Genomic DNA, 57,671 nt, shown 5'->3' on the forward strand with positions numbered 1-57,671 from the left:
ATCCGGACAGCATTCCGCCTCGATAATTTCTACATTTTTTCTCTTACTTAAATCTCTTAGAATTTTACCTACATCAACTTTTATCCGACCATAAATTATTTGCCTTCTATACTTTGGAGCAAAAACAATATGATATTTACATCTCCATTTACTATGTGATAAGCTTTTTACGTCATTCATTGACATTGAACCTCCTATGTTAAAATGTTGTGGTTACCAGACCAACTTCATTTTATCACTAGGAGGTTCTTTCCTTTTCTCTAAGAAATTTTACTGACCCCCAGTTTAACTGGGGGTTTAATCATGCCTATTCGGCGTACAATAAAAAAGAGCAGATATATAATAAAATCTGCTCTTTTCTCATACATTATCAGTACCTTTTAGGCCAATGACCGAACTGACGCTACTGAATCTTCACTTTTACAAGCTGAACGTCTTCTTTCTGCCATTCTCATAGTCTGCGATAAATGTTTTAAAAATAACTCTTGAATATATGGATTTTCTCCTAGTCCTTCATTCCAAATAGAAACACTATAGCCTTCTTCCGTTAACAATGCATAAATCGAATCGGACCGATCGCCCCCTAAATAATCCATTAAATGTGTAGAACCAATTAATGCCAATGGTACCACTAGAATATCTTGATAAGATATTCTATTTAAAATATGTAAAGCTTGTTTAAAATTAGGGAAGCCATTAGCTGTAAAAACTACCATATTAGGTGCTGCACCATATAGACATTTCAGTTGTAATGCACTAAATTCTAGCTGATTCTGTCCATTCGCCATTAATACGATTGCTTTATCGATAGCTTTAGTACTAACATGTTTAACAATTGCTTCAATTGTTGCTGTATAGTCATCCGCATAATTTTTTACGCCTAATGATGTCAATAAAGGTTTTCCTACCGCAATTTGTGTAAAACCATATTCTCTTGTATGAATCATTTTCATAACTTGTTTTCTCATCTGTTGATAACATTGATCACTTACCAAGGCAAATGGTTGAATATAAACTTCTTCTATATCTTCAGCTCTTAAGCTTTGTAAGGCTTCTTGTAAAGTCATAACACGCGTATCGTATTTTTCGTTCCACTTTTCCACTAATGCATCCGATAAGAAAACTCTTCGAATAGCCACATCTCCATAAATAGACTTCACTTTTGATTCCATTGCACCTATTGATTTTTCCACCGCATCTTGATATACCGACCCAAATGATGCAATAATAATTCCTTGTTTTGTCATAGCTAGACCTCCATATATAGTTACAACACCTTTGTTAAATGTACCTTAATGTATATATCACATAACAAATATACTGAAATGTGTTATCATTATTCTATCAATTATCATACGTCATAATCTTAGATTAGTCAATGAGAAATATTATCAATATTGTGTATTTGTGATATTTGACACACTCTTTCTCATTTGATATGATTATGTCAAATGAATATAGGCGATCAAGGTGTACACTATATTAATAGTATATAATGTCGAATATATCCTATTAATATTAGTACTTAATATGAAAAGTGTAGTGAATGCTACCGCGGTCCCGCCACTGTGAAGGGGAGTCCATTCAATACGTCACTGAGTTATATAACTTGGGAAGGCGAATGTAACAATGAACCGAAGCCAGGAGAACTGCCTTGACGATATTACCCAGAACCCACGAGCGATGGATAGGTAATATATACCTATCGTTGGAATGTATCAAACGTATGTATATATGTTCACTTATGTAACGATTTTTCTACTTCATATAGCATATTACATACTGTATCTTCCCCCTAGTATATACGTCCTATCTCTCCTCTTCTGGAGAGATTTTTTATACCTATATTCATGATGTATTTTATTTTATTTTGTAGATAAATTTAAAGGAGAATGTATATGAAACACGCTATCCGAAAAACATTAACTACTACACTTACTATGGCTGTTATGGCAGGTTGTATGGGAGTATCTACTTCTCATGCCGCTTATATGCTAAATGCAGAAGTTACCGATCCTACACCAGCCTTACAACAAGCATCTCAAATTGGCGTAAGAACTTATGAAAATCCTCAACTTCAATACAAAGAAAATAAAGATGCTATTCTTGTTATGAGCTTTGGTACAACATATAAAGATACTCGTGCTAAAACAATCGATGCCACTGTGGATGCAATCAAAGCCGCACATCCAAATACAAAAGTAGTGACTGCTTTTACTTCCCATATCATTCGTGACAGAATCAAAGCTAACGAAGGAATCACATACCCTACTCCTGAAGAAGCACTTGATCAATTAAAAGATGAAGGATATTCTCGTGTAGCATTAACATCTCTTGATGTAATTCCAGGCATGGAATATAACTATGATGTAGCAGTATTTAATCTATATAAACAAAACTTCAAAAAAATGACATTAGGTACTTCTCTAATGTACTGGATGGGTCAAGAAAATCAAAGTGATGACATTATAGAAGCTCTTAATGCACTTAAAACTCAATTCCCTGCAGTAGGAAAACAAGATGCTGTACTAGTTATGGCTCATGGTACTCCAGATCCTTCTAATGCTTATTACTCTGTCATCCAAGATCGTATCACATCTATGGGATTACCTAACACATACATCTATACAGTAGAAGGTTGGCCTTCCCTAGAAACTGTTATTCCTCAATTAAAAGCAAAAGGCATCAAACATGTAACATTAATGCCTCTAATGATGGTTGCTGGTGATCACGCTAATAACGATATGGCTGGTGATGAACCTGATTCTCATAAATCCATTCTAGAAAAAGAAGGATTTGCTGTAGATACTTATATCCATGGTATTGGTGAAAACACTGCAATACGTCAATTATTTGTAGAACGTGCTAATGAAGCTTGGAATGCATTAGTAAAATAATTTACATAGTATACAAGAAAGTGTGAATGATTGTGAAAAAGAACTTTCTTCTCTTAGTTATTTGTATTATTACCCTACTATGTGCGGGTTGTAATAAAAATATAGGCTCTAATGCAGAGGCAACTAAAAATATAACCTTTAAGGGAGAAACGTACACAGTACCATCTAATCCAGAAAAAATAATTACTCTCTCTAACTCGTTGCTATCTATGCTAGATGCTGTTGATGGTAAGGCAATCGCTAGAGTAGAAACTAACGATCCTCTACCTGATAAATTAGCTGCCTTACCTACTATTGGTCATACATCAACACCTTCTGTAGAGGCAATCATTGGTATGCACCCAGACTTAATATTAGGGCTAGCTAATCAACATGATAAACTAAAAGATCAATTAACAAGTAATCATTTGCCTTACATACTAATTAATTATGATGGCATCAATGATAACATTCCTCTCATCACATTATTAGGTCAATTAACTAATCACACTGATAAAGCTAATGCGGTTATTGAAAAGTATACAAAACAAGTTGATGCGGTAAAAGAAGCCGTTAAACATGTGACTCCCGCTAAAGTAGCTATTTTACGAGCTACCGGTAAAAGTGTAACCGCAGAAACGAATTTGGCGATTACTGGTTCTATGATAGAAGAACTAGGTATGCAAAATGTAGTTATGAATCATTATACTGACAATGGTAAACACAGCAAAACAATCCCTTACTCCTTAGAAACGTTAGCAGCGGATAATCCAGATATTATCTTCGTTGTAACCATGGGTAAGGAAGCTGATATTACAGCTACTATGCAAAAAGAAATGACTAATAATCCTGCGTGGAATGAATTAAGTGCTGTTAAACAACAGAAAGTCTTTTATTTACCATCAAAATTATTTTTATTAAATCCAGGATTGGATACACCGAGTGCTATGGCTACATTAGTACAAGATGCGTATGGAATTACTATTCCTTCAGAAAAATAATAATCTACTAAATTCGATGATTATCTTTTATATGTATCTAAACTAATCTAATAAAGAGCTGTCATACAGAAATAATCTGTATGGCAGCTCTTTATGTATAATAATCATTTTATATCTATACACTAACTAAATCTATAAACTATAAAATCATATCCAATAGTTTCATACTATAGTGATAGATTCATAAATGTATTCTACCTAGTAGCAAAAAAATAATAACAATACAAAATATTCTAGTGAAGACAACTAGCAATTATACTTCTAATGTAACCATAATGTAATCATACTACTTATTATAATAATCCATGAATTTGTACTGACAACTGATTATTTTCATACCGAACATCGCCATTAACCATAAAAATATCTCGTAACATATGCTTGGTCATAACTGCTTTTGGGGTTCCATGTAATGCCAAGGTTCCTTGATGTATTACTGCAATCTGATGCGAATACCTCGCTGCCTGATTAAGTTCATGCAATACCATAAGTACTGTCATATGACTCTCTTTATTCAATCGTCGTAAAAGTTCCATAATTTCAAATTGATGATTAATATCTAAATACGTAGTTGGTTCATCCAATACAAGCATTTTGGGATTCTGTGCTAGCGCCATCGCAATCCATACCCTTTGTCGTTCCCCTCCCGATAAGGAGCTAACTAGTTGCTTGCGTAAATGTGTCACTTTAGTAAATTCTAATGACTCTGAAATAATCTCTCTATCTTCTTTAGCCGTATTCTTCCACCAATTTTGATAAGGAAATCTTCCACACCCTACCAGTTCTTCTACGATCATATCTTTTGGAATATCTGGTGTTTGTGGTAAAAATGCTAAATATTGTGCTAAAGCGCGGCGTGAATACGTTTCTATATCTTTTCCATTAATCCGAATAGAACCTGTAACGCTATGATTATAGCCTACCATAGCTTTTAACAAAGTACTTTTACCACAACCATTAGGCCCAATCAATGTAGTAATTTTCCCTTGAGGTATCTGCCAAGTAATATCATGAAGTACACACTTCTTATTAAAAGAAATGGACAAGTTATTAACTTCTATCGCTGTTGTTTCCGTGAAGTTACTATCATTCGATGCTTCTATAGAAGGGGTACTAATCACGTTTGTGTCTACTTTGTGCGTCTGCGATACAGGTGATGGTACACTAATCAAGTCAGAACCATCATGAGTTATTTGCTTTATAACACTAGAAGCATGAATTTTTATAGATTCATCTACACTCATATTACTCTCTCCTCAATAAATATAAGAAAAATGGAGCTCCAAAGAAAGCCATAATAATCCCAACAGGAATCTCAACCGGACTTACTATCGTTCGACCAATCGTATCACTAATAACTAGTACAATGGCTCCCATACAAGCAGAACTAGGAATTAAAAATCGATAATCCGTACCAATAATCATCCTCATAATATGAGGTACAATAAGTCCTACAAATCCAATTAATCCTGCAATACTAACTGCACCAGCAGCTAATAAAGATGCTACGGCTGTCATTATGAATCGCGTCTGTTCAACTGGTAAGCCAAGTCCTTTGGCCGTTTCATCACCCAAGCTCAAAATGGTCAATCGTTTCGCACCCATACATGCCAATACTAATCCTACAACTGTATAAGGAGCTAATACATACACTTGTGGCCAACTTCTAGCCGATAGTCCACCTACCATCCATAACAATGCCCCTTGTACGCGATCACCATAAAAGACTAATAGTGCAGAAATACCTGAACCTAAAAAAGCAGACACAGCCACCCCGGCCAATATAATTCGTGTGGGGCGAATTCCATTTTTCCATGCTAATACATAGACCAAGATTGACGCGCTTAGCGCACCCAAGAATGCTACCATAGGAACAATATATTCATAACTAGGAAATAAAATAAGAACTATAATCCCTGCTAACCCGGCACCAGAAGAAACACCTACAATCTGTGGATCTGCTAAAGGATTTTTCATAACTGCCTGTAATATAGCACCCGATACAGCTAAGCTAGCACCTACTAAGGCAGCCACAATATTACGTGGCAAGCGAATATTCCAAATAACCATTTCCTCAGTTGTACGAATAGTATCTGTCATAATCGTATGAATAATAGTCGATAAGCTAATTTCTACTGCTCCATATATCATCGATATAATTAAAGCTAGAATAGCCATACATGCCAAAGCGATAAGAATAATACCCCTATCAATTATTCTATTCTTATTACCTAGAATCATAACATTCTCCTGTCGTAAAAATAATGAAAAAAGTTGTACCCACACAACCTACTTGCATAAAGTACAACTCCTTTCCTGTAGAATATAATTGCTAATTTTACTTTATAAATAATGAATAGATATCTTTATAAGCATATTCTACGTATATAAAATGATAATACATTACTAGTCACTTCCACAGTAAAGCATAGTACTATTAATGTACAATTATTCTATTACGATTCTATCAATAGCTATACCTTACTATGATCCATATCTCACCTTATACACATTGAGAATATTATTTTTTGCCTTGTACAAATAACATATCATCTCTTTTGACACCTGTATAAAGCAATGCGTTTATAACAGACGCAGCAATAGGACTACCACCTTTATTGCCTTTCACTGTAATGTATGGAACAGGTGATACTTCCATTAAATAATCCTTTGATTCAGCAGCGCCTACAAATCCAACAGGAATTCCTACAATCAATGCAGGCTTAATATTTTCTTCTAAGGCAAGACGCAATACTTCATACAACGCTGTTGGTGCGTTACCAATAGCCACTACTTGACCGTCCAATTGTTTTCCAAATGTACGCATAGCCGCAATCGAACGAGTTACGCCTAATTCCTTAGCCATAGCCGCTACTTTTTCATCTTTAATCAGACAATGTACTTCGTTACCGTGAATTTTTAGTGCTGGTTTACTAATACCTGTGCGAACCATCTCTACATCGGTGAAAATATCCGCCCCATTTTGTAATGCTTCAATACCTTTTTGAACCGCATTAGGACTAGTACGAACTAAATTAGCATAATCCACATCCCCAGATGCATGAATAGTGCGAGAGTATACTCTGATTTCATCATCTGTTAAATTTAAATCTTTTACATACGGATAAATTAATTCCATACTCTTATCTTCAATTGCTTTAGGATTTTTTACGTAATCCATCGATTTGTTCCTCCCATATATCAAAAAATTCTTCAATAGAATTTGCGATTGGACCATCAATTGCAATCGCCGGTCTATCAATAACAATAACATGTACACCTAGATCAATAGCTGCCTGTAATTTAGTATCTGCGCCCCCTACAAGCCCAGAATTTTTCATAATAACTACATCAGCTTTTGTATCAGCAAACATAACTTTATTCATATCATAACTAAAAGGGCCTTGCATAGCTATAATAAATTTAGGACTCACACCTAACTCTTCCATAATGCCTAACACTTCTGCCGTTGGTAACACTCGAGTCCATACAGATTTATCTTGTAATGCAGGTGCTTGGGCAAAGACTTTCATAGTCTTACTACCAGTAGTTAAATAAATACGCTCCCCTAAGCTACCAGCTAATTGAGCTGCTTCTGCTTCATTAGCTACATGATGCAGTTTATCGTAATTAGGTAATGGTACCTCTTGACGTTCAAATCGAATAAAAGGAATGTGCATCTCTTTAGCTGCCTCTTGTGCTGTAGCAGTCACAATAGCTGCATAGGGATGACTAGCGTCAACTAATATATCAATCTGCTTGTCTTTGATCATTTGACACATCGCTGCTTTATCAAGCCTACCCGTATATACTTCAATACCTTCATGCTGTGACAGCTTAGCACCATAAGTACTGACTACAGATACAAGAACATTTTCTTGTATTGTTTCTTGAATTCTTACGGCTAAAGTACGTCCATCCAATGTGCCTGCAATAACCCAAATCATAATTTATATCCTCTAGGTGTGATCATGCGTCCATTTTCAACATATGTATTACTATTGCCAATAATAACTAGTGTTTGCATATCAACTTCTTCTTTTGTAAAGTTTTCTAAATCAGAAATAACCATATGTTGACCTGCACGACCAGCTTTTTGCACAATGCCTACTGGAGTCTTAGGATCTCTATGTTGTAACACCAACTCTCTAACTTCATCTAAATGAGTAATTCTTTTTTTACTTCTTGGATTATATAAAGCAATAACCATATCTCCTTCTGCACAAAGGGAAGCACGTTTTTTTATCAAATCCCATGGTGTCATCAAATCACTTAAACTGATGACAGCAAAATCATGCATTAATGGAGCCCCTAATACAGATGCTGCCACATTAACAGCGCTCAATCCAGGAATGATTTCAACAGTAGGGCGCTTTTCTACATCTATTTTGTTAGCTAATTCAATAACTAATCCTGCCATTCCATAAATACCAGAATCTCCACTTGATACAACAACTACTTCATGCCCTTCTACCGCTAAATCTACAGCTTGTTGACACCGATCTACTTCTTGCATCATCGCAGTACCTACAGTTTTTTTATTGCCAATCAAATCTTTAATTAACTCTAAGTATGTTAAATACCCTACTACTCGATCAGCCGCTAAAATCGCTTCTCGTGCTTGCGGTGTCATAAATTCTTCATTACCTGGTCCAATGCCGATAACTTTAATTCTACCTGTGCAATGGCTACCGTTGTTTTGGGATATATTGTTTTCTTTTGTATTAATGTCTGGCTTTGTGCCATTAATAATGCTGTTGTCTCGCATACGTTTCCTACTCCTATAGTCTTTTTAACAAAATCAGATGTTGATATATTAGAATTTTCTACAATAGATGCTATTTCTTCTTGTGTAAAAAATGTAATGGGCCAATGTAATTCATTGACGGCCTCTAATAGCCCCTCTTCATCAGCTTTAACAATAACTGATGCTGCACTCATTACACTTTTATATGATCTCCCTATATTCTTTAATGAATTTTGAATAGCCTCCATAATTAATATTTTAGAAGTATTGCGCCTACAACCAATACCGATTGTCATGGTAGGAGGACGCAATACTAATGCATGAGTGCTTATATTATGTGGTAAATTAAGCAATTGATCTGTTACAATTACACAAGGTCCCTCTTCTTTATTGATTTCTTTGGATGTACCATTAACTATTGATACCAATGTAACGGGAATTACTAACTGTGATTCACCCAATATTTTTCTCGTAAACTCTTGAATAAAAGAACTATATTCTCCTGCTAGAACTAATGAATTATCAATATAGTACGAAACACTCTGTTTTTCTACAATCGCCGCATTCACTCGTTTTAACACAGAAAAATCATCGACTCGAAAATGTAGTTTTCTCGCAATAACATCGGGTGCTGGATATCCATTCACATCAGTAGCTGTTGTAATAATAGGCTCTGCATTGACTCCTAAAGCAATCTCTGATGCCCATTCATTAGCTCCACCCAAATGTCCTGATAGCAGGCTAATCGCATAATGTCCAGCTTCATCCATAACCACAATGGCTGGATCAAGAGACTTATGCTTAATAAACGGAGCAATCATTCTTACTACAATGCCGGTAGCCATAATGCAAAGAATGCGATCGTAATTCAGAAATAAGTCTTCCATCAACGGTTTCATCGTTGAAAATAAATAGGCCTTTTTACCGCTTATTTTTCCATCCTTTTCATAGCAATCTGCGTCAGGGATGACTTCTGCTTTAATACGTTGTCCTAATAAAGCCGCCTTCTTAGTTACAGAAATAATTGCTGTCTTCATTACTCTTTAGCACTCCGATACATATGACTAAATCCCTTGTCATATAATTTGGATAACTCATAGTCACTATCTAGCACATGACTAACTACAATCATTGCCTGTCGTATAACACCTTCATTTTGTACAATATCACAAATAGTCTCTAAAGTACCACGAATGATGCGTTGATCTGGCCATGAAGCTTTTACAACAATAGCTACTGGTGTTGTTTTATCATAACCACCTTCAATCAGCTGCTCTACTACCTTATCCATCATTTGTACACTCAAAAAGATACACATAGTAGCCTCATGAGATGCTAACATAGATAACTTTTCTTTAGGAGGCATCGGTGTACGACCCTCCATACGAGTAATAATAACTGTTTGCGATACATTAGGTAATGTATATTCTTGTCGTAACGCAGCAGCTGTTGCTAAAAATGAACTAACTCCAGGAATCACTTCATAAGAAATATCTAATTCTTGTAAACGATCCATTTGTTCTTGAATAGCTCCGTAAATTGCTGGATCTCCTGTATGCAAGCGAACGACTTGTTTATGATTAGCCACGGCGGTCTTTATTACTTCAATTACTTCATCAAGATTCATTGTGGCACTATTATAAATTTCGCACTCCACTTTACAAGCTTTTAAAATTTCAGGATTCACAAGTGATCCAGCATAAATAACAACATCAGCTTCTGACACGACGCGATACCCTTTACGAGTAATTAACTCTGGATCTCCAGGGCCAGCTCCGACAATATGTACTTGTGCCATATTATTTCTCCTCTTTTCTTTTAATCGCAGTAACAATAAAAATAGGGCTTAATGGATTCATTAAATGATAAGGTCCTGCTTTACGATACCGATTAACTTGAACTTGAAATCCTTCATACGTAAATGGACGACCTTTTAACTCTTTTAAAATAGCAGCACCTGTTTCCATAGTCACTGCAGTAACTACTAATCTGCCATCTATTTTTAAAAGTCGTTGTGCTTCATCCACAATGCCACTTAAATTACCTGCACTACCACCAATAATAACCGCATCTAAGGTCGGTAAATTTTCCATACCTTCAGGTGCTTTTGACTCAATAATCGTCAAATTTTTTACATTAAATTTTTCTGCATTTTGCCGAATTAAATCCGTTGCTTTCTCAAAGCGTTCAATCGCATATACATGTCCTTTTGAGGCACCTAATGCCGCTTCAATGGAAATAGATCCCGTCCCTGCGCCTACATCAAGAATAATACTATCTTCATCTACACGCGCTTCATTCATGACAATCATACGAATTTCTTTTTTCGTCATTGGTACTTCACCACGAATAAATTCGTCATCGTCTATACCAAAAAAATGTCTCATCCCATCACCACCAATACAGAATGACAAAAACCTTCTAAGTGAATCATCTCTTCTAGCGTTCTACGCTCGATATGTTCATCTTCATAGCTCAATCTTTCACAGGCGGCCGCTTTCGTAATAGGAGGCCACCCCAATTCAATTAAATATGCTGCAATCTTAGCAGGATTATATTCATTGTCCGTTAAGAAGCCCATTTTTTTCCCTTTGTGATATGCTAACTTTTCTACTGCTGGCACTCTTCCATGGAAGCTCATTAAATCTGCATCTTGCCAAACTTCATGCAATCTTGCAAAAGCAAATGTCATAGAACTTAATCCTGGTATCACCTCTATAGGCACATGAGAGAATTTCTTTTTCAAATACGGCAACAAACTATAGTAGCCTGTATCACCGCTTACCATGACAGTCACATCATGATGTAGTAACTGCTCTTCTATAAATGCTGTCAACTCTCCTAACTTACCTGTAATCGGATACGTTACTTGTTGTTCTGTAGAAAAATCAGCTAATGCTCGTGCACTACCTACTAAGATAGTTGCACGACGAATGATGTCTAATCCTTTTGGCACCACATAATCAGGATTACCCGGTCCAATGCCTACGACATACAAGGTATGTTCCATCGTTCTTCTTCTCCTATTTCTTTTGCACGCTTGTCAACGGCTAATATTTCACCTTTTAATGTAGCTATAATAATGCCTACCTTTGCTTCATTCGCGATATATCTTTCAGATCGCATAGAGGCTCGCTCCGCAATGCGTTGATACACATTAGTTAAACCAGCTTCCTCTAAAATAGGCATAGCTGCTTCTGTTGTTTGACAGGCAAATAATTTTTGTGCCACTTCTGTTGAAGCCCCTTCTAATGCAGCATAAGCAACTAAACTCTCCATGCGACCATCGCTCATGCGATTATGCGTATGAAAACTACCACTAGCTAATTTAATTAGCTTACCTACATGCCCAATAATTACAATTTGCTTAAATCCAATTTCTACGCACTTTTCTAACATAAACCCAATAAAATTACTAGTTTCTGCCAATTGATTTTTTTCTAGTCCCAATACATTACAAGCAATGTCTTCTCCAATACGTCCTGGCGTTAAAATCGCAGTTTTACAACCATTAGCTTTCATTACCTGTAACTGTGGTACTAAGGAATTCTTAAATCCTTCTTCACTCATTGGTTTAACAATGCCCGTAGTACCAATAATAGAAATGCCACCTTCAATTCCCAATGTATGATTGAGAGTTTTCTTAGCTAGTCGTTCTCCATCTGGTACACTAACTGTAACTTGCACACCAATCCCCTTAGGGCCTAACGCAAAATCCTCAAATACAATTTTCATCATGCGCCTTGGTCCAGGATTAATAGCAGGTTCTCCTTTAGGGGTAGATAGACCATCTTTTGTAACAGTTCCTACGCCAAATCCAGCAGCAAAAGTAAGCTCTCCGCTAGTATTTAACTCAATAGCAGTTACTATATCTGTGCCATGAGTTACATCTGGATCATCCCCCGCATCTTTCATGATTGTAACCTGTGCCGATGTATCAGACAAGATGGTAATGCTCTTTACAGGCACTTGAATATGCTGACCTTGTGGATTTTCAATGATAACTTTTTCTGCTTGTTTATGATCTAATAATGCCAACAAGCCTGCCTTCATGCCTGCTGTGGCACAAGATCCAGTTGTATAGCCACCCTTCATCTCTTCTGGTTTTAATTGAGCCATGGTTCCTCCTTTTCAGATGGTATCAGCTATTTATATAATTAGTAATAGCCCAAATTAATTCACTAGTATAACTATATGGTCCTAGTCAATTGAAAAGGTATCGAGTATATTGCAACTAGTCAACATCTCAATATAAGCATGTATAATCGAAAACTTATAATAGACTAATGAGTTACCAATTATGCGTTAATGGTCATAATAGAGTGCCTTACATCACTCCATATATTACGAGCGGAAATTAACAAATTGCAATTCTACTGGTACATCCAAGTCTTTTAACATTTGAATAACAGATTGCAAGTCATCTTTATCTTTACCAGACACACGCACCTGATCTTCCTGAATCGACGCATTGACTTTTAATTTCATGCCTTTAATAGCCTTAACAACATCTTTGGCGTTCTCTTTAGAAATACCTTTTTTGATAGTAATAATTTGTCGTACTGTACCACCTGATGCTGATTCCACTTTTCCATACTCTAGGTTTTTTAGTGACACATTCCTCTTCACCATTTTCCCTTTTAATACATCAATGACAGCACTTAATTTATAATCATCATCTGCTATAATTTTAAGACTGTCACCATCTAGTGTAATTTCACATTTACTACCACGAAAGTCATACCGTGTACCAATTTCCTTTTGTGCTTGATTAACTGCATTAGTCACTTCTTGCATATCCACTTCAGATACTACATCAAACGAACAGTCTTTAGCCATATATGTAAACCTCCTAAAATTATAATCTATAACTATTTTATTTTACCATATATTCATCTATTTCGTCCCTTTATTTTCTATAAATATTTAAATTTTTATATATAGTTTTCTCCACATAACAATATGTATACTTATGCTTAATCATATCCATCCTGTCTAGCATATAGTATAATAAATTCATACTATTAATTTTATGATACATTGCATCAATCTATTGTAAAAATAAGGCCCTAGAAAATTTTCTAGAATAAAATAAATACATCGCAAATTTGCATCATACTCATAGCGGTAACTTATTACATATAACTCATTTTTAGTAAGTTCATACAACTATAGTACCTAGTATTACATATAAACTATCTCAAAAAATTTAAATAACAGGATTTCTTATGCAGCCATTATTAACAATACCTATCAACAAAAATATTCACTCCATTTCGATTAATCACGCTATTAAAAAAGCACATATTTCTCAAGCTATGCGACGTAAGCTTAAAAATCAAGGCACATTTCTATGCAACCAAGTTCCCTGTAACTGGAACACTCTGTTACATGGAGGAGATATATTATCCGTGTTTTTAGAAGAGAGACAATCCTTTTCTCCCTATGAATTCCCCCTCTCTATTGTCTATGAAGATGACTACATCATAGTAGTGGATAAGCCTTATAATTTATTAGTGCATCCCACTTCTACAGAAAGATTACATACCCTTGCAAATGCTGTGACTTACTATTATCAACAAACAAATCAACACTCTTCTTTCCATCCAGTACATCGGCTCGATAAAAATACATCTGGTCTTATTATCATTGCTAAATCTGCCATCGTACAACATGCTTTCACTAAACAACATACCCCGATTTATAAGGTATACCAAGCCATTATAGAGGGGAGTTTGCCCATAGCATTAGGCACCTTACATTGGCCTATAGGAAGATGTACTGGTAGTATCATTGAACGAATTTGTACGAGTAATGGCAAATTAGCTCATACTGATATTCAAGTAATACGTCGCTATGCGCAGTATACTCATATACAATGCATTTTACACACAGGGAGAACACATCAAATCCGTGTGCATTTAGCTCAATTAGGCTATCCTTTACTAGGTGATGATATATATGGTGGTTCCTTACGTTATCTCTCACGCCATGCTTTACATGCTATAGGGCTGCAATTCGTCCACCCCATGACAAAAAGAGAGGTAATACTATCTTCTCCACTACCTTCGGATATGAAAGCACTATTGATTCCCCCCCAATAACAACTATCATCTACACTCAGTAGATCAAAAATGCCTTATCACACATGACAACGTCCCTCTAAAAAAGTATTAATTCGTTCTTTTAATGAATTACCTATAGCACTTTATCTAAGTTCTTGCTATACTTAATTTGATATATGCACTTATTTCAATTACTATCATCACACAAATGTGTGTGTAGCTAAGGAGGAATACTAATGCCATTAGTAACAACAACAGAAATGTTCGAAAAAGCCTATAAAGGCGGTTATGCGATTGGTGCTTTCAATGTAAATAATATGGAAATCGTACAAGGCATTGTAGATGCGGGCAAAGCAGAACAATCTCCATTAATTCTTCAAGTATCTGCTGGTGCAAGAAAATATGCTAAACATATTTATCTTGTAAAATTAGTAGAAGCAGCTTTACAAGATAGTGAAGATTTACCAATTGCCTTACATCTTGATCATGGAGATTCCTTTCAGATTTGTAAAGACTGTATTGATGGTGGTTTCACATCTGTCATGTATGATGGATCTCATTTAGATTTCGAAGAAAATATTAAAATAACAAAACAAGTTGTAGACTATGCTCACGCTCATGGTGTTGTAGTAGAAGCTGAATTAGGACGTCTTGCTGGTGTAGAAGACGACGTGAATGTCAGTGATAAGGATGCACGTTTTACAGACCCTGATCAAGCGGTTGAATTTGTAGAACGAACTGGTGTTGACTCCTTAGCCATTGCCATTGGTACAAGTCATGGTGCCTATAAATTTAAAGGTGATCCATATTTAGACTTTGACCGATTAGAAAAAATTGGCAATTTGTTACCAAACTTCCCTATTGTACTACATGGTGCCTCTTCTGTATTACCTGAATTTGTAAAAAAATGTAACGAATTCGGTGGCAATATTCCAGGTGCTCAAGGTGTTCCAGAAGAAATGTTGCGTAAAGCTGCTACAATGGCTGTCTGCAAAATTAATATTGATACTGATCTACGCTTAGCCATGACTGCATCTGTTCGTGAATTTTTACAAAAAAATCCTTCCGAATTTGATCCGCGTAAATATCTTGGTCCAGCTCGTAGCGCTATTCAAGGCATGGTACAACATAAAATTAAAGATGTACTAGGTTCTTCTCATAAAATCTAATGCTACCATCTGTTTCAGAAAAGACGGTGACTCTCATAAGATTCACCGTTTTTTATATTGAGTAAACTTCCTCATATATGCTACAATTGATAATTGAAGTATATACATTTATGCGTAATGTGCATTATATAATAGTATCCATATCGATAATGATATGGTAGGAGTGATTATGGTCAATCGATTTTTAAAAGGAACTTTTATCCTGACTATTGCAGGTTTTGTCGTTAAAGCTATTGGCAGTATTAATTGGATTTTACTGTCTCGCATTTTAGGTGGTGAAGGCATTGGTATTTATCAAATGGCTTTTCCCATTTATCTACTTGCCTTGCAAGTATCAAGTGCTGGTATCCCCATTGCTATCTCCATTATAACTGCTGAAAAACTAGCTCTCAACGACTATAAAGGGGCCTCTCGCGTTTTCAAATTATCTTTTAATTTGTTATTTATTACAGGCTTACTTTTTAGCGTGCTTACCTTTTTCGGTGCCGATTGGTTTATTGCAAGTGGGTACATTCGTGAAGCTAGAGCCTATTATTCAATCATCGCTTTAGCACCTGCCATTTTTTTCGTCACTCTCATCTCTTGTTTTAGAGGTTATTTACAAGGGTGGCAACTAATGACACCAACAGCTATCAGTCAAATTATAGAACAACTCTTACGAGTTGTCGTTATGCTGGTAGCCGCTGCTATTTTACTACCTTATGGTCTAGATAAAGCGGCCGGTGGTGCTAGTATGGGTGCTGGTATTGGTGCATTTGGTGCCTTACTTGTTCTTCTTTACTATTACTGGAAATTACCTAAAGCACCGTCTCAAGGAGAACTCTATCAAGGTGTACAGGAAACCTCAAGTTCAATTTTATCCCGTTTAATCAGATTAGCTATTCCAATTTCTTTGGCAAGCATTATGCTGCCATTAGTAGCTAACTTAGATTTATTTATCGTACCCCGTCAATTAGAAGTAGCAGGCTATTCCACTGCGCAAGCTACAGAGCTATTTGGTTACTTAACAGGTATGGCTGTACCACTCATTAATCTTGCAACGATTATTACAGCTGCATTAGCCACAAGTATTGTTCCTGCTATCTCTAATTTAGTAGCCAAGAAAGATGGGCAAGGCATATTTTATCGTACTGCTGGAGCAATGCGTATGACATTTTTAGCCACTGTGCCTTTTAGTATTATGTTATTTGTACTGGCTAAACCTGTGGTTACATTAATTTATAATGCACCTCGCGCCGAAGAGGCAACACAAATCTTAGCGATTGCTATTTTCTTTTTAGGACTACATCAAGTAACAACTGCCATTTTACAAGGCCTTGGAAAACCTACATTACCAGTTATCAATATGGCACTTGCTTGTATTGTAAAAGTTATATTAAATTGGAATTTAACTGCCATTCCTTGGTTAGGTATTGCAGGTGCTTCCTATGCTACTGTAGCAGATATTGCATTTGCAGCTATTTTAAATCTATTTTATATAAAAAAATATACAGGATATTTCCTAGACATATCCATCCTTTGGAAAAATGTGGTAAGTGCCACCATTATGGGGGGCATTATGTATCTATCATACCATGCATTAGAGCCAACAATGCCTATGGTATTTAACTTTCTATTAATCGGTATAGAAGGCGGTGCTTCCTATATCGTAATTATGATACTAGTGAAAGGCCTTAATAAATACGATGGTGCCAGAATGCCATTACTAGGAAGGTTCTTTCAGTAAATAAAAACTATCCTTAAGCAAAGCTTCTTTATTAGAAATTTTGTCTAAGGATAGTTTTATTATTTCTACTTACAGTTACAAGACTCTATATATTTCCACACTCTTTCTAAATAACTGCATGTTACTATTTCTTCTTTTCAATGATATCATTAGAACAATGCATCACTCTATGCTTACTATAATGCCAACCACGACGATCATCATATGCATCCGGTGAATCCACTTTAAAGCATTCAAAAAGTTCCATTTGAGCAGCTAAGGAAAGTTGTTTCTCATTTCTAAGTGATTTGCACCGAGATGAACCTCTACTAGTAGTTACGCCACTACTAGAATGCCGTCGTCTAGTAATTCCCAATTCTTTTCTAATCAATCTCACTTGTTCTTCTATTTTACGTCTCATACGATCACAAGGTGTAACACCATTATAATAACCATAAATCTGCTCATAAATTAAACCCGTTTTTTTACAAAACGTTTCTAAATCTAGGGTTGTGCTTTCAATAAGTTCTGGTATCGATTTTCTCGTATTAATCATGCCGCACTCCTCATATAATATACGAATTCAAGTATCAGTCTTTTAAATACGTGTAAGAAGAATGTATTTCAACTATTTTATAAGTTTTTTTATTGTATCCTCTACAAATCGTTCTTTATCCTTTCTTAATAACTTTAATCGTTTCAACAAATTATCTTCTTCTTCACATTTTTCTAAATAGGCATTTACAAATTGTTCTTCTTCATTCTTAGAAAGAATTGGAATTTGAATCCCCGATAAATCACTAATACTGATAGTTTTAATCGTATTTCCTTTTACAATTTTATCTAACTCTCTTTGCCCCACACTACTATTTAAGTAGCTCATAAGATATATAGGATTGATTCTGTCCTCACTACTTACAATCATATATAAATTACCATTACAAAGAATGTCTTTCTTTTCCATATCGCGCACCATTGCTGCTTTAAATGGTGCCAATTTGCTCATTATAATTGTATTCTTACCAATCTTAGGGCTCTTATAGTCCAAATCCTCTTTTAATGATGCCACAGTATCTAAATCGATAAATTCACTCACTATATCCTTAGGTGTGATATATCTGATAGAAGTATTTGTCTCACTTATCATTTGATCTAATTCATTCGCTCGTAATAAACTACCACGACTAATTTTACAAGCTTTACCTAACTCTATAGCAGGAGAAGAAAACTCCATACCTTTCCCATAACGACTAGGCGTAAAAATATACTCCTGGTCTTCGATAGCAGGAATCGAAATAGTCAATGACTTATCATTACTAAAATATAACTTTTTAATATCCTCTATATTATCTTCTAATAATGTATTTTGTCGTCTACCTTTTGTAAAGATATCGGTGGCATCAATCATTTTTACCGTTTTATTCCCCTCTGAAAATATAAGTATCGCCATAGGAGTTAGATTATTATATAGTAAATTAGGTGGTAATTGAATAACCGCTTGTAGCAACCCTTTTGTAACAATCCCTTTTCTTAATATAGATTGTGCTACATTATCTAGTGCACTCATAGGAAGAAGGACCACTAGTAATTCATCATTACTATTTATACTACTCAATCTACTAAGAACAGTCCCCCACATACCACGCCCTAAAGCCTTTTCTAAATCGTTTACATCAAAACCATGATATATACTACGAGGTGTACTAACTAAATTATTTTCTTCTATAAAAGAATGCCTATTTCTACTCATATCTATATCGCTTTTTTTCCCTTTTTTTAAAGGATACATAATACGTATAGTGCCACACTTGGCTTCTTCTAGTTCTTTTACCTCTTTTTTATAATAATATGTAATGATACTATCTAATACGCCACCCTTTAAACGTACCAACATTTCCTCTTCTTCACTACCTACATATACTCTGAATTCTTTTGCATAACCTTCTAAAGCCGCATAGACAAAAAAGAACGAATTACTGCCAGTCCATATATTGCCATTTTTTTGTTTTCTATCAATTAGCGTATCTATTAATTGATATACTGACATTGATACATTAGATCGCAACAAATCAGAAAATAATATATATGCAGCCAATTCACATGTAGACATCTCTAGAAGTTCATCTGAAATATGACCATATCTACATAAGGTATCTTTAATCAAGTTATCTAATTGCACATGGCGGTCCATCATGTCACTTTCAAAAATACTCTGTCTTCCTCGTCCTTTTATTTTATTCATATAGGCAAACATAACAATAACAATTTGCTCAATATCTCTCCTTGGCGCACGAGGTCTCATAGTAATCTTTTTATTAATTCTAAAAATAATATCTTGTATTGCTCCCTCTGATAATCCCTGTAATTCTAATGCCAATTGCTTATTCATACTAGCCAACTCCTTTTCATAAATATATCATTTGGTTTTTTTTAACCACTTCATGTCATTATAATACATCAACATGTATTTTATGTCAATGGTTTTTTTTAACCATTTTTATTTATTTAAAAAAAATGGCTATACACACATATGCATAGCCATCTTCTGAGTATATAAAAATAAATTATTTAATAGGGCCGAACCATTTTTCATAAATTTTTTGATACGTACCATCTTCTTTAAGTTCTTTTAAAGCTTTATTAATTTGTTGAAGTAATTCTTTATCATCTTTGCGAACACCCATAGCAATGCCTGGAGAATCAGTTGGTTGTCCTGTTAATTTTAAGTCTTTACTTGCCCCTTGTGCGAGATAATATTTAGCTACTGCTGTATCTAATATAGCCGCATCAACTGTACCCGCTTGTAATTCCATGAACATTTGAGAATTTCCATCTACTTCTTTCACAGTTGTACCAGGAATTTTATGTGCCATTTCAACAGGAACAGTACCAATTTGTACAACAATACGTTTATTAGCTAATGAGTCAAAATCTTTGATATCCGTATTGTCCTTTCGAGTGATAATACTAAATCCCCCATCATCATAATAAGAATCTGAGAAATTGATTGCTTTTTCACGTTCTGGTGTTGGATTCATACCAGATGCAATAACATCGATATCTTTTGATTGTAAGGCTGGCACTAACGCATCAAAGCCCATGCTCTTAAATTGGTATTTATATCCCATTTTTTCAGCAAGTGCCTTTGTTAGATCCATGTCAAATCCTACATATTGATCATTTTCAGAAAACTCAAATGGAGGAAATGTGGTTTCAGCACCAAATGTTAAGACTTTCTCCTTTGATTCTTCATTACCACAACCAGCAAACAAGCCAACAGCCAAAATTCCTACTGTTGCCACTAAGGCTAGTTTTTTTACTGTTTTGCTCATACAATTAAACATAACTAACTCCTTTCACACTTCTATACGAATTATAAATGTATATCTATTTGATAATTATACATCACTAGTATATAATTATCAATATAAAATTAAAATTAATTAATTTTCACTGCATATATATACATAATATACATTTCAAGACAAGGAGAATGTGATATGAATCAATTACAACAGATATTTATCAAGGAAATTAATAAGCATATATCCACTGCGGAACATGTAAATCATCAATTGGCCACACATCCTGAGTTATCTGGGCAAGAATATGAATCATCAAAATTATTATGTACTATCTGCGAATCTGCTGGTATGAATGTGGAACGTGATTTTATTGGCTTGCCTACGGCATTCCGTGCGAATGTAGTACGTGCTAATAATCCGCAAGGTAAATTAGCCATTTTATGCGAATACGATGCTTTACCAGATATTGGGCACGGGTGCGGACATTGTGCAAGTGGTAGTATGAGCCTATTAGCTGCATTAACATTGCACGAAATGTACAATACTAGTTCTATGGCTAACTCATCTACAATGGATATCGACCTCATTGGGACTCCTGATGAAGAAGCTACTGGTTGCAAAGTTGATATGGTTAAGGCTGGTATTTTTAACGACTATGACTATGCTATTATGGTTCACCTCGATGGAATCGAATCACGAGCTAAGGCTCAATTTTTAGCTCTTGATAATTTTAGAGTTCGCTATCACGGTAAAACAGCTCATGCCGCTTCTAACCCTTGGGATGGTGTAAATGCATTAAATAGTGTGCAACTAGCCTTAACAGCAATCGACATGTTGCGTCAACAGGTGCGCCCTGAAACACGTATCGGCAGTTGGATTATTACTGGTGGAAAAGCGGCCAATGTCATACCTGACTTTGCTGAATTTGAATGTTGCATTCGTCATACAGACAGACAATATCTTAATACAGTTACTGAAAAAGTAAAGAAGATCTTTGAGGCCGCCGCTATGGCAACTGGTACAACGGTAGACTATACATTTTATGGTAATCCTTACGATAATATGAATATAAATCAAAATGGTATTACTCTTCTTGAAGATATTATGGCACAACTGAACATCGACTTTAACCCTAATCCCCCTACAGAATTAGGCAGTTCTGATATTGGATCTGTTAGCTTTCAGTGCCCTGCATTCCATCCATACTTACGATTGGCTGGCAAAGATAAAGTGTGTCATACTATTGAATTTGCTAATGCTATGTTAGAACCTACCATCACAAAAACTATTCAAGAAGGAGCAATGATTATCGGTGTATCATTATTAGAGTTAATAAGTCATCCTCAAAAACTAAGAGCTATAAAAGAAGAATTTTATCACTCTATAAATAATCTATAATACGCTAATATAATAACTACATTCTCTAACAATAAAAAATAGTAACATGGTACAATCACTGGTAGTCACTATACTAGACTATCACGATACAACACCATGTTACTATTTTTTATATACGTTTATGCACTATTTATATCATCACACTATAACTATACATAGATATAAGAATAGATGAAACGCAACCACTTATGACTCACCTTAGATTAAATCTTCCTTATCTATTTTCAATCATGCCCTATGTCATACACACTATTATACAGGACTCTATTGACTATATTGTATGTTTCCAACGTCGTCGAATAATTGCTGGATGTGTAATTTGCAAAGAATCCATTAATTCGCCTACTACATTATGCCGTTGTTCAAGCACTTCATAGGCTTGCAATAAATATTGCTCATTAATATCAATTCGTTCGGCTACACTAAAATAATTTTTTACATCTCTATGATTATATTCTGCTAAACGCACTATAAGCGGCATAGTAGGATATTGTTCTTGCCACTCATGTAAGCCTTGACTTAAATCATCTGCTAACGCTTCTGGTCCTGCAAATTCTCCATGGACCCACTGGCTAATAATTAAAAAATTATTATACGCAATACAACTTTTACATATATCATTAACTGATAAATTAACAGTCATCCCTAATGGTCGGTATTGACGGTCTAAGGTCTTAGCATATGCATATACTTCATTAAAATAGCGCTCATCGTCATCAACTAAAATACCTGGTTCATAGAATAAACTCCAACCAATAACGGAAGAGTGGTTTTTGTCTCGATTCATAATTGCTTTTACAATATTTAAATGACTTTGCATTACTCGAATCTTGACATCTGCTTGTGAATAATAGGATCCTTTATCATCAAAGTCGGCTACATTTTTAATTCCCATACCCGCAGCGGATATTTCATCAATCACTAATAATCCCATTTGATCAGCTAAGGTAATGATATACTCGGGCAATGTATAGCCACCGCTAAAAATACAATTACCTCCTAATTCTAATAGACGAATTAATTCCCGTCTCGCCATAATAGGACTTGCAGTCATAGCGTCTACATGGCGCCCATCAACGCGTACACCTCGCAATATAACCTGTTTGCCATTAATACACCAAGTTTGATTATCTATTTCAATGGTGCGAATCCCTATAGGAAGGGAATACGTATCATGATGCTTTCCCAATCGACTAACATCAAAATCAAGTCGATATAAATACCCATCACCAATATCCCATAAATGCGGTGTATGAATAAGTAACCGTCCATTGCCCCCTACGCTAGTAGCAACCACACGACCTTCTCGATCCCGCAAAATGGCTGTTACTAAACAATTGCCTTTAATTTTTACCATGTAATGAATAACGGCTTCTTCTGGAGTTACTTTTTCTATATGATAGTCTACATCAGTAATCCGGTTTTGAGGCACTGTACACAAATGCACAGAAGCATATAGACCCGTAGGCACTGGATAATCCGAATGATTTACATTTACTTTTCGTCCATCTGCCCCTACACGCACATGCCCTGTTGGTAAATCATAAGGAGTAATACCGTTACTAATCTGTATAACAATTTTATTTTCTTCCCCATAACGAATTTGCCGGGTTATATCAATAGCAAATGGTATAAATACACCTTCATGACGACCAGCTACCGATCCATTTACATATATTTCTGCCCGACGTCCTACGCCTTCAAAATGCAAATATACAGTTTCTCCTAACCATTCTTTTGGTATAAACATAGTACGTTCATACCACATGGTGCCACTAAAAGAACGCTCTGTAGGCTTGATAAAACTATCTTGTATGTCAGCTGGTACATTAACTACAGTTCGTTTTGGTATTCCTGCTTCCCAACCAATTTGATTTTCATCGAACGCAAAATACCATGATCCATCTAATGGAATACTATGTCGAAATTCGTTATCTATAGGATATAATAACTCCATAAGACGCCTCCTCTAATTATTACCATGTTCTCATCTATAAGTATATATGATACATCTACCATAATACAACTATAGTTTTATCCCTTATTATAAGGATTATGTATTCTATACTATAACTATACAACATATGTAAAGACTATATAGTATCAATCTATCTAAACATCTGCCAATACCATATGCTATCCTATATTTATACTGTACTACTCTATTAAATCGATAGTACACAAAAGTTATCAGTTAAAAATAAATCTACCTTATTATTCTCGTCTATCCTATTGCATAGGTAACTTAGAATCAATACACTAGTATTTGGTGTGTAAATCTGTTTATTAACTACCGCGTAGGTAGCTTAAAAATACATATATTAATTTAACTTCTTCTTGTGCAGGTTAACTAGCCCATAGTTAGTAAAGAGTAAAACTCTTGTCTAAGAGGAATATCCGTCTCAAAAATTCCTCCTAAGGAAGCCGTTTTAGTAATAGTTCCAGGCTTTCTAATACCTCGGGATGTCATACATGCATGTTCTCCACGAATAACGACGATAATATCTTTTGTATCTAATACTTCCTCTAAAATCTCTCTAATATCATCACCAATTCGTTCTTGTAGTTGTAGCCTCTTACCTACCAAATCAGCAATTCTAGCCACTTTTGATAAGCCAATCACTTTATTATTAGGAATATATCCTACACTAACGTCCATATTATACATAAGTGCTAAATGGTGTTCACAATAACTAAATATAGGAATATGTGTAACAGTGACTAAACTCCCCGTTTTAACTTCTTCAAATACTTTTCCAAACTTTTCCGCAATCTCATGATTAGAATAACGAATACCTTCAAATACTTCTTGATACATACGAGCCACACGGTCTGGTGTTTCTAATAATCCTGGCCGATTAGGATTTTCTCCCAATTCAATTAATAATTCTCGTATTAATGCTGCCACGCGTTCTTCATTAATTTCTTGTTTCATATTATACCCCTCTCGCATTAGGGTCCCAAATAAATTTATGCATCTGCAATTGCATGCGAACACACTCTAAGTGATGCATCATAATAAAATCAACAATACGTGCAGGTTCAATCACACCAAATATAGGACTAACAAATATTTCTAATCCATCAATAGTTGGTAACAGTTCCGTCACCACTTGTTTCATTTTCCATAAATCTTCATCAGTACCTACTACAAATTTAATGACATCTCCTGACTGTAAATAATTGAAATTCTCTAAAAGCATCGCATGATTCATTGCACTTGATGGTGATTTATAATCAAGAGTATAGATAATATGACCTTTATATTGCACTGGATTAGACATGTCACGCTTGTTACCATGTTTTTTAGGGAGTATATAACTATCGCTATCAGTAATTTCCCTATTCTCGATTTTCTCCTCTAAACTTTTGTCGCTGGCGTGAGAGAATGCATATTCTTTTTTATTAAAATTTGTAGTATCTCGCAATTTCTCAAATGGCAACAATGAAACAGCTCCGTTTGTTTCTATATTAATTTCATAGCCAAGAGTAATTAATTCTTCTAGTAGAGGGTATACTTCTGCCTTATGTAATAATGGCTCTCCACCAGTTAATGTAATACGTCTATAGCCTAGTTGATTAACCATAGATATTATATCAGAAATTGACATGTTGCGATAATCGTTACCTTCCACAGCATACATGGTATCACAATAGGAACACCGAAGGTTACAATCAAACAACCGAATAAAGGTAACAGGATATCCACTACGAATACCCTCACCATCAATAGATGTAAAAATTTCATTAACTTTTATCATAATTGCCCCATATAGACTTCAATAGGTAGTCCTGGTTGTACATAACAAGCTTCATTACCTTCCGTTTCTTGCACAACGGCTTTATAGCAACTAGGGATTGTATCCACTATCCATTTTGCTATATTTTCTGCTGTTGGATTAAGTCCATCCTTAAATGGCACAATATCATTAATAATATGATGATCAAATACATCGTGAACTTCTTTTTTTATATGTGTGAAATCAATGACCATGCCATCTTTATTTAATTCTTCCGCATAGCAATACACCGTAATAATCCAATTATGTCCATGTAAATTTTCACATTTACTTTGATATGAGAGATGTAATTGATGTGCTGCAGATATTTCCATTCTCTTTGAAATAAAATACATAAATTTTTCATCCTTGTAACATTTATTTTTTATTCGTAACTAGTGGTGATAGGAAATTATTTCATCATATTCCTATATAATCACTCACTCTCTAAAAGCATACTATATAGCTATATAAAAATATATGTGTTAACGATAGAAATTACTTATAGGGATTCATTAAAGTCTACTACAGAAAACTTTGTATCCACCACAAACTACATATATTATATATACTACAAAAAAAGACTATAGTATATAATACTACAGTCTTTCATAACTATCTACTATGCATTTTTAGCGATTTCAACTAATTTAGCAAATGCAACTGCATCATTAACAGCCAAATCAGCCAACATTTTACGGTTAACTTCCACGCCAGCTTTAGTTAACCCAGCAATAAAGCGACTATAGCTTAAACCATTACTACGGGAAGCAGCATTAATACGAGCGATCCATAATCTACGGAATTCGCCTTTTTTAGCACGACGGTCACGACGAGCATAGAATAATGCTTTCATTACTGTTTCATTAGCTTTTTTAAATAAACGGCTACGAGTACCGCGATATCCTTTCGCTAATTTTAAGATTTTTTTATGACGAGCATGGGCTGTAACGCCTACTTTAATTCTAGCCATTATACATTTCCTCCAATATTACTATCTAATATTTACAATTTACTACTTATAGAACGATTAAGCGTAAGGTAACATTTTAACTACACGTTTATAATCAGATTTACTTACTAATGTTGCTTTACGCAAATTACGTTTACGAGCTGGAGATTTTTTTTCTAAAATATGGCTTTTAAACGCTTTCGCACGCTTAAATTCACCAGTACCTGTTGCTACAAAACGTTTAGCCGCTGCACGACGAGTTTTAATTTTTGGCATAATATAAATCCTCCTCAATTATCCTTTTTTTGCTAAAATCATAGTCATATTTCGACCCTCAAGCTTAGCTGCTTTTTCAACAACTGCTTGCTCTTTGAGTTCATCAGAGAAGCGGGTTAAAACGTTAAGACCTAATTCCGGATGGCTTAATTCACGACCACGGAACATAATTGTGACTTTTACTTTATTGCCTTCTCCTAAAAATTTAGAAGCATTTTTCATTTTAACATAAAAGTCATGATCTTCAATATGTGGACGAAGTTTTACTTCTTTTAAAGTAATAACTTTTTGTTTCTTTTTGGCTTCTTTTTCTCGTTTTTGCTGTTCATATCGATATTTGCCAAAGTTCATAATTCGACAAACAGGTGGTTTTGCATTAGGAGAAATTTCAACTAAATCTAATTGTTGTTCTTCTGCTAATACTAACGCATCACGAGAACTCATAATGCCAATTTGTTCATTATCGGCACTTAACACACGAATTTCACGAGCACGAATTTCTTCGTTAATACGTGGCATATCTTTGCTAATAAGGTTCACCCCCAAATAAAAATAACGGACAGCATAATATGCCATCCGTGTAGTATTGCTATATATAACCCTATATTTCATGACATAAGGTGAGAAGCGGATGGCCTCTTCTTCATAAAGCTTACTAAATAATAATATACTATTTACGTACTAATGTCAACAATTATATAATGCACTAAAACAAACATACAACGATTGTATTAGTATCACCAACAAGCACCTACTAAAACATATAATCATCCCATTTATAATTGTATACTATTTCTACCATTATTATCTAATCTATTAGTGATTCTTACAGTTCCGTATATTATAAATGGCTTGTTTCTTCCTGTGCTGGCATAGAGCGATGAGCCATAGCTACTGCAATTTCATTAAGATGCAAAATTCCAACGCCCATATAAATAGCAACACTCAAATGTTCTCTACAACGAGCTATACCAATTTTCCCCCCCACATTGAGTCCTGTCGCTTTCCGTTTAAGTTGTTCTAATGCTTCTTGTGTAGCTCCAATAACAGCGCCTTCTCCAATATGATTGGTTGCTACTACACCTTGTCTCTGTGCAGCAATAACGGCGTGTTCAATGATTTTAGGAATTGATGGAATGAATTGCCCGCCAAAATCGACTGCTACAGAACGAATATCAGCCGTTTCTAACTCTTTTCGCAATATTTGCTCATCCATTCTAGTTTCTGATAACGCCAAGCGCAACGCAGCTCGACCCACAGTTAAACTTGTTTGCTCCATATAGTACCTCACACTTTTTACTCAATAATAGAATACTTTTATTATAACAAAATATAGTGAATATACAACTTCAATTTATTATCCCAATCTACTAATTCAAAAAAATCTTCCTATAATCTTATGATTAACATTATCACTACCTATAAAATAAGCCTGTCATTAATCGTTATAGTAATGACAGGCCTATGTATTAAATATCTATGAGTAACTATCCTATACCATGTAATAAAAACTGTATGTTCTTACATAACTTATTTATTTTCTGTAGCACTTGCCTTAGTATCTTCACTGATAACTATATGATTATCTTTTACATCGGCTACTAAATTTTTCACATCAATATGATCAAGATAAAAATCAGTAACAGTATCTCGTACTTCACTTTCAATAACCCTACGCAATGGACGAGCACCTAATGCTTTATCGTAACCTTCCTCCATTAAAAATTCTTTAGCTGCATCTGTTACAGTAAGTTTGATATGTTTTTTAGCTAATGTAGCATTTACTTGATCTAACATTAAATCCACAATTTTATGCAAATCCTCTTTGCTCAAATGGTTAAATTCAATAACACCATTAAAACGATTCAAAAATTCTGGACGGAAATATGGTGCAATACGATCCATAATATCAACAGATTCATCTTGCTGTTCTGTGCCATATCCAAATCCTGCATTTGATGTAGCAATAATAACGGTATTCTTAAAGTTAACTGTATTGCCTTGTCCATCTGTTAAATGTCCATCATCTAACACTTGAAGCAATAATGTAATAACTTGTGGATCTGCTTTTTCGATTTCATCAAACAATACAATAGAATATGGGTTACGGCGTACACGTTCTGTAAGTGTATTAGAATTATCATCATATCCTACATAGCCTGCTGTAACGCCAATCAATTTTGATACAGCAGTTCGATCACTATATTCTGACATATCAAGACGAATAATAGCATCTTTATTACCAAACATATCTAAGGCTAATTGTTTAGCTAATTCAGTTTTACCAACACCAGTAGGTCCGACAAATAGAAAACTACCAATTGGCCGATTTCCTTCATCAAAGCCTGCTCGATTACGTCGAATAGCACGTGATACAGCTTTTACGGCATCATCTTGACCAATGACATGTGCTGCCAATCGAGATTTCATGTCTTTAAGCCGTTCAATATCAGAAGCACCCATTTGAGAAACTGGAATACCAGTCATACGTTCTACAGCCTCAGCTACATCATTGACCGTAGCTGCTACTTTTTGATTTTCTGTATGATTATCAATTTCGTTCTGTAACTTTTGAATTCTCATCTTTTCATTAATAGCAGATTCATAGTCTTCTTTTCTTGCATATTCTTCTTGCATATCTTTTGCTTTTTTTATTTCTGCTTCTAATGATTTAATATCCGTAACAGGATGCTGTGAAGCTAAATGAGCTGCAGTAACATCAATCAAGTCGATGGCTTTATCTGGCAAACTCCGTTGTGGAATATATTGTACAGAGTAGTCAATTGCTGCTTTTAACACAATGTCTGGTAATTCTATATTATGATGTGCTTCATATAAAGGTCGAATACCTTGTAAAATCTTAAATGTATCTGCTGCAGATGGTGCATTAACCTTTACTTCATTAAATCGACGTGCCAATGCAGCATTCTTCATAATTGTATTTCTATATTCATCTTGTGTAGTAGCACCAATAACTGTTAAATCACCACGAGATAAAGCAGGTTTTAAAATATCTGCTAATCCTTTTGAGCCTTGTCCATCACCAGTAGAACCAGCCCCTAAAATCTGATGAATTTCATCAAAGAAAATAATAATGTTTCCTGCTGCTTGTACTTCTTTTACAAGTTTTTGTACATTTTCTTCGAAAGAACCACGATATTGAGTACCTGCTTCTAAGCCAGAAATATCGATAGAAATAATCTGTTTATTTTTAATAGCTGCTGGTACATCTCCATTCACAATAGCTTGTGCTAATCCTTCAACGACAGCAGTTTTACCTACCCCTGCATCCCCAACTAGTACAGGATTGTTTTTTGTACGCCGAGCTAATATTTCAGCAGTTTCTTGAATTTCCTTATTACGCCCAATAACAGGATCCAATTTTCCTTCTCTAGCTTGTTCAGTCAAATTAGTGCCTAATTTTGCTAAAATACCATTTTGCTTCATAGGACCTACATTATCATCCACACCTTCTTGACGTGGCAATTGTCCATTTTGACGATAATAAGCAAATTCTTCTGGTGTTACCTCTCTGCCATTGATACTATAGCGACGATTTTCTGTGGAGTAACCACCCATATTGCCCATTAATTGATTAAATAAGTCATGCATGCTATTAAAATCATTGCTAAAATTATTGTTCATAATAAGTACCTCGTTTTTACTTTCTAGGAATAGTGTTACACTATTCTATTTATAATTTACTGTATCTTTTTCTTATAAAGTTAATTCATTACATCTACGTAACCTATCGTATACTGTTTTCTCTTCCAAAATCGCTAGCCATTATTTTGTCAACACCTCAATCATCAGATAATAATTATATTACTTATTAACCTTTTGACCTTTAGCACCTCCAGTTCCATTTCTTCTTTATGTCCTTATCATACTCCCCAAAAGTCAAAAAGTCAATAGGTCAAATTTTATTTTTTTACTTTTTTTATTAGCTAGTTATTTTAAACTATTTGCACCATGTTTTACTATGAATGACTAACATATGATACTTCTATTACATATCCATTCGTTGCTCTATGTAAACTTCCTATATTTAGATATATATTTTTTATAGCTATTCTTACTATTATTAGCACTGTATAAGGGATTAAGCCTATTGATTATGGTATATATAACCAAACTTTCTCGATATAGTACGCCTTATTAGTCATACTATATCTATAAAAGGAAAACTACATATATTGCTTATTAACAAAAAGCGTATCCTAAAAACTATTGATTTACTAGTATATCGTAAAAATAGTTATATAAAAACGGTATAATACTATTTTTTCAGCACTATACCGTTCCCATTTCTATGTAACTATTTTGTTTTATAAAAGCATTCTAACTACTATTCCTTTACAATATTAGGCATATGTTATTTAGTATATCATCAATTACTATTTCTATCTTTAATGTTTTACGTTCAGTTCAGAAGAAATTTGTGCATAAGCTAGCAACGTAAATACTCCTGTTCCCCCTAATATATTCCCTATCCCTGTAGGAATCAAAAATGTGAAAAAGTAATCACTCATCGTTGCCATGCCATGAATAACGGCATAACACATTTCAGCTGATCCAACAACAATATGTGTGAAATCGCCTAGTGCAATAAAATAGGTGAAAAATGCAATGATGAAAAAACTAAAATTACGAGCGGATGGCATCATCCAAACAATAGCTGCTATTAAAATACCAGAAGGTATGCCTCTAATTAAATTTTCATAGGCACTCATATGTGCCACATGACTAGCAATCAATTCCATTTGCACTACAAATTCAGGATTCATAACTCCATCAATACTTAGAAACGAAGCAGCTAGTGTCGTACCAATCAAGTTAGATAGTAATACGATAGTCCACAAGCGTCCTAATGGACATAACTTTTTGAATTTAAAAGGCTTAAAGACTGGTACTACCGTAGTAATTGTATTCTCTGTAAATAGTTGCGCTCGTGCTAAAATAACAAGAATAAATCCTATTGTATATCCCATTTTTGAAATAATTGGACTCCATGATTCTTTTGGTAGTAAAGCTGCCAACACTGCCATACACACAAAAGAAAATGTAATCATAATTCCTGCACCTATGCCAGAGAATACAAGCGCCTTAACTGGTCGTAATAATTCTTCAATACCATCTCTGCGAATAATTTCAAAAATTAAATGTGGTGATAATCGTTCATGTTCTTCAACAATTACTCGTTCTTCATGATTTAATGTAACTGTATTATACGCTTCTTTATATATTTCTTGCTTCTCCATAGCATTAATATCTACTTTCGATAAATCAATACCACGTTTCCATACATCACTAGGTGTAATAATCTCTTCATCACATTGAATTACTTTACCATCTTTAGTTTCAACCAATCGACAACCTTTTACTGTGCCTTGTTCCATGTCTATATTAACTTCCTTTCTCCCTTAGTATAAACTTTCAAATTAATCTTTCTAATATCAAAAATATATTGTAGCAAAAAAGAGTAGGCATGACAAACATTTCTATGTCTGCCTACTAGATATCATAAAATACATATCATAATGTTTCTATATGAATCATTAATTTTACACAAATCGCGTATATAGTTTAATATCTCATGGTATCTATTGTAATGAAGTATAAATCATAAAATATGACATCTTTTATAATACTCTATAGCAACTTATAATTCATCGAATAAAACTTAAAGTTATAGTATACTTAGCAATAACAATAAAATTGATATGAGCTAGCTAGATAGTCACTTAATATATTCAAAGGTAAAAATTTTTATTTTTACCTATAATTCTATAGTAATATACTATAAAATTATATCTTACATAGAAAGTAACGACTAGAATCTATAGTGATCCTATATAAAATTATGGTATTATCGATTTCCTTATGATATAATAATTAACACATGCGCTTGTAGCTCAATGGATAAAGCGTTGGTCTCCGGAACCAAAAATCCGAGTTCGATTCTCGGCAAGCGCACCATATGCCTCTAGTATATATGCTATGTACAAATTAAATGATACATACTACATATACTAGATTTTTTACTTTTATGCCAATATTACATACTAATTTGCTATACTCCTAATGAAATATCTTTATGAACCATGAAAAGTACTCTGCCAACTACAGAGTACTTTTTATATACACTATATTCTGTCCATATAGTGATATCTCATTTAATAGAAAGGAGATCAAGAAACGTATCACCTGTGAGTGTACTTAATGCATCATGTAAATAAATAGAGAACGATCCTAACCCTTCTTCATTCTGTAATCTCATTTTAGCGATTTCGCCGCTAATACTCATATAACTAATTCCTAATATTGCTGCCTTTATAGGATCAGTAACTGTTAAAAAGGCACCCACTAATGATGTAGTCATACATCCAGTCCCTGTTAGCTTAGGTAACAGATCAACCCCATTATATAAATGATATATACATTTTCCATCTGTAACTATATCCACTGGACCAGTTACTGCTACTACCGTATGATACTGTAAAGCTATAGATTTTGCTATTTCATCATAGTTTTTATCTTCATCAATCAAAACTGAATCAACGCCTGTGGAAGTATATGTTTCAGAATATAATGCAATTAACTCACTCGTATTACATCGAATAACCGCTACAGGAAATGTATTCAACAATGTTTTTGCTGCGTAACGTCGCAAAGAAGTAGCTCCTACGCCTACTGGATCAAATACTATCGGGATAGTATGGTGTTGTGCCGCTTTGCCAGATTCTATCATAGCCTCTAAAGTACCAGATTCAATAGTACCTATATTCCACACAACCGACTGACTATGAGATGTAACTTCATAGGCTTCTTCTCTATGAGAAGCCATGATAGGAGAGGCTCCAATCGCTAATATGGCATTGGCACATTCATGTATCGTAACACGATTAGTAATATGATGCACTATGCCCCGTTTCTTTCGTATCATATCTAATACTATCTCTATATCTTTAATCAAGTGCATCCATACCTCCTAGTAATTCGCTATATCGTAGACAACTTACGATATGATCATTAACAACGCCAATCGCTTGTAAAAATGAATAAATAGTAGTAGTTTCAATAAAAGTAAAACCATATGTTTTCATATCTTTACAAACTATATCTGATAGTTCTGTACGACGAGGCACCTCGTTCATAGATACCAATATCCAATAATAGATTTTCTTCCAGTAAAACTCCAAATATACGCGTCAAAGGACCCATATATACGTTGTATTGCTTGAAAAGCTCTAGCATTTTTACGTAATGATTTTATCTTCAATGTATGGCGAATAATGCCAGCATTATGCAACAAAGATTGTTCTTTTTTAGTATCGTACTGAGCAATTGTATTTCTGGAAAATCCATCAAAAGCACATCTCATAGCCTCTCTATGCAGTAAAATAGTTAATCAAGACAAGCCAGCCTGCATTATTCTAATACTACACATTCAAACAATATAGCATCATCATGAATGGGTATTCCCCATTCTGTATCATGATATAGTTTCTCTCTTTTACTTGTTAAAACCCATGTACATACTGTTAATGATTTCATAAATTCTCTCACTATATCGCTCACTATAATAATCATATATCAATTTCTTGGTGTAGGTAGTATATACTCATAAATAGCAGTAATTCATACTTTATATGAGGAGAAATGCCATCACTCAAAAAATTCCTATCTTGGGAATCAATAACATAAAATATAAATAGGGACAGCATCCTTTTGTTATGCAAGAAGATATATATCTACTACTAGCTCGATCAATCATTCATAGAATGGCTATTTTTAGTGTTTCTAATGATTATCGTACCTACCATACCATCATTATATAAAAAAATATATTAAATTTGAATCTTATGCTTTTCATATATTCTAATCGATCTATCTAACTACTTCCTGTAGAAATAATACTAGATGCTATAAAATATATAGCATCTAGTATTATATATAACATATAATTTTATGGTATTGTCTTTACATAAAAATATATGTAAAGAGTGAAGCTACACGGATTATGCATTCTACCATAAATATATTTACTGTTACTATTCTATGAAAGATATATCTCGGTTTTTCATTTTATCAAGAGAAATCCTATATAGATAATAATTCAAAATTGACCGCTAGCTGTTTATACTAATTATAATTTTTCTTATTTTTCAGGATCTGCTTTACCTGTCATGCGATTACGAAGGTCTCGACGACATAATTCCATAATCCACAACCACCATATATGTCCAAATAATTCAGAAAATTGTTCGTCAAACGGAATTTCTGTTAATGGAGGAACAAGTCCCATCCACGGCATAACAATACAATGCGCTAAAAAATAAACAAAAAATCCAAATACAGTACCTTGCCACATTTTAATTCTTGGCCAATATTCTGCAATCACGCAATACATAATACCAAAAATCACAGAAAATAACACATGTACTATAAACACATCAACTGGTTGTACTATACCAGAAAACATAACGTGCCAATCACCAATGCCCAACATATCTAATAATACTTTAGGTGGTGTTACACGAGCTGCTGCATCAATCGGCCAAAAAACATCTGGGTTCCGTGGTGGAAATGGTACTTCCCACCCCCATTTAGCAAAAGCCCCAATAATGCCAACAATAATACCTATTAAAATAGATAATCCAATGTGACGTTTATTTGGATTGGTAATATATGCAAAACCACATTTCATATAAATTCTCCTTTCCCATAGACAACTTTTATAAAAAGGCATTAATTCTAACACTATAACTCAAAAAGTTATGAATACCTACGATAACTCATATTATCATAGCATACGTATTACAAGATATAATAAATCAATATAAAAAATAATTCCTATAATTCTGTATAAAAACATATTTCTAAACAAATCTACACCTCACTCGTGTGAAATATAGCATTTACTACAACTTGCTATATTCTCTCAACCTTTTTTATTCCCCATATACTCAGCCATATCTTATATAAGGTGCATCATCATAGATAACACTAAAATAAGGTTATATATAACTAACTACTTAGTTACATATAACCTTATAATAATAGTCTACATTATATCTATATCATAATGATTTAAAATAGCTATGAACTCATATAGCAACTGAACCATCGAATGTATTGTGCATCACTTAATGCTTAATAGATGCGATTCGTTCTTCTGTACGATGGCGGATTTCATCAATAATTGGTTTAACTTCTAAAAATTCTTCATCGGTCAAGCGAAATGTTCTTCCAGTTCGTTGAAATAGGGCTTTTTTGCGTCCGGCGCCAACACGCTTACCGCCCCAGTTATTCCCTTTCATAATATGACCTCCTTATACAATCTTACATGATTAGCAAAATGTAAATCAGTGCATATGTTTCTATACATACATAGTATACACTATTCAATTTATGAATTTCAATTATGCAAAACAATAATATGAAAAAATCATATATATATTCAAAAAAATTGCCATAGCAGAAAGAATTTCCGCCATGGCAATCAACAGAATCACATAAAAATAGTATAAAATTATTTATTAGCCTCAGCGGCTGCTTTAGCTGCTTCAGCTGCTTTTTTTAGATTGGCTACTGAAGTTGGACATGTTGCAGGTGTACATGCTCCTTCTGGTCCTAAATCAGCAGATCGATTTACAAATGTCGTATGTAATATACTTTCAGCTTTTTCGCTTAATGGAGAACCAAAAAATTCTTTATATAGTGCTTGAATTTCTGGATTATTTACACATGTTTTAATCGACACTTCACCATCACGTTTATATAAGGAAGCAATACGAGCTGTACGTGCTTTATCAGCCATAGGTAATTTTACTTTTGGTTGACCACCGCCACCAATACAGCCTCCACGGCAAGCCATAACTTCTATAAAATCATAATGTTTATTGTTAGTTCGCATATCTTCAATAAATTTTCGCATATTGCCAGTTCCATGAACTGCTGCAACATGTAACACTTTATCCCCAATAGCAACATCAGCTTCTCTAGCACCATCCATGCCACGAATATCTTCAAAAGGGATTAAATTAGCTGGTGCTTTTTCCTTTGTAACCATTTCATAAGCAGCACGCATGGCTGATTCCATAACACCGCCAGTATTACCGAATATAATACCACCACCAGATGCTTCACCCATCAATGGATCAAATGTGGAGTCTTCTAATGTAGAAAAGTCAATATTTTCTGCACGTAGCCATTTAGCTAATTCGCGAGTTGTAATGCACAAATCCGTATCCATCATACCAGGTTCGTTCCAATAATCAGCAGAAGCACTCATTTCTTCTCTACGAATTTCAAATTTTTTAGCCGTACATGGTGTCACTGCTACTGCTACAATTTTCTTAGCATCTAATCCCATTTTTTCAGCAAAATACGTTTTTTGTGTTGGTGCTTGCATACCAATCGGACTTTTAGCTGTCGATAAATTAGGCAAAAGTTCTGGGAAAAATGTTTCCGCAAACTTAACCCATGCAGGACAACACGATGTAAATTGAGGTAGTTTTCCATGTCCATGCAAGACACGTTCAATTAATTCTGACGCTTCTTCCATAATCGTCATATCAGCCCCAAAATTTGTATCTAGCACATAATCTCCACCTAATTGGCGAAGTGCTGCTATCATCTTTCCTTCTACAAATGTGCCAGGTTCAAAGCCAAATTCTTCGCCTAAGCCCACACGTACAGCCGGTGCTGTTTGGAAAATAACCACTGTATCTGGATCTGAAATAGCGGCTTTCACCTGTTCTATTTCAGATGTTTCATTAATAGAATCAAATGGACAAATAGATGCACATTGTCCACAATGAATACAAATAGGATGGTCGCCATTGGATTCTAAGTTATAATAATCAAATACGCCCATGTCCACAGCACAAGCACGTCGACATAAAGAACAATTTTTACATTTACTTAAATCTTGAACAACTGCCACATTCCCATCTTCAATAGGAACACGACGGTCTAAGAATTCGTACTTACTCATTATTTCCTCCTAAAAGTAACGTTGTTATCGTTATACACTCGCATTATACCATTGGTTACGCCTTTTCTTCAAGTTCTAACCACCGCTCTGTTAACATGTCAATTCTCGTCTGCGTTTTCGTTCTCTCATCTATGAGTTCTTTTATGTTTTCATAATCATTATCCATTCTTGAAATCATAACATCTAATCCTTTGATTAAATGTTCTAATTCAGTAATGGTATCCATGATTTCACTATATTCCTTTTCTTCACCTAAAGTAAGTCCTTTTTTAGTTTTATGAGAGTTATTATTATTTACGATTTTTTGATTCTCATTTGTTTTTTTATCTATTTTTCTTATATTTTTTTCTTTCCTATTATCTTGCATGTCCATATCCGTTTTATAGTCAGAGTATGATCCATGAACAATTTCTATATTACCATTTCCTTTAAAAACAAATAGCTTATCTACTACACGATCTAAAAAATAACGATCATGACATACGGTAATCACCACTCCACAAAATGAATCTAAAAAATCTTCCAACACTTCTAATGTAGGGATATCTAAATCATTAGTTGGTTCATCTAATAGTAATACATTGGGTGCATCCATTAACAATTTTAACAAGTAAAGACGGCGTCGTTCTCCACCAGACAATTTACGAATAGGTACTCCATGTAACTCAGGAGTAAATAAAAATCGTTCTAGCATCTGCCCTGCACTAATGGTATTTCCATCACCTAATACTATATAAGAATGATTTTCTTTAATATAGTCTAATACGCGTTGTTCCTCATTAAAGGGAGGCATTTCTTGTGTAAAATGAGCAATACGAACAGTTTCTCCTCTCACTAATGTACCTGTTTGCGGTTCATATGTACCATCAAGTAATTTCAAAAATGTTGATTTTCCCATACCATTTGGTCCCACTACACCAATTCGATCATGCTTAACAACATGATATGTAAAATCATCAATAATTTGAGTGTTTCCAAAAGAAAATGTAATGTGATCTATATCAAAAATAGTTTTACCTAGCCTAGTTTTTAATACTAATGGATCAATTGTTCCTTGCCGATGTGTGGATTCTAATGATTTCAAATATTCATACCGTTGTAATCTGGCCTTTTGTTTTGTACTCCTAGCTTGTGCTCCACGACGAACCCATGCAAGTTCTTGTTTCAAAAATTGACGTCGTTTTTCTTCTGTAGCAGCCTGTTGTTCTTCTCTAGCTTGTTTTAATGATAAAAAATCCTCATATGAACCTTCATAACCATAGATACGTCGATCTGATAATTCTAAAATACTATTACAAACAGCATCTAAAAAGTATCGATCATGAGTACTTACCAATAAACCACCTTTTCGATGTAATAAATATGATTCTAACCATTCAATGCTATGGTCATCTAAATGATTAGTAGGTTCATCTAAGAGTAATAACTCACACGGATATAGTAATGCTTGTCCTAATGCTAAACGTCGTCTCTGTCCTCCTGATAAAAATTTTACCGGCATTGTGACATCATCAAATCCTAACTGATGTAAAATAATTTTCGCTTCTTGTTCTACTTGCCATCCATCTTCTTCATTCATTCTCTCTAACAAAGCCATATATTTTTCATCATTTCTATTAGATTGATTCACTTCTTCAAACGCTCGTACTAAAGCTAATTTAGGATGATTTCCCAAGAATATATTTTCTAAAATTGATTGTTCTTCCTTAACAATTAGCTGTTGTGGTAAATAATAAATTGAGGCTTTACCATTCTTATCAATACAGCCCTTATCAGGTTCTACTTCTCCTGCCAACATTTTTAGAAACGTAGATTTTCCCGTACCATTGACGCCCACTAATCCATAGTGGCAATCAGTAGTAAAAGTCATTGTTACATCTGTAAATAATAAACGTGTACCATACGACTTTTCAACATTTTGTAAACTAATAACATTTGTTGACATACATATCTCCCTTCAGTAAAATGAAAGACAAAGAGCCTAGAGTAGTTATAACAGTAATTGGAGGCAACTATGGAAGCACAAACAGTAGAATCATTTTATAATGCACTAGATATAGAATTAGTTGATATTGATAATTTTGACACCTTATTGTTCGATATATCAGACAGTGGAGATTATGCCACTATCAGTGATGATGACGGCAATATACCTACAAGTTTAGATACACCTATTGTAGTAAATATATATGATGAAAATAGTGTCTATCAATGGTGTGTTACATTACAAGATTCCTATGAATTTTCTGATATATACCAAACCTCAAAAGACTCTATTACTTTATTAAAAACATTAGAATCAATTCGACAAAATAATATTGCAAAATACGATACATTATAACTGTATCCAGGCACCCATGAAAAAGGAGTTGTTATGAGAAGTAGTATCTTCATAACAACTCCTTTTTATATTCATATCCCTCTTTTGAATATATATTGCAAACATATAAACAATATATAGTAAAGCCCTAAACAAATGTCTCTGAAATTGGTCTAGCCGATGAAAGATTAGTTTTTTTTACATCCAATAAGCTAATAATTGAATGAACAATATTCGCTGCTCCATCTACATGCCATTCTAAGGAACACTGTGACATCTGTTGTAGTCGTTGAGGATTGATTAATAATGCCGTCACTACATCTTCTAAATTGTGAATATCTCGAGCCCATCTAGCACAGCCTTTCCCCTCTAAGAAAGCTGCATTCGCCTCTTCTTGACCGGGTATAGCATTAAAAAATACCATGGGTAATCCCATCGTAATAGCTTCCATACAAGTTAAAGCGCCTGGTTTTGTAACCAATAAACTAACATTCTTCATAATATCAGAAATATTAGTCATATATCCATAAATTTTAGTACGCGTATGTAATTCACCTTGCATATCATGTAAAGCATCATATAACGCAGTATTCTGCCCTGTTACAACAACTAATTCATCCACGCCTTGAATATCATCAAGTCGTCTAAGTGCACTTTCTACAGAACCTAATCCTAATCCGCCTCCCATAATTAGAATACGTACAGGTTGTTTAAGTTCATAATGATGGATAGCATCCCTAAAAAAAGAACGTCGCACAGGAATACCACTTACATGAATTTTTTCTTTATCAATACCACAACGAGCAATCTCGTCTACCATCGAATCAATCGCCACATAATACGAGTCTACTTGTGGATACATCCAAAATTGATGGCTAGTAAAATCCGTAATCACACCGATTAATGGTATATTAATCAAATTTTGTCGCTTCAAAATACATGCAGCGCCACATGGAAAGGGATGTGTAAAAATAACTACATCAGGTTCTTCCTTAGTGATCAGCTTTAGCATACGACTTTTTAAAATCCATGATAATAAGGTCTGTACCATACCACCTTTTCGTTCACCTTGTGAAAGACGATAAATTAAATCATAAAGCATAGGAAACACATCAATCATCTTGATGTATGTTTCCTTTAAAATATTATCAAAAGACAATGTATCGGTCGATAAAAAATCTACGTGTAAAATTTGTGCATCTGGTTCAGTTTCTAACCAGTATTCCTCAATAGCACGAGCTGCTTGTGTATGCCCTGTACCAATTGATGCTGATACAATTAAAACTTTTCGTTGCATTTCATGGTCCATATCCGACTTCCTCTCTGAAAGCATTATATCATATTTCATCACTCTATTTCTAACAAGTATCCTATCAATATAAAGACAATTCACACAGCCTATCTCATAAAATCAAAATCTTCACTGATATAAAAAGAGAGTTATCGTTTATAATAACAGATAACTCTCTTTATTTACACTAATTCTACACAAAACTAATAGTAAAATTATTTTTTACGTTTATTAACAACTACGTTAACTTGTTCTTTTAATTGTTTACCAGCTTTGAATGCAGGAGATTTAGAAGCTGGGATAGTAATAGTTTTACCATTTTGAGGATTGCGACCTTCACGAGCTTGACGTTCACGTACTTCAAAAGTACCGAAACCAATTACTTGTACTTTTTCACCAGATGTCAATTCTTCTGCAATTGTGTCAAATACAGCTTTGACTGCTTTTTCAGCATCTTTCTTAGTTAATTCAGTTTTTTGAGCTACGCTTGCGATTAATTCTGTTTTATTCATGACAGAACCTCCTTAAAATCAAATATACTCATTCAGCATCAGCTATTAGCTGTGTAGAATGTTCTTGCTCTAGCATTTTCGCCTTATTCCAAAACGCATCAAGTTCTGCGAGAGAAAATTCTTCCCAGCCCTTGCCACTTTCTTGTACACATCGTTCTACAAAAGTAAAACGACGTTGGAACTTATTGTTTGTACGGCGTAATGCATTTTCTCCGCTTATTTTATACCATCTAAAGAGATTAATCAAGGAAAAAAGTACATCTCCCCCCTCTAATTCTATATTTTCTTGATTTTTTTGATGAATTGCTTCTTTAAATTCATCAATTTCTTCATAAAATTTTTCCCATACTGCACTCTCTTCTAACCAATCAAAACCTACATTTTTAGCCTTTTCTTGTAATTTTTGAGCACGCAATAAAGAAGGAAGTCCCTTTGAAACACCATCTAATAAAAATTTTCTTTCATGACCCTGTTCTTGTGCCTTTAATTCTTCCCACGAAGCTGTAAAGCCGTCTAATTTTTCATGCCCATCTTTATGAAACACATGGGGGTGACGGTGAATCATCTTTTTCGATACATCATCAATCACATTTTGAATTGTAAACCAACCTTCTTCTTCTGCTAATGCAGAATGGAATAAAATCTGCAGTAGTACATCACCTAATTCTTCCCGCAGATTATCTATATCTTTATTATCAATGGCTTCTAATAACTCATACACTTCTTCTAAAAAATATCGTCGCAATGTGCTATGCGTCTGCATACGATCCCAAGGACATCCCTCTGGAGAACGCAACGTTTTAATAATACCATATAGTTCTTTCAAGGACAGGTCCCTATCTTTATCTTCTCTATCCATGAATACTTCTCTCCTTCTCTAATTATACTAAGAATGCCTACTTAACCAAAAATGAATTCACTCTTCCTGTGCAGCATATATGTGTTACCATACCATTCATATAGAATCCCATAAATGTATGATGTATTAAACCACTAATGCTCCATAGTCAGTCCATTAAATAAACCTACATCAATCATGTTCTCTTATGCTGAACTCTTGAACTATATGATTAGGCCCATAATTTTATATACTCTCTAAGCGATTATTTTTTTCTTTCTCTAACTGAAAACTTATTACCAATTATAGGTAATGTAGTTATATCCTCTTTATTGATAGCTTTGGTAATCCATAAACTTGCTAAATAAATCATAATAGCTATTAAAATAGATATACAAACAGCTAGTGTATTTCCCAAGAGTGACGACAAGAAATGATATCCTACTGCAGTAGCTCCACCCATCGCCATAGCCGATATAATAATTTTACACACATTATTAATATCCAGTCTATATCCTACATATTTGTTAACAAAATATACATTAAGTGCAGCTGCTAATCCAAAATCAATATTAGTAGCCCAAGCAGCACCATTAATACCTAGTTCAGGAACTACAATTAAATACCAACTCAGTATTACTTTTACCACTGTGCTAAGCAATAAATTAATCATTGGTATAGCTGTTTTACCGAGTCCTTGCAAAATTCCTGTTGTAACTTGTTGAATACCGAGGAAAAAAATACTTAAACTCATAACTGCTATTGGTGGCCCTGCATGAGGTGTAGCATATAGTAATTGTGAAATAGGTATAGCCAATACGCATAATCCAACGAAAGCGGGAATCGTAATTAAATTAGCAATCTTTAAGGCTGTATTGGTTCTTTCATGAATCGTTTCTATACGGCCTAATGCATATGCCTCTGACACGGCTGGTACTAAACTAGCTGCTAATGATGTAGTTAAAATAATCGGCAAATTAACTAAACTTGTAGCCATTCCTGTTAAATATCCATATAAAGTAGTTGCTTCTTGAATCGGATATCCCGCTTCGATGAGTCGATTTGGCACAATGAACATATCAATACCTGATACTAAAGGCATCATAATATTTGCCATAGAAACTGGTATGGCTAAGAAAAACAATTCTTTTACAATGGATACAGAAGATCCTGATGTACTAATATCTTTTTGTTGCAATAGCAATGATTTGCGATAAGTACGTTGTCGATAATAAAAATATAGCAATACTCCTAGTCCTGCTATAATACCTGGGAAAGTAGCAAATGTAGCCCCTGCTGCTGCAAATTCTAATCCTTTCGGCAATAAAATATAGGCTAATGCCACCATAGTAACAACACGAAATGATTGTTCTAAAATCTGAGATATACCCGTAGGTAACATATTTTGAAAGCCTTGAAAATAACCACGAAAACAACTTAATATGGTGACTAATAAAATAGCCGGTGATAGGGACTCTATAGCGAATAACGCCCGTTCATCACGGACCCAACCAAAATCTATCATACATTGAGCCGAATTATACAGACCCACGCTAAAGATAACACCTAGTCCCGCTAACATAACTAAAGATATAGCAAATACTTTATTAGCTCCACGTATATCTTGATTAGCTAACCGTTCTGCCACCATGATTGAAATAGCCACTGGAATTCCCGCTGTAGATATGCTCACAATAATCTGATAAATAGGATAGGCTAATTGATATAAACCAATTCCCTCACCACCTAAGATACGGGCAATCAATACTTTACTAAATGCGCCTATAACTTTAACAATCACACCAGCCAATGTCAAAATCATAGCACCTTTTAAAAATCGATTCATAAATCCTCCTAGCTATGACTCTACTGATGCATCAATTCGGCGTTCTAGCTCTGTTAACACATTATCTGTCATAGTAATAATAGAAGTAGTCATACCATCAAGAATGACATGCGCTGATGTTGGTTTTGTATCTAACAACCTAATCCGTTTCCACATCGATTCACTAACAGATGCCATATCCCAATGCGTCATTTTGCTATCATCATACCATTGAATAATTAACGTATTATCTCGATGTATAATACTATGAATGCCTAGCAATCGAGCTCGTTCTTTTATCATAGCAATTTTGAGCAATCGATTCACAGGTTCCGTCGGTGTTCCAAATCGGTCAATCATCTCATCCATCAAATCATCTAATGCCTCTACTGTTTTTATATATAGCAATCGTTGATAAATAGAAATTTTTCTAGCACTATCTTTAATATACGCATCATCTATAAATGCATCAACACCTAAATCAATAATTGGGTCTGGAGGTGGTGCAACCTCTTCTGTAACTTCTTTATTTTGTACTTTACTAATTGCCTCTTCAAGCATTGTACAATACATAGCAAAACCAACGGAAGCAATATTTCCATGCTGTTGCGCGCCTAATAAATTGCCTGCTCCTCGAATTTCTAAATCCCGCATAGCAAGTTTAAACCCAGCTCCCAGCTCAGTAAATTCTTCAATCGCTTTTAACCGTTTTTCTGCTGCTTCTGTTAAGACTTTATCTGGTCTATATAGAAAGTACGCATAAGCTCTTCGATGTGAGCGTCCCACACGTCCTCTCATTTGATATAACTGAGATAGGCCTAAATGATCCGCATCATACACAATAATTGTATTCGCATTTGGTATATCTAACCCAGTCTCAATAATACTAGTACATAAAAGTAAGTCATAATGACCTTCGTAAAAATCGGTCATAATATGTTCCATTTCTGTCCCCGACATCTGCCCATGCGCAATGGCTAATCGTAAATCGGGTAATGCTCCTTCTAATAGTTCAGCCATATGATCAATAGATGCTACGCGATTATACACAAAATAAACTTGTCCACCTCGTTGCAATTCGCGACGAATGGCATCCACAATTAATGACATATCATATTCCACCACGTAGGTTTGAATCGGAACCCTATCTTCTGGTGGTGTTGTAATGACACTCATTTCTCTTACCCCTACTAACGACATATGTAACGTACGAGGTATTGGTGTAGCACTCAATGTTAACACATCAATAGTATGCGCCCAACTTTTCCATTTTTCTTTCTGCGCCACACCAAATCGCTGTTCCTCATCAACCACTAACATGCCTAAATCTTTAAAAGCAATCTTCTTATTAAGCAATGAATGTGTGCCAATTAATATATCGACTTGTCCATCTTTAGTCGCTTGTATAATCGTCTTTCGTTCTTTTAAACTTTTAAAGCGATTCATAACTTCTACACGAATACTAAATGGTGAAAAACGATGTAAAAAAGTCTGATAATGTTGTTGTGCTAATACAGTAGTTGGTACGAGTACAGCTACTTGTTTACCACTCATAACAGCTTTAAAAACCGCTCGCATGGCCACCTCAGTTTTACCAAAGCCTACATCGCCACATAGCAATCGATCCATCGGTATTGGTTGTTCCATAGAGGCTTTTATTTCTGCTGTCGCCCTTAATTGATCCTCTGTTTCTTCATAAGGGAACGCCTCTTCAAATTCTTGTTGCCATGGTTGATCGGGCAGAAATGCAAATCCTGATGAAATCTCACGTTGTGCATAAATTTTAACCAATCGCTCTGCTAACTCATCAATAGATTTTTGTGCCTTCGCTTTAATGCGTTGCCAATCTCTACCACCCATTTTATGTATACGTGGTGTATCCCCTTCATTACCTATATATTTTTGTAATTGGTCTAAATTATCGGCTGGTAAAAACAACCGATCTGTACCTGCATAAGCTATTTCAATATAATCTCTATGAATGCCCTCTGTTTCAATTGTTTTTAAACCTAAATATTTTCCAATACCATGTACAGTATGAACTACATAATCACCAATTGATAAATCAGTAAAATACTTAATATCTTGTCCTTTTTCTGCTTTTCGCCGCAATCGTTTCTTTTGCTGTCCGTAAATATTGCCTTCTGTAATAACTACAAATCGACTATGCGGGAATTCGAATCCATCTGTTAATAAGCCATCCCAAATAGTAACTATACCAGTTTCTGTTGTCCATGTATCCGATAATTTATACTTAATATTTTCTTCTAGTAAAGCTCTTTCAATGCCTTCACGTCGCTGTAAATTATGCATAACTAATACTACTTGATACTGCAATGCATGCCATTGTTTAATTTCATCCATCAACAATGGTACTTGTCGCTCAAAGCTTGTCATTGCTTTTCCCTGAATACCAATTGGCGAAAATCCACTTAGTCCAATGGAACGCTGTTGCATAAAACTAAATGCCACTTGTGTAGGAGATGTAATGGTTTTCGTCAACCCATGCCAATCATAATGAAACGTATGATGCGTACTATCTTCTTTTAAATACTTTTTTAACGATTCTTGAATACGTACTGGTTCATCAAAAATAATCAAACCTTGCTGTACATAGGACAATAAAGAGCTTTTGCTCTCTGTATTAGCTAATTTAATAGGTGTTATCATGCAATCATCAATATGAGTCACAGAGCGTTGTGTTTCTACTTCAAAGGTGCGAATGGTATCAATTTCATCACCAAACAGTTCAATACGATATGGCAAATCATTATTCACAGAATAAATATCAATAATATCTCCGCGTACGGCAAAATGACCACGTTGTTCCACCTGGTCTACTCGTTCATATCCAATTGCCACCACTCGTTCTAATAGCTCATCTCTAGCTATCTCATTATTACATGCTAAAGTAATACTCATATGTGCTAATTCTTCAGGGGATACTACAAACTGAGATACTTCCTCTGCATCAGCTATAACGATAATATTTTTTTCTGCTTGAAGCATACACAATGCTTCCATCTGTTTTGCTTGACTTTCCATACTACGAGCTATCGTAGAAAATGTAACTTGCTCGATATGAGGAAATGCCAGCACCCTACTAGTAGGCAACAAACACGCCAAATCTCGTTGCCATAATTCTTTATGTTCTTTATCATGAACAACGATAATTGTAGGAATCATGCCATGTAATTTCATAGCATGACTATACATAAAAGTTTTTTGTGAACCACTCATACCATATAATAGAGTATTACCTGTATGACCAAATGCCTCTATTCCCTCTTTATAAGAATGGTTTTGGTATAACAACGATTCTATATCAGTCATATTAGCCTCATATAAATAAAAAAAGCATGGACAGCCAACTGTCTATGCTTATACCAACACTGTCTATTGTGTTATCTATATACGTAAAATTATCTAACTAAAAAGTGGTGCGGGAGAAGGGACTTGAACCCCCACGCCGTAAGGCGCCAGATCCTAAGTCTGGTGCGTCTGCCAATTCCGCCACTCCCGCGTACCAACATGATTATATTATCATAAGCCTATATAATCGTCAAGCATTTTTTACTGCAAATCATACACGTAATTTTAACACAAATAAGCCTTATTTCTACTGTCCCATGTCCGTATATATAAATTAAGTGCATGTGCCTATATTAACTATTACATGTATTACTTTTTTATACTTACTCTAAGACCATAAAATTTATCTTAAAACTATAGCAGCCTAGTATTTAGTCATTTAACTAATACGTACATACACAAACGATAAAAAATAGAAAGATGTATTAATCCTTTTATAGGACATAACAAACTTTCTATTCTATCCATAACATATAGACCTATGTGCTAGATCAACTTAATCAATACTATAAAAGGAGAGCACCGACTTATTAAAAGTCGGTGCCGGATGATGATGATAATGTACGCCCTTACATTTATCATGACTTATATTAACACGCAAGCGTGGTAATACCAATTTGGTGACACCACAAAACTACTAAGCCATGATTGTCAACACAGTAAAGACGATAAAAAAATCCTCTTTTAACCATGCGTCAAAAAAGGAATAAATTCTCCTCCCTATCGCTCGTAGGTCAAATGGTGAATGATGAATAGGCAGTTCTCCTGACTCGGCTTCAACGCTCATTTGGTCTTCCCAGTTTCCCAGTGACATAATCAAACTCGCTCAACCATACAGTGGCGGGACCGTGTCGGCATTTCACCGACTTCTCTGTTAGGCTTTTCAGCACCTACTCCCAAATATGTATTGTTTTTATGTGCTTATTATATCTCTATTCCTCTCTACTGTCAAAGAGTTTTTCTATGCAAATTTATCATCTATTACTACAAAAAAAGAAACGAATACTACTCTTTTATATAAGAAATAATAGAAATATCAATAAATATATTGTTTTTTTCAAGTATGCATTTATATCATGCAAATAAATATTTTTATATTACCATTATCTATAGAATCTAAAAATATGAGCCATGCTATAGCAATTATTGTATAGCATAGCTCGTGTTAAACTATATTTCGTATTGCCCCATTCTATTATTTAACAAATAAATGATAGGATACATTATCTTTTTAAACCCTGGCACTAATGACATCATGCTACTAGTAAAATTAATTAATCCTATTTGTTTAATATTAGAATTTAATGTACATATCTCACTGCCATCCTTTACGCCAAAAGTAAATTCAACTGACATATCACGCAATGTATCATGATGCTTAACGCGTCCCACTAATCCTCTATAGACAAAATCAAAATACGCAGTACTCCCTTTGAAATTGTCTGTCAATATATACAGAAATTTTTGCACATCACTTTCTGATAAGTACATCAAAACGCCTTCACTAATAAATAATAATGGTCGATTGTCTCTTTTAATTTCTTTAATCCATGCTTGATCAAGAATCGATGCTCCAATATTATGTACTCGCGGATGTTCTTCAAATAGTTCTTCTCTAATTTTTATAACATTGGGAAAATCAATATTATACCAATCAATATGCCCATTATCTACGCGGTAAAATTCTGTATCTAATCCAGAGCCCAATGATACGATAATCGCATTATGATATTGATGAATAAACTTAGTAATCTCTTGGTCAAATACTCTGGCTCTTCCTAATATTCCATAATAGCTCTTCCAACCCTTATGTACTGAAAATAAATCTTCTGTGGGCTTTATTTGTCGATACGCTCTCCAAGATTGTTCATCATGTAAAACTGACCTATTAGATTCATAATCCTTTGCTCGTACATACAAAGTTAATAGCGCCGTTTTACTAATATAGCTCAAATCATCTTTCATAGGTAACACTCCTTTATATGATAAATTACTTCTGTTCATACTTACGAAATTATACTATTTAGAATCATCGTTATATACTTATATACAAACATAATAATATATATGTCATATCCTATTTATCATCAACACCAAATGCAACTATACTAATAGGATTAGACATACAACACTTATTATCAAGTCTCTAATAAAGTATCCCTATTCTTATCTACTTAATTTCTAAATACAATAGTAACACAGTTACCATACCAAAAGACTGCTACTTAACGAATTACTATATCTATACACTACTTACCTATAGTATATATCATCTATCAAAAAAAACAATTTATTATATTAATTTTATTTATATAATATGTTATATATAAATCTATTATGCGAAATGGTTACTTTCCTTTATTCACAACTGTACCGTATAGAACCCAAGTTTGTGCTTTATCAATACGTGCTTCTACAGTATCCCCTATAGAAATAGAATCTTCTCGAGAAAATAGCACCATCTTATTTCCTGATGTACGGCCAAACCACATAGATGGGTCTTTTTGACTAGGCCCTTCTACAATAATGTCAAATACTTTATTTTCCATTTCTTTATTGATTCGCAAAGAAATTTCATTTTGTACATCCATAAGTTGTTGCAATCTAACCCGCTTAACTTCCTCTGGCACTTGATCTTCCATAATGGCAGCTGGTGTACCTGACCTTTTTGAAAATATAAATGTATATGCCATATCATACTGAACATCACGTAATAATTGTACTGTTTTTTCAAAATCTTCATTGCTTTCTCCAGGAAAGCCAACAATAATATCTGTGGTTAATACCACATCTTTTATATATTGTCTTGCACAGCTAATTAACTCTTTATAATGTTCCACTGTATAATGACGATTCATTTTCTTTAAAATTCTATTTGACCCTGATTGAGCTGGCAAATGTAAATGCGTCACCATATTAGAAGATTCTCCAATAGCCCGGATCATGTCAGGTGTCATATCTTGCGGATGACTCGTCATGTAACGGATGCGTTCAATTCCAGGGATTCCATCTAACGCATGCACTAAAGTCCCAAAATCAGTACCATCATGAAAGTCTAAGCCATAGGAATTCACATTTTGTCCTAATAAAGTGATTTCTTTGAACCCCTTACTTCCCAATTCCATTACATCGCTTACAATCAGTTCTACAGGTCTACTAATTTCTCTACCACGCACATGAGGAACAATACAGTATGTACAAAACTTATTACATCCATTCATAATGGGTACCCACGCGCTAAAAGTGCCATTAGGTTTTGCTTTTAATTCAGGCAACACTGTATTATCCATATCCACATTAATTTGATGTCTGTGAGTACGCTTCACTTCTGCTATCATTTCATTAATATGTTGGATATTATGAGTTCCCAATACAATATCAATATGTGGCGCTCGTTTAAACATTTCAGCTTGATTTTTTTGTGCCATACAACCTGTAACAGCAATAATCAAATCAGGATTCTTAGCTTTTAAATGTTTTAATTCTCCAATACGTCCATATGTTTTTAGTTCAGCATTTTCTCGCACTGCACATGTATTTAAAATGATAAGATCTGCTTGTTTCTCATCATCAGTTGGTATATATCCTACCTCCTCTAATTGATGGGCTAACCGTTCTGAATCAGCCGCGTTCATTTGACAACCATAGGTAAAAATATAATATGACTTCATTCATAACTCCTTATCTATTACGTATGTGCCCTTTCCACAATTCCTTTAACCTTGATAGCCATACGTTCTACTGACATTCCTGTAATATATTCAATTTCATATTGTATCGATTTCTGTACTTTTTGCATTAATTCTTTAACAATATGCCCATATTCAATGGTAACTGATAATTCTATCGATAACCCATTGGGTCCTTTATCCACCTTTTTAAACTTAATATCATTCGTATCAACAACACCTGAAACTTTGCGAACTCCATTTTTTATAAGCTCAATAATCACTTCATCTGCAAAAGTAAGTCTTCCATAATAACTGAAAGAAGGTCTAATAACAGACTTTTCAAATCCTTCGGATCCAATTACACCAATTGTGGAAGGATCTTGTTTTTTTAAACTTCTACGTCTAAAAATAGACTTAATAGGATCAATTAAATATCCTTTAAAGTGCGGTTTTAATTCCATAGTTGGCACAGGAATAACATGCTTACCTTCTTTTAATCTAGCATATTGTGCTCTCTCAATTTCTTTAGGCGTTGCCACATCTTCAATTCTAATATATCGACTCGGTGCTGGTATCATTAATGCATTAGCAATTTTCTGTACCATATTATCGGATGTACCTATAATCATCAATCGTTTTGGTTGAATTTCATCTAATTTATGTTTTACTGATGCTACTTGTTTTTTATCCTGAAAAATAGCACGTCGAACCGCTTTTAATCGACTTGCTTCTTTTTTAGCAGATGTACCTGCCACTATTTTATTATGATAAATCAAAATACCATCATCAATAATACATTCTATCTGATTCTCATGTGCTACTACTAATGCACGATGACTCTTCCCCGTTCCACTGCCACCAACAAATGCAATTACTTCCATAGTAATACCTCGATTCAATCATTACCGTATCTATATAGTTCTTAGAACTTGTATAAATTTTTCTACATCTCGACTCTGTACCGTATATTCCCCTATATAAGTAGGCCATGTATGGTTGATACCATGAAAATCAGATCCTCCAGTTATTAATAACCCTCGTTGTTCTGCTACTATACGATAACGCTTCACATCTTCATCATCATGTTTACTATGATACACTTCAATCCCGTCAAATGAAAAGTGTAACAATTCTTCTACATAAGTATCATTGTGAATTAACTTAGGATGTGCTAACACAGCTAATCCTCCTGCATGATGAATTTGTTCGATTACTTGTTCAACAGAGGTTTTTACTTTAGGTACATAACAAGGACCTGATGGATTTACTATGTGCTTGAAAATAAAATTAATCGATTCTGCATATCCTTTTTTAATCAGCAATTGTGCTACATGAGGTCTGCCTAACGCTTTTGTAGTTGGAAATAATCTTACCAGTTCATCATAGTCAATACAATAACCTGCTTTTTGACATAAATCAATCATAGCTTTAATTCGCTGTCTTCTTGCCTGCTGATAGTACGAAATATACTCTCGCAACTCTCGATCATCACAATTAAATCCATATCCTAAAACATGTATATCTTTTCCTTTATAATCTGCACTAAACTCAGCACCTGTAACAATATCAATGGAGGTAGCATACGCTTTCATCGGCTTAATACCTGCTATTTCATCATGATCTGTCAATGCTATCATGCCTAATTGACCATGTTCTGCAAATGATACTAATTCTTTCGGTGTATATACACCATCAGAATAGGTTGAATGCATATGAAAGTCTACAATCATATTGTCCTCCTTATAGTGAACCATATCTATGTATATTCTATCATATATAGCTAGTCTAGTCAGATTCTATATGGCCGACTAGTATATTCTATAAAAGAGTTTTCTAATTATATGACTAATTCTCCTTATCTCATTATCGCATTATGTATATTTAGCATTATGAATAATTAGTATCTAGCAACTATACTACAAGCATTCAATATACACAAAGCTATCACAATAAAACTAGTCTCAACCTATCTATATCTTTATATAAAACTCTATATCCATATAATGATATTTATTGCTTGAAAATAATACGTGCCAAACTTTAAGCATAAGTAAAGGAGCTGATCTGCTACAGCTCCTCCTATTCCTTATAATGTAGATAATAGCTCTTTTGTAGAAGTAATGACTTCATCAATTTTCACATTAACTACATCACCCGTTTTTCTTGTTTTTATTTCTACTTCACCAGTTTCAATAGTATGCTTACTAATTGTAATACGTAATGGATATCCAATCAAGTCTGCATCTTTAAATTTCACACCAGCCCGATCTTTTCGATCATCTAAAAGAACATCGATGCCTGATGACTGTAAAGAAGTATATATCTTTGTGCTAATATCCATTAATGCTTCATCTTTCACATTAATAGGTACAATAACTACTTCAAATGGTGCAATAGAGCGAGGCCAAATAATACCATTTTCATCATGGCTTTGTTCAATCGTTGCCGCTAATGTACGAGTCACCCCAATACCGTAACAGCCCATCACTAATGGTTTTGGTCTACCGCTATTATCCAAAAATGTAGCACCTAACGCCTCAGAATATTTAGTTCCTAATTTAAATACTTGTCCTACTTCAATGCCTTTGTCAATGCGAAGTTCTTTTCCACAGTGAGGACATACATCTTCATCTGTAATTAAGCGAATTGGTGCAACAATGATCTCTTCTGTGTTAAAATCACGTTTTGGATTAATATTAATGTAATGTGCATCCTTTTGATTAGCACCACCACAGCAATTATACATTTCCATAACAGATTCATCCACTACAATCGATAAATTATCTGTTGCCACTAATCCTACAGGGCTAATAAATCCAGCAACTAATCCTACGTTCTCCATTTGCTCATCAGTAGCCATTTCTGGTTCTAAGATTCCATTGACTGCATGCTGAACAGCGATTTCATTAACCTCGTGATCACCGCGAACCATAGCTAACACAACTTTACCATCAATACTATATACTACAGCCTTGATCGTACGTGTAGTAGGAATGCCTAATTGCATAGCTACAGCTTCAATAGTTTTCGCATTTGGTGTAGAAACAATAGATAATTCTTGTAATGGTTCTTCCTCTTGTTTGATAACTCCAGGTTGTCCAATTTCAATATTAGCCGCATAATTACAAGATGTGCAATGAATAACATCAGCTTCACCTGCGTCAGCTAATGCCATAAATTCATGGCTATTACTACCACCAATAGCTCCTGAATCTGCTTCAACAGGTTTAAAGTACAAACCACAGCGGGAAAAAATTCTATTATACGCATCATACATAGATTGATATGATATGTCTAATCCATCCTCATCACTATCAAATGAATACCCGTCTTTCATAATAAACTCACGGCTACGCATTAATCCAAATCTAGGGCGGCGCTCGTCACGAAATTTACTTTGTATTTGGTATAAATTAACTGGCAATTGACGATATGAATTAATCTCATTCTTCACCAGTGTAGTTACCATTTCTTCGTGCGTTGGCCCTAAACAGTAATCACGATGATGTCTATCTGTAAGACGTATCATTTCTGCACCATATACTGGCCAACGTCCTGATTCTTGCCAAATTTCTGCAGGTTGCAAAATAGGCATCATAATTTCCTGTGCATTCGATGCTTCCATCTCTTCTCTAATAATAGCTTCAATTTTTCTAAGAGATTTCCACGCTAATGGCAAAAAAGTATATAAGCCTCCTGCTACTTTGCGAACAAATCCTGCTCGTAACATATATTGTGCACTAATAACATCAGCATCTGACGGCACTTCACGCAACGTTGGTGCGTATAATTTGCTGGCTAACATAAACCTATGACTCCTTTTCCTTCATCTCTAAATATGTATTAATTTCATTAAATAATGTATCAACTAATTGGTGTTCTGGAACAGTTTTTATAACTTCACCTTTGCGGAATACGATACCTTGTCCATTACCACCAGCAATACCAAAATCAGCTTCTCGAGCCTCTCCTGGTCCATTTACTACACACCCCATAACCGCTACTTTGATTGGTTCTTTAATAGATGCTAGTCGTTGTTCTACAGTTTCTGCCATACTAAATAAATTAACTTGGCATCTGCCACAAGTAGGACAAGAAATCATAGTAGCTCCAAAATTTCTCAATCCCAATGAGCTTACTATCATTCGTCCCACTTCAATTTCGTGAATTGGATCGCCCGTTAATGATACCCGTAAGGTATCCCCAATACCGTCAGCTAATAAAGCACCAATTCCAATCGCGGATTTAATAGTACCTTGCTTTATAGTTCCTGCTTCTGTAACCCCTAAATGCAATGGATATGGTACTTTATCTGATAATTTGCGATATGCTTCTATCATCAATGGCACTTCAGTAGCTTTGATAGATAATTTCATCTCTTTATAGTCTAATTTCTCTAAAATGCGAACATGTTCAAGTGCTGTTTCCACCATACCATCCGCAGTAGGATGTCCACCATAAGCTTCTAGAATGCGCTTAGGTAATGATCCTGCATTCACACCAATACGAATAGGAATCCGTTTTGGTTTCGCCTTTTCCACTACGGCTAACACATTATCTATACTTCCTATATTCCCTGGATTAATTCGTAAACCATCGACATTACTATCGATGGCTTGTAGTGCCAATCGATAGTCGAAATGAATATCTGCAATAAGTGGTATTGATATACCTTTTTTAACAATCTCTAATGACTTAGCGGCTTCCATAGTAGGAACTGCCACTCTAACTATTTCACAGCCTGCCTCTGTTAATCGATTAATTTCCGCAATTGCTTTGTCTGTATAGATTGGATTCGTAGTAATCATTGACTGAATACTAATTGGTGAAAAATCACCAATTTTAACTGGCCCCACATGAATACCATTAGTTTGTTTTCTTACAATCATAGCATATACTCCTAGATATTAGATATCATAAACGACTGATATCACTTATCGTCGTATAAAGAAATAACAATAATAATAAAGCCACTCCCGTCATTTGTATGTATTGTAAAGCTTTTGAAGGTAATTTTTTACCCGTAACCCCCTCAATAATCAATAAAATTAAATGGCCTCCATCGAGGACTGGCAAGGGCAATAAATTGATAACACCTAAATTTAAGCTTAAAATAGCTGTAAAGTAGACTAAGCTTGCGAAGCTAATAGCCGCCACTTCTCCAGCCATTTTCGATACACCAATCGGTCCAGATAACTCGGCTTTCTCTTGCCCCGTTACCATAGCCCACAATCCATGCAACATATCATAAATTGTATGCCCTGTAAATGTCACTGAATGTGTAACTGCCTCGCCAAAGGAAAATGATGTATATACAGGCTTTTGCATAATACCTATAAGAACTCTTCCATCTTGTTCTACTGGAATCAATGATAGAGATTCTTGCATATCCCCGCGCTTAACTACAACAGTAACTACTTTCTTACTTTTACCTTCTAAAGCCTTAGCAATATCTGTCCACGCTGCAATAGATTTGTCACCTATAGAAATAATCCGATCATCCACTTGCATATGTGCAATCGCAGCTGGACTACCACTTGCAATAGACCCTACAAGCGGTTCATTAG

The 57,671-nt window shown here is 34.6% G+C and carries 53 protein-coding genes, 2 tRNA genes and 2 riboswitches (1 of these 57 running past the window's edge); of the genes, 8 read left to right on the top strand and 47 right to left on the bottom strand.

From position 1 onward, the window contains the following. The coding region (tnpA, locus tag K357_RS0100005; RefSeq protein ID WP_038113265.1) for an IS200/IS605 family transposase at positions 1 to 180 on the bottom strand (180 nt) is incomplete at its 3' end. Positions 181 to 380: 200 nt separating this feature from the next. After that, a complete protein-coding gene (locus tag K357_RS0100010) occupies positions 381 to 1,247 on the bottom strand; it encodes a sirohydrochlorin cobaltochelatase (RefSeq protein WP_028256865.1) in 867 nt (288 codons plus the stop codon). 240 nt (positions 1,248 to 1,487) lie between these two features. Then, a riboswitch (cobalamin riboswitch) is annotated at positions 1,488 to 1,671 on the top strand. A 269-nt stretch (positions 1,672 to 1,940) separates the two neighbouring features. Here K357_RS0100010 and K357_RS0100015 point away from each other — a divergent pair. Both K357_RS0100015 and K357_RS0100020 read left to right on the top strand, forming a co-directional pair. Continuing rightward, positions 1,941 to 2,897 carry a sirohydrochlorin cobaltochelatase gene (locus K357_RS0100015; RefSeq protein WP_051211934.1) on the top strand — a complete coding sequence of 319 codons (957 nt, stop codon included), beginning with the start codon at positions 1,941 to 1,943 and terminating at the stop codon, positions 2,895 to 2,897. Between the two features lie 32 nt (positions 2,898 to 2,929). Continuing rightward, positions 2,930 to 3,877, top strand: a complete 948-nt coding sequence (locus K357_RS0100020; RefSeq protein ID WP_028256867.1) for an ABC transporter substrate-binding protein — start codon at positions 2,930 to 2,932, stop codon at positions 3,875 to 3,877. Between the two features lie 293 nt (positions 3,878 to 4,170). Here the strand turns inward: K357_RS0100020 and K357_RS0100025 are convergent, their stop codons facing one another. The 11 genes from K357_RS0100025 to K357_RS0100075 form a co-directional block, all read right to left on the bottom strand. Then, entirely contained in the window at positions 4,171 to 5,121 is a 951-nt protein-coding gene (locus K357_RS0100025) for an ABC transporter ATP-binding protein (protein ID WP_081658359.1), read from the bottom strand. Between the two features lies 1 nt (position 5,122). Continuing rightward, on the bottom strand, positions 5,123 to 6,055 hold the full coding sequence (locus tag K357_RS0100030) for a FecCD family ABC transporter permease (protein WP_244869360.1): 933 nt from the start codon (positions 6,053 to 6,055) through the stop codon (positions 5,123 to 5,125). Positions 6,056 to 6,398: 343 nt separating this feature from the next. Further along, positions 6,399 to 7,058: a precorrin-8X methylmutase gene (locus tag K357_RS0100035; RefSeq protein WP_028256870.1), complete on the bottom strand. Its 660-nt coding sequence runs from the start codon at positions 7,056 to 7,058 to the stop codon at positions 6,399 to 6,401. After that, positions 7,036 to 7,824 carry a precorrin-6A reductase gene (gene cobK, locus K357_RS0100040; protein ID WP_028256871.1) on the bottom strand — a complete coding sequence of 263 codons (789 nt, stop codon included), beginning with the start codon at positions 7,822 to 7,824 and terminating at the stop codon, positions 7,036 to 7,038. The genes K357_RS0100035 and cobK overlap by 23 nt, the downstream gene beginning before the upstream one ends. Further along, positions 7,821 to 8,510: a precorrin-3B C(17)-methyltransferase gene (gene cobJ / locus K357_RS0100045; RefSeq protein WP_028256872.1), complete on the bottom strand. Its 690-nt coding sequence runs from the start codon at positions 8,508 to 8,510 to the stop codon at positions 7,821 to 7,823. The genes cobK and cobJ overlap by 4 nt, the downstream gene beginning before the upstream one ends. Next, positions 8,507 to 9,661 carry a cobalt-precorrin 5A hydrolase gene (locus K357_RS08430; RefSeq protein ID WP_051211915.1) on the bottom strand — a complete coding sequence of 385 codons (1,155 nt, stop codon included), beginning with the start codon at positions 9,659 to 9,661 and terminating at the stop codon, positions 8,507 to 8,509. The genes cobJ and K357_RS08430 overlap by 4 nt, the downstream gene beginning before the upstream one ends. Continuing rightward, positions 9,661 to 10,422, bottom strand: a complete 762-nt coding sequence (gene cobM, locus K357_RS0100055) for a precorrin-4 C(11)-methyltransferase (RefSeq protein WP_028256873.1) — start codon at positions 10,420 to 10,422, stop codon at positions 9,661 to 9,663. Before cobM ends, K357_RS08430 begins: the two co-directional genes overlap by 1 nt. 1 nt (position 10,423) lies before the next feature. Continuing rightward, entirely contained in the window at positions 10,424 to 11,011 is a 588-nt protein-coding gene (gene cbiT, locus K357_RS0100060) for a precorrin-6Y C5,15-methyltransferase (decarboxylating) subunit CbiT (RefSeq protein ID WP_028256874.1), read from the bottom strand. After that, positions 11,008 to 11,634, bottom strand: coding sequence for a precorrin-6y C5,15-methyltransferase (decarboxylating) subunit CbiE (gene cbiE / locus K357_RS0100065; RefSeq protein WP_028256875.1), 627 nt, complete (start codon positions 11,632 to 11,634; stop codon positions 11,008 to 11,010). The genes cbiT and cbiE overlap by 4 nt, the downstream gene beginning before the upstream one ends. Next, positions 11,610 to 12,743 (bottom strand): cobalt-precorrin-5B (C(1))-methyltransferase CbiD, encoded by a 1,134-nt coding sequence (gene cbiD / locus K357_RS0100070; RefSeq protein ID WP_028256876.1) that lies wholly within the window; start codon positions 12,741 to 12,743, stop codon positions 11,610 to 11,612. The genes cbiE and cbiD overlap by 25 nt, the downstream gene beginning before the upstream one ends. Positions 12,744 to 12,968: 225 nt before the next feature. Next, positions 12,969 to 13,463 carry a YajQ family cyclic di-GMP-binding protein gene (locus tag K357_RS0100075; RefSeq protein ID WP_028256877.1) on the bottom strand — a complete coding sequence of 165 codons (495 nt, stop codon included), beginning with the start codon at positions 13,461 to 13,463 and terminating at the stop codon, positions 12,969 to 12,971. Between the two features lie 389 nt (positions 13,464 to 13,852). On the opposite strand from K357_RS0100075, the gene K357_RS0100080 reads away from it, so the two are divergent. The 3 genes from K357_RS0100080 (at position 13,853) to K357_RS0100090 (ending at position 17,584) form a co-directional block, all read left to right on the top strand. Next, entirely contained in the window at positions 13,853 to 14,728 is an 876-nt protein-coding gene (locus tag K357_RS0100080) for an RluA family pseudouridine synthase (RefSeq protein ID WP_028256878.1), read from the top strand. A gap of 197 nt (positions 14,729 to 14,925) precedes the next feature. After that, complete coding sequence (fba, locus tag K357_RS0100085) at positions 14,926 to 15,858, top strand: class II fructose-1,6-bisphosphate aldolase (protein ID WP_028256879.1); 933 nt, start codon at positions 14,926 to 14,928, stop codon at positions 15,856 to 15,858. 169 nt (positions 15,859 to 16,027) lie between these two features. Then, positions 16,028 to 17,584, top strand: a complete 1,557-nt coding sequence (locus K357_RS0100090; protein ID WP_028256880.1) for a putative polysaccharide biosynthesis protein — start codon at positions 16,028 to 16,030, stop codon at positions 17,582 to 17,584. 124 nt (positions 17,585 to 17,708) lie between these two features. Here the strand turns inward: K357_RS0100090 and K357_RS0100095 are convergent, their stop codons facing one another. The 3 genes from K357_RS0100095 to K357_RS0100105 form a co-directional block, all read right to left on the bottom strand. Beyond that, positions 17,709 to 18,119, bottom strand: a complete 411-nt coding sequence (locus tag K357_RS0100095; RefSeq protein WP_028256881.1) for a hypothetical protein — start codon at positions 18,117 to 18,119, stop codon at positions 17,709 to 17,711. Positions 18,120 to 18,191: 72 nt separating this feature from the next. Beyond that, positions 18,192 to 19,952, bottom strand: a complete 1,761-nt coding sequence (locus tag K357_RS0100100) for an N-6 DNA methylase (RefSeq protein ID WP_028256882.1) — start codon at positions 19,950 to 19,952, stop codon at positions 18,192 to 18,194. A gap of 175 nt (positions 19,953 to 20,127) precedes the next feature. After that, positions 20,128 to 20,907 carry a basic amino acid ABC transporter substrate-binding protein gene (locus tag K357_RS0100105; protein WP_414625597.1) on the bottom strand — a complete coding sequence of 260 codons (780 nt, stop codon included), beginning with the start codon at positions 20,905 to 20,907 and terminating at the stop codon, positions 20,128 to 20,130. 156 nt (positions 20,908 to 21,063) lie between these two features. On the opposite strand from K357_RS0100105, the gene K357_RS0100110 reads away from it, so the two are divergent. Then, complete coding sequence (locus K357_RS0100110; protein WP_071838015.1) at positions 21,064 to 22,266, top strand: amidohydrolase; 1,203 nt, start codon at positions 21,064 to 21,066, stop codon at positions 22,264 to 22,266. Between the two features lie 271 nt (positions 22,267 to 22,537). Here the strand turns inward: K357_RS0100110 and K357_RS0100115 are convergent, their stop codons facing one another. The 10 genes from K357_RS0100115 to K357_RS0100160 all read right to left on the bottom strand — a co-directional run bounded on the left by K357_RS0100115 (position 22,538) and on the right by K357_RS0100160 (position 32,672). Further along, positions 22,538 to 24,223 carry a glycoside hydrolase family 2 gene (locus tag K357_RS0100115; protein ID WP_028256885.1) on the bottom strand — a complete coding sequence of 562 codons (1,686 nt, stop codon included), beginning with the start codon at positions 24,221 to 24,223 and terminating at the stop codon, positions 22,538 to 22,540. A 393-nt stretch (positions 24,224 to 24,616) separates the two neighbouring features. After that, positions 24,617 to 25,189, bottom strand: a complete 573-nt coding sequence (gene folE / locus K357_RS0100120) for a GTP cyclohydrolase I FolE (RefSeq protein WP_197049759.1) — start codon at positions 25,187 to 25,189, stop codon at positions 24,617 to 24,619. A gap of 13 nt (positions 25,190 to 25,202) precedes the next feature. Continuing rightward, positions 25,203 to 26,027, bottom strand: coding sequence for a radical SAM protein (locus K357_RS0100125; RefSeq protein WP_038113236.1), 825 nt, complete (start codon positions 26,025 to 26,027; stop codon positions 25,203 to 25,205). Further along, the gene (gene queD / locus K357_RS08435) at positions 26,024 to 26,401 is read right to left on the bottom strand and encodes a 6-carboxytetrahydropterin synthase QueD (RefSeq protein ID WP_051211917.1); all 378 of its coding nucleotides are present in this window, start codon (positions 26,399 to 26,401) and stop codon (positions 26,024 to 26,026) included. Before queD ends, K357_RS0100125 begins: the two co-directional genes overlap by 4 nt. A gap of 266 nt (positions 26,402 to 26,667) precedes the next feature. Further along, positions 26,668 to 27,018, bottom strand: a complete 351-nt coding sequence (gene rplT / locus K357_RS0100135; RefSeq protein ID WP_028256888.1) for a 50S ribosomal protein L20 — start codon at positions 27,016 to 27,018, stop codon at positions 26,668 to 26,670. Positions 27,019 to 27,075: 57 nt separating this feature from the next. Beyond that, positions 27,076 to 27,273: a 50S ribosomal protein L35 gene (gene rpmI, locus K357_RS0100140; protein ID WP_028256889.1), complete on the bottom strand. Its 198-nt coding sequence runs from the start codon at positions 27,271 to 27,273 to the stop codon at positions 27,076 to 27,078. Positions 27,274 to 27,291: 18 nt separating this feature from the next. Then, positions 27,292 to 27,849 carry a translation initiation factor IF-3 gene (gene infC / locus K357_RS0100145; protein WP_071838017.1) on the bottom strand — a complete coding sequence of 186 codons (558 nt, stop codon included), beginning with the start codon at positions 27,847 to 27,849 and terminating at the stop codon, positions 27,292 to 27,294. A gap of 265 nt (positions 27,850 to 28,114) precedes the next feature. Beyond that, positions 28,115 to 28,552 (bottom strand): HutP family protein, encoded by a 438-nt coding sequence (locus tag K357_RS0100150; RefSeq protein WP_028256891.1) that lies wholly within the window; start codon positions 28,550 to 28,552, stop codon positions 28,115 to 28,117. A gap of 251 nt (positions 28,553 to 28,803) precedes the next feature. Then, positions 28,804 to 30,918 (bottom strand): ATP-dependent Clp protease ATP-binding subunit, encoded by a 2,115-nt coding sequence (locus K357_RS0100155; RefSeq protein ID WP_028256892.1) that lies wholly within the window; start codon positions 30,916 to 30,918, stop codon positions 28,804 to 28,806. A 764-nt stretch (positions 30,919 to 31,682) separates the two neighbouring features. Beyond that, the gene (locus K357_RS0100160; RefSeq protein WP_244869357.1) at positions 31,683 to 32,672 is read right to left on the bottom strand and encodes a formate/nitrite transporter family protein; all 990 of its coding nucleotides are present in this window, start codon (positions 32,670 to 32,672) and stop codon (positions 31,683 to 31,685) included. Between the two features lie 505 nt (positions 32,673 to 33,177). On the opposite strand from K357_RS0100160, the gene K357_RS0100165 reads away from it, so the two are divergent. Continuing rightward, a tRNA-Arg gene (locus tag K357_RS0100165) sits at positions 33,178 to 33,252 on the top strand. A gap of 193 nt (positions 33,253 to 33,445) precedes the next feature. On the opposite strand, the gene thiM is transcribed toward K357_RS0100165, so the two are convergent. The 8 genes from thiM to K357_RS0100200 form a co-directional block, all read right to left on the bottom strand. Continuing rightward, the gene (thiM, locus tag K357_RS0100170; RefSeq protein WP_038113238.1) at positions 33,446 to 34,255 is read right to left on the bottom strand and encodes a hydroxyethylthiazole kinase; all 810 of its coding nucleotides are present in this window, start codon (positions 34,253 to 34,255) and stop codon (positions 33,446 to 33,448) included. Further along, positions 34,242 to 34,430: a DNA-3-methyladenine glycosylase I gene (locus K357_RS10005; protein ID WP_211218927.1), complete on the bottom strand. Its 189-nt coding sequence runs from the start codon at positions 34,428 to 34,430 to the stop codon at positions 34,242 to 34,244. The genes thiM and K357_RS10005 overlap by 14 nt, the downstream gene beginning before the upstream one ends. Beyond that, positions 34,427 to 34,657 (bottom strand): DNA-3-methyladenine glycosylase I, encoded by a 231-nt coding sequence (locus K357_RS10010; RefSeq protein WP_211218928.1) that lies wholly within the window; start codon positions 34,655 to 34,657, stop codon positions 34,427 to 34,429. Before K357_RS10010 ends, K357_RS10005 begins: the two co-directional genes overlap by 4 nt. A gap of 47 nt (positions 34,658 to 34,704) precedes the next feature. Next, complete coding sequence (locus tag K357_RS10015) at positions 34,705 to 34,830, bottom strand: DNA-3-methyladenine glycosylase I (protein ID WP_211218929.1); 126 nt, start codon at positions 34,828 to 34,830, stop codon at positions 34,705 to 34,707. Between the two features lie 604 nt (positions 34,831 to 35,434). Then, positions 35,435 to 35,983, bottom strand: coding sequence for a YagU family protein (locus K357_RS0100180; RefSeq protein ID WP_038113240.1), 549 nt, complete (start codon positions 35,981 to 35,983; stop codon positions 35,435 to 35,437). A gap of 439 nt (positions 35,984 to 36,422) precedes the next feature. Further along, positions 36,423 to 36,596, bottom strand: a complete 174-nt coding sequence (locus K357_RS09830) for a hypothetical protein (RefSeq protein ID WP_169712397.1) — start codon at positions 36,594 to 36,596, stop codon at positions 36,423 to 36,425. 212 nt (positions 36,597 to 36,808) lie between these two features. Continuing rightward, entirely contained in the window at positions 36,809 to 38,275 is a 1,467-nt protein-coding gene (locus K357_RS0100195) for a [FeFe] hydrogenase, group A (RefSeq protein ID WP_028256896.1), read from the bottom strand. Positions 38,276 to 38,330: 55 nt separating this feature from the next. After that, positions 38,331 to 40,220, bottom strand: a complete 1,890-nt coding sequence (locus K357_RS0100200) for an ABC-F family ATP-binding cassette domain-containing protein (protein WP_038113242.1) — start codon at positions 40,218 to 40,220, stop codon at positions 38,331 to 38,333. A 69-nt stretch (positions 40,221 to 40,289) separates the two neighbouring features. On the opposite strand from K357_RS0100200, the gene K357_RS0100205 reads away from it, so the two are divergent. Continuing rightward, positions 40,290 to 40,616, top strand: coding sequence for a hypothetical protein (locus K357_RS0100205; RefSeq protein WP_028256898.1), 327 nt, complete (start codon positions 40,290 to 40,292; stop codon positions 40,614 to 40,616). A gap of 127 nt (positions 40,617 to 40,743) precedes the next feature. Here K357_RS0100205 and K357_RS0100210 read toward each other — a convergent pair whose 3' ends face one another. From K357_RS0100210 to rseP, 13 genes are all read right to left on the bottom strand, one after another. Next, entirely contained in the window at positions 40,744 to 41,904 is a 1,161-nt protein-coding gene (locus tag K357_RS0100210; RefSeq protein ID WP_028256899.1) for an MGDG synthase family glycosyltransferase, read from the bottom strand. Between the two features lie 197 nt (positions 41,905 to 42,101). After that, the gene (locus K357_RS0100215) at positions 42,102 to 42,398 is read right to left on the bottom strand and encodes an HU family DNA-binding protein (protein ID WP_028256900.1); all 297 of its coding nucleotides are present in this window, start codon (positions 42,396 to 42,398) and stop codon (positions 42,102 to 42,104) included. 28 nt (positions 42,399 to 42,426) lie between these two features. Beyond that, on the bottom strand, positions 42,427 to 43,257 hold the full coding sequence (gene mazG, locus K357_RS08445) for a nucleoside triphosphate pyrophosphohydrolase (RefSeq protein WP_051211919.1): 831 nt from the start codon (positions 43,255 to 43,257) through the stop codon (positions 42,427 to 42,429). Between the two features lie 244 nt (positions 43,258 to 43,501). Beyond that, complete coding sequence (locus K357_RS0100225; protein WP_028256901.1) at positions 43,502 to 45,082, bottom strand: putative polysaccharide biosynthesis protein; 1,581 nt, start codon at positions 45,080 to 45,082, stop codon at positions 43,502 to 43,504. 12 nt (positions 45,083 to 45,094) lie between these two features. Then, the gene (gene mfd, locus K357_RS0100230; protein ID WP_028256902.1) at positions 45,095 to 48,394 is read right to left on the bottom strand and encodes a transcription-repair coupling factor; all 3,300 of its coding nucleotides are present in this window, start codon (positions 48,392 to 48,394) and stop codon (positions 45,095 to 45,097) included. Between the two features lie 105 nt (positions 48,395 to 48,499). Next, positions 48,500 to 48,584, bottom strand: a tRNA-Leu gene (locus K357_RS0100235). A gap of 587 nt (positions 48,585 to 49,171) precedes the next feature. Continuing rightward, a riboswitch (cobalamin riboswitch) is annotated at positions 49,172 to 49,342 on the bottom strand. Positions 49,343 to 49,603: 261 nt separating this feature from the next. Continuing rightward, positions 49,604 to 50,398, bottom strand: a complete 795-nt coding sequence (locus K357_RS0100245; RefSeq protein ID WP_028256903.1) for a class I SAM-dependent methyltransferase — start codon at positions 50,396 to 50,398, stop codon at positions 49,604 to 49,606. Positions 50,399 to 50,781: 383 nt separating this feature from the next. Then, entirely contained in the window at positions 50,782 to 52,104 is a 1,323-nt protein-coding gene (gene miaB / locus K357_RS0100250) for a tRNA (N6-isopentenyl adenosine(37)-C2)-methylthiotransferase MiaB (RefSeq protein ID WP_028256904.1), read from the bottom strand. Between the two features lie 17 nt (positions 52,105 to 52,121). Further along, positions 52,122 to 52,985, bottom strand: a complete 864-nt coding sequence (locus tag K357_RS0100255) for an Asp23/Gls24 family envelope stress response protein (RefSeq protein WP_028256905.1) — start codon at positions 52,983 to 52,985, stop codon at positions 52,122 to 52,124. Between the two features lie 30 nt (positions 52,986 to 53,015). After that, positions 53,016 to 53,834, bottom strand: coding sequence for a PHP domain-containing protein (locus K357_RS0100260; RefSeq protein ID WP_028256906.1), 819 nt, complete (start codon positions 53,832 to 53,834; stop codon positions 53,016 to 53,018). Between the two features lie 356 nt (positions 53,835 to 54,190). Continuing rightward, entirely contained in the window at positions 54,191 to 55,909 is a 1,719-nt protein-coding gene (locus tag K357_RS0100265; protein ID WP_028256907.1) for a proline--tRNA ligase, read from the bottom strand. Positions 55,910 to 55,913: 4 nt separating this feature from the next. Next, positions 55,914 to 56,993, bottom strand: coding sequence for a flavodoxin-dependent (E)-4-hydroxy-3-methylbut-2-enyl-diphosphate synthase (gene ispG / locus K357_RS0100270; RefSeq protein ID WP_028256908.1), 1,080 nt, complete (start codon positions 56,991 to 56,993; stop codon positions 55,914 to 55,916). A 25-nt stretch (positions 56,994 to 57,018) separates the two neighbouring features. Continuing rightward, positions 57,019 to 57,671 carry the 3' portion of an RIP metalloprotease RseP gene (rseP, locus tag K357_RS0100275; protein WP_028256909.1) on the bottom strand. 361 nt of this gene lie beyond the right edge of the window, so the window shows 653 of its 1,014 coding nt (coding positions 362–1,014); its start codon lies beyond the right edge, outside the window — the gene reads right to left on this strand; the stop codon is at positions 57,019 to 57,021.

The organism is Veillonella montpellierensis DSM 17217, from assembly GCF_000426745.1.
Lineage (GTDB): Bacteria > Bacillota > Negativicutes > Veillonellales > Veillonellaceae > Veillonella > Veillonella montpellierensis.

Bases quoted from the DNA above. Each gene is read 5' to 3' on its own strand.
- K357_RS0100010 (WP_028256865.1), bottom strand. From the start codon at position 1,247: ATGACAAAACAAGGAATTATTATTGCATCATTTGGGTCGGTATATCAA.
- K357_RS0100015 (WP_051211934.1), top strand. From the start codon at position 1,941: ATGGCTGTTATGGCAGGTTGTATGGGAGTATCTACTTCTCATGCCGCT.
- K357_RS0100025 (WP_081658359.1), bottom strand. From the start codon at position 5,121: ATGAGTGTAGATGAATCTATAAAAATTCATGCTTCTAGTGTTATAAAG.
- K357_RS0100030 (WP_244869360.1), bottom strand. From the start codon at position 6,055: ATGGCTATTCTAGCTTTAATTATATCGATGATATATGGAGCAGTAGAA.
- K357_RS0100035 (WP_028256870.1), bottom strand. From the start codon at position 7,058: ATGGATTACGTAAAAAATCCTAAAGCAATTGAAGATAAGAGTATGGAA.
- cobK (WP_028256871.1), bottom strand. From the start codon at position 7,824: ATGATTTGGGTTATTGCAGGCACATTGGATGGACGTACTTTAGCCGTA.
- cobJ (WP_028256872.1), bottom strand. From the start codon at position 8,510: ATGACACCGCAAGCACGAGAAGCGATTTTAGCGGCTGATCGAGTAGTA.
- K357_RS08430 (WP_051211915.1), bottom strand. From the start codon at position 9,661: ATGAAGACAGCAATTATTTCTGTAACTAAGAAGGCGGCTTTATTAGGA.
- cobM (WP_028256873.1), bottom strand. From the start codon at position 10,422: ATGGCACAAGTACATATTGTCGGAGCTGGCCCTGGAGATCCAGAGTTA.
- cbiT (WP_028256874.1), bottom strand. From the start codon at position 11,011: ATGAGACATTTTTTTGGTATAGACGATGACGAATTTATTCGTGGTGAA.
- cbiE (WP_028256875.1), bottom strand. From the start codon at position 11,634: ATGGAACATACCTTGTATGTCGTAGGCATTGGACCGGGTAATCCTGAT.
- cbiD (WP_028256876.1), bottom strand. From the start codon at position 12,743: ATGGCTCAATTAAAACCAGAAGAGATGAAGGGTGGCTATACAACTGGA.
- K357_RS0100075 (WP_028256877.1), bottom strand. From the start codon at position 13,463: ATGGCTAAAGACTGTTCGTTTGATGTAGTATCTGAAGTGGATATGCAA.
- K357_RS0100080 (WP_028256878.1), top strand. From the start codon at position 13,853: ATGCAGCCATTATTAACAATACCTATCAACAAAAATATTCACTCCATT.
- fba (WP_028256879.1), top strand. From the start codon at position 14,926: ATGCCATTAGTAACAACAACAGAAATGTTCGAAAAAGCCTATAAAGGC.
- K357_RS0100090 (WP_028256880.1), top strand. From the start codon at position 16,028: ATGGTCAATCGATTTTTAAAAGGAACTTTTATCCTGACTATTGCAGGT.
- K357_RS0100095 (WP_028256881.1), bottom strand. From the start codon at position 18,119: ATGATTAATACGAGAAAATCGATACCAGAACTTATTGAAAGCACAACC.
- K357_RS0100100 (WP_028256882.1), bottom strand. From the start codon at position 19,952: ATGAATAAGCAATTGGCATTAGAATTACAGGGATTATCAGAGGGAGCA.
- K357_RS0100105 (WP_414625597.1), bottom strand. From the start codon at position 20,907: ATGTTTAATTGTATGAGCAAAACAGTAAAAAAACTAGCCTTAGTGGCA.
- K357_RS0100110 (WP_071838015.1), top strand. From the start codon at position 21,064: ATGAATCAATTACAACAGATATTTATCAAGGAAATTAATAAGCATATA.
- K357_RS0100115 (WP_028256885.1), bottom strand. From the start codon at position 24,223: ATGGAGTTATTATATCCTATAGATAACGAATTTCGACATAGTATTCCA.
- K357_RS0100125 (WP_038113236.1), bottom strand. From the start codon at position 26,027: ATGATAAAAGTTAATGAAATTTTTACATCTATTGATGGTGAGGGTATT.
- queD (WP_051211917.1), bottom strand. From the start codon at position 26,401: ATGTATTTTATTTCAAAGAGAATGGAAATATCTGCAGCACATCAATTA.
- rplT (WP_028256888.1), bottom strand. From the start codon at position 27,018: ATGGCTAGAATTAAAGTAGGCGTTACAGCCCATGCTCGTCATAAAAAA.
- rpmI (WP_028256889.1), bottom strand. From the start codon at position 27,273: ATGCCAAAAATTAAAACTCGTCGTGCAGCGGCTAAACGTTTTGTAGCA.
- infC (WP_071838017.1), bottom strand. From the start codon at position 27,849: ATGGCATATTATGCTGTCCGTTATTTTTATTTGGGGGTGAACCTTATT.
- K357_RS0100150 (WP_028256891.1), bottom strand. From the start codon at position 28,552: ATGGAGCAAACAAGTTTAACTGTGGGTCGAGCTGCGTTGCGCTTGGCG.
- K357_RS0100155 (WP_028256892.1), bottom strand. From the start codon at position 30,918: ATGAACAATAATTTTAGCAATGATTTTAATAGCATGCATGACTTATTT.
- K357_RS0100160 (WP_244869357.1), bottom strand. From the start codon at position 32,672: ATGGAACAAGGCACAGTAAAAGGTTGTCGATTGGTTGAAACTAAAGAT.
- thiM (WP_038113238.1), bottom strand. From the start codon at position 34,255: ATGCACTTGATTAAAGATATAGAGATAGTATTAGATATGATACGAAAG.
- K357_RS10005 (WP_211218927.1), bottom strand. From the start codon at position 34,430: ATGAACGAGGTGCCTCGTCGTACAGAACTATCAGATATAGTTTGTAAA.
- K357_RS10010 (WP_211218928.1), bottom strand. From the start codon at position 34,657: ATGAGATGTGCTTTTGATGGATTTTCCAGAAATACAATTGCTCAGTAC.
- K357_RS10015 (WP_211218929.1), bottom strand. From the start codon at position 34,830: ATGAAATCATTAACAGTATGTACATGGGTTTTAACAAGTAAAAGAGAG.
- K357_RS0100180 (WP_038113240.1), bottom strand. From the start codon at position 35,983: ATGAAATGTGGTTTTGCATATATTACCAATCCAAATAAACGTCACATT.
- K357_RS09830 (WP_169712397.1), bottom strand. From the start codon at position 36,596: ATGAAAGGGAATAACTGGGGCGGTAAGCGTGTTGGCGCCGGACGCAAA.
- K357_RS0100195 (WP_028256896.1), bottom strand. From the start codon at position 38,275: ATGAGTAAGTACGAATTCTTAGACCGTCGTGTTCCTATTGAAGATGGG.
- K357_RS0100200 (WP_038113242.1), bottom strand. From the start codon at position 40,220: ATGTCAACAAATGTTATTAGTTTACAAAATGTTGAAAAGTCGTATGGT.
- K357_RS0100205 (WP_028256898.1), top strand. From the start codon at position 40,290: ATGGAAGCACAAACAGTAGAATCATTTTATAATGCACTAGATATAGAA.
- K357_RS0100210 (WP_028256899.1), bottom strand. From the start codon at position 41,904: ATGGACCATGAAATGCAACGAAAAGTTTTAATTGTATCAGCATCAATT.
- K357_RS0100215 (WP_028256900.1), bottom strand. From the start codon at position 42,398: ATGAATAAAACAGAATTAATCGCAAGCGTAGCTCAAAAAACTGAATTA.
- mazG (WP_051211919.1), bottom strand. From the start codon at position 43,257: ATGGATAGAGAAGATAAAGATAGGGACCTGTCCTTGAAAGAACTATAT.
- K357_RS0100225 (WP_028256901.1), bottom strand. From the start codon at position 45,082: ATGAATCGATTTTTAAAAGGTGCTATGATTTTGACATTGGCTGGTGTG.
- mfd (WP_028256902.1), bottom strand. From the start codon at position 48,394: ATGACTGATATAGAATCGTTGTTATACCAAAACCATTCTTATAAAGAG.
- K357_RS0100245 (WP_028256903.1), bottom strand. From the start codon at position 50,398: ATGAAAGATGATTTGAGCTATATTAGTAAAACGGCGCTATTAACTTTG.
- miaB (WP_028256904.1), bottom strand. From the start codon at position 52,104: ATGAAGTCATATTATATTTTTACCTATGGTTGTCAAATGAACGCGGCT.
- K357_RS0100255 (WP_028256905.1), bottom strand. From the start codon at position 52,985: ATGGAAGTAATTGCATTTGTTGGTGGCAGTGGAACGGGGAAGAGTCAT.
- K357_RS0100260 (WP_028256906.1), bottom strand. From the start codon at position 53,834: ATGATTGTAGACTTTCATATGCATTCAACCTATTCTGATGGTGTATAT.
- K357_RS0100265 (WP_028256907.1), bottom strand. From the start codon at position 55,909: ATGTTAGCCAGCAAATTATACGCACCAACGTTGCGTGAAGTGCCGTCA.
- ispG (WP_028256908.1), bottom strand. From the start codon at position 56,993: ATGATTGTAAGAAAACAAACTAATGGTATTCATGTGGGGCCAGTTAAA.